This window comes from Streptomyces sp. NPDC044061 (assembly GCF_056434305.1).
In genome coordinates, this window is the sequence record NZ_JBWKFL010000038.1 from 31833 (window position 1) to 77677 (window position 45845).

At 68.3% G+C, this 45845-nt stretch carries 39 protein-coding genes and 7 pseudogenes; 25 read left to right on the forward strand and 21 right to left on the reverse strand.

The genetic code is table 11. From position 1 onward, the window contains the following. Window positions 1-1230, reverse strand: a 1230-nt coding sequence (locus tag AC07CM_RS39840) for a hypothetical protein (RefSeq protein ID WP_478881422.1), incomplete at its 3' end; no start/stop codon positions are given. Then, window positions 1227-2363, reverse strand: a complete 1137-nt coding sequence (locus AC07CM_RS39845; protein WP_478881456.1) for a hypothetical protein — start codon at window positions 2361-2363, stop codon at window positions 1227-1229. The genes AC07CM_RS39845 and AC07CM_RS39840, both read right to left, overlap by 4 nt. A 513-nt stretch (window positions 2364-2876) precedes the next feature. Here AC07CM_RS39845 and AC07CM_RS39850 point away from each other — a divergent pair. The 4 genes from AC07CM_RS39850 (at window position 2877) to AC07CM_RS39865 (ending at window position 5903) form a co-directional block, all read left to right on the forward strand. Beyond that, window positions 2877-3617 (forward strand): class I SAM-dependent methyltransferase, encoded by a 741-nt coding sequence (locus AC07CM_RS39850; protein WP_478881423.1) that lies wholly within the window; start codon window positions 2877-2879, stop codon window positions 3615-3617. Between the two features lie 93 nt (window positions 3618-3710). After that, window positions 3711-4136: an IS5 family transposase gene (locus AC07CM_RS39855; protein ID WP_478881424.1), complete on the forward strand. Its 426-nt coding sequence runs from the start codon at window positions 3711-3713 to the stop codon at window positions 4134-4136. 8 nt (window positions 4137-4144) lie between these two features. After that, on the forward strand, window positions 4145-4552 hold the full coding sequence (locus AC07CM_RS39860; RefSeq protein ID WP_478881457.1) for a transposase: 408 nt from the start codon (window positions 4145-4147) through the stop codon (window positions 4550-4552). Between the two features lie 193 nt (window positions 4553-4745). Continuing rightward, window positions 4746-5903, forward strand: a complete 1158-nt coding sequence (locus AC07CM_RS39865) for a glycoside hydrolase family 5 protein (protein WP_478881425.1) — start codon at window positions 4746-4748, stop codon at window positions 5901-5903. Here AC07CM_RS39865 and AC07CM_RS39870 read toward each other — a convergent pair. Together AC07CM_RS39870 and AC07CM_RS39875 are read right to left on the reverse strand one after the other, a co-directional pair. Next, window positions 5893-7347, reverse strand: a complete 1455-nt coding sequence (locus tag AC07CM_RS39870; protein ID WP_478881426.1) for a glycosyltransferase family 2 protein — start codon at window positions 7345-7347, stop codon at window positions 5893-5895. The two genes, AC07CM_RS39865 and AC07CM_RS39870, sit on opposite strands and share 11 nt — an antisense overlap. 1153 nt (window positions 7348-8500) lie before the next feature. Then, window positions 8501-9418 (reverse strand): NADP-dependent oxidoreductase, encoded by a 918-nt coding sequence (locus AC07CM_RS39875; protein WP_478881458.1) that lies wholly within the window; start codon window positions 9416-9418, stop codon window positions 8501-8503. Window positions 9419-10370: 952 nt separating this feature from the next. Here AC07CM_RS39875 and AC07CM_RS39880 point away from each other — a divergent pair. After that, entirely contained in the window at window positions 10371-11516 is a 1146-nt protein-coding gene (locus tag AC07CM_RS39880) for a right-handed parallel beta-helix repeat-containing protein (protein WP_478881427.1), read from the forward strand. Window positions 11517-11696: 180 nt separating this feature from the next. Here the strand turns inward: AC07CM_RS39880 and AC07CM_RS39885 are convergent, their stop codons facing one another. Then, window positions 11697-11939, reverse strand: coding sequence for a hypothetical protein (locus tag AC07CM_RS39885; protein ID WP_478881428.1), 243 nt, complete (start codon window positions 11937-11939; stop codon window positions 11697-11699). A gap of 301 nt (window positions 11940-12240) precedes the next feature. On the opposite strand from AC07CM_RS39885, the gene AC07CM_RS39890 reads away from it, so the two are divergent. Further along, window positions 12241-13224, forward strand: coding sequence for an IS481 family transposase (locus tag AC07CM_RS39890; protein ID WP_478881429.1), 984 nt, complete (start codon window positions 12241-12243; stop codon window positions 13222-13224). Here the strand turns inward: AC07CM_RS39890 and AC07CM_RS39895 are convergent. From AC07CM_RS39895 to AC07CM_RS39905, 3 genes and pseudogenes are all read right to left on the reverse strand, one after another. Further along, window positions 13221-13490, reverse strand: a complete 270-nt coding sequence (locus AC07CM_RS39895) for a hypothetical protein (RefSeq protein ID WP_478881430.1) — start codon at window positions 13488-13490, stop codon at window positions 13221-13223. The genes AC07CM_RS39890 and AC07CM_RS39895 overlap by 4 nt on opposite strands. 123 nt (window positions 13491-13613) lie before the next feature. Then, window positions 13614-13850 (reverse strand): annotated as a pseudogene (locus AC07CM_RS39900) (effector-associated constant component EACC1); the annotation flags it as partial. 253 nt (window positions 13851-14103) lie between these two features. Then, a pseudogene (locus AC07CM_RS39905) lies at window positions 14104-14412 on the reverse strand (transposase); the annotation flags it as partial. A gap of 318 nt (window positions 14413-14730) precedes the next feature. Here AC07CM_RS39905 and AC07CM_RS39910 point away from each other — a divergent pair. The 5 genes and pseudogenes from AC07CM_RS39910 (at window position 14731) to AC07CM_RS39930 (ending at window position 19835) form a co-directional block, all read left to right on the forward strand. Further along, on the forward strand, window positions 14731-15855 hold the full coding sequence (locus AC07CM_RS39910; protein WP_478881431.1) for a YncE family protein: 1125 nt from the start codon (window positions 14731-14733) through the stop codon (window positions 15853-15855). Between the two features lie 200 nt (window positions 15856-16055). Next, a pseudogene (locus AC07CM_RS39915) lies at window positions 16056-17253 on the forward strand (IS701 family transposase). Between the two features lie 581 nt (window positions 17254-17834). Beyond that, on the forward strand, window positions 17835-18341 hold the full coding sequence (locus tag AC07CM_RS39920; protein WP_478881432.1) for a peptidoglycan-binding protein: 507 nt from the start codon (window positions 17835-17837) through the stop codon (window positions 18339-18341). A gap of 547 nt (window positions 18342-18888) precedes the next feature. Continuing rightward, window positions 18889-19050 (forward strand): hypothetical protein, encoded by a 162-nt coding sequence (locus AC07CM_RS39925; RefSeq protein ID WP_478881433.1) that lies wholly within the window; start codon window positions 18889-18891, stop codon window positions 19048-19050. After that, a complete protein-coding gene (locus AC07CM_RS39930; RefSeq protein ID WP_478881434.1) occupies window positions 19047-19835 on the forward strand; it encodes a peptidoglycan-binding protein in 789 nt (262 codons plus the stop codon). The genes AC07CM_RS39925 and AC07CM_RS39930 overlap by 4 nt, the downstream gene beginning before the upstream one ends. Window positions 19836-20541: 706 nt before the next feature. On the opposite strand, the gene AC07CM_RS39935 is transcribed toward AC07CM_RS39930, so the two are convergent. The 3 genes from AC07CM_RS39935 to AC07CM_RS39945 all read right to left on the reverse strand — a co-directional run bounded on the left by AC07CM_RS39935 (window position 20542) and on the right by AC07CM_RS39945 (window position 24420). Beyond that, window positions 20542-20952, reverse strand: a complete 411-nt coding sequence (locus AC07CM_RS39935) for a hypothetical protein (protein WP_478881435.1) — start codon at window positions 20950-20952, stop codon at window positions 20542-20544. A 382-nt stretch (window positions 20953-21334) separates the two neighbouring features. Further along, entirely contained in the window at window positions 21335-23680 is a 2346-nt protein-coding gene (locus tag AC07CM_RS39940; RefSeq protein WP_478881436.1) for an ABC transporter permease, read from the reverse strand. After that, window positions 23677-24420 (reverse strand): ABC transporter ATP-binding protein, encoded by a 744-nt coding sequence (locus tag AC07CM_RS39945; RefSeq protein ID WP_478881437.1) that lies wholly within the window; start codon window positions 24418-24420, stop codon window positions 23677-23679. The genes AC07CM_RS39940 and AC07CM_RS39945 overlap by 4 nt, the downstream gene beginning before the upstream one ends. A 129-nt stretch (window positions 24421-24549) precedes the next feature. On the opposite strand from AC07CM_RS39945, the gene AC07CM_RS39950 reads away from it, so the two are divergent. From AC07CM_RS39950 to AC07CM_RS39960, 3 genes and pseudogenes are all read left to right on the forward strand, one after another. Further along, entirely contained in the window at window positions 24550-25425 is an 876-nt protein-coding gene (locus AC07CM_RS39950; protein ID WP_478881438.1) for a sensor histidine kinase, read from the forward strand. 44 nt (window positions 25426-25469) lie between these two features. Beyond that, complete coding sequence (locus AC07CM_RS39955) at window positions 25470-26234, forward strand: response regulator (protein WP_478881459.1); 765 nt, start codon at window positions 25470-25472, stop codon at window positions 26232-26234. A gap of 10 nt (window positions 26235-26244) precedes the next feature. After that, window positions 26245-26738 (forward strand): annotated as a pseudogene (locus tag AC07CM_RS39960) (transposase); the annotation flags it as partial. A gap of 10 nt (window positions 26739-26748) precedes the next feature. On the opposite strand, the gene AC07CM_RS39965 reads toward AC07CM_RS39960, so the two are convergent. Beyond that, on the reverse strand, window positions 26749-27351 hold the full coding sequence (locus AC07CM_RS39965) for a glycoside hydrolase family 25 protein (RefSeq protein WP_478881439.1): 603 nt from the start codon (window positions 27349-27351) through the stop codon (window positions 26749-26751). Between the two features lie 1973 nt (window positions 27352-29324). Between AC07CM_RS39965 and AC07CM_RS39970 the strand changes: the two genes are divergently transcribed. Beyond that, complete coding sequence (locus AC07CM_RS39970) at window positions 29325-30251, forward strand: hypothetical protein (protein WP_478881440.1); 927 nt, start codon at window positions 29325-29327, stop codon at window positions 30249-30251. A gap of 681 nt (window positions 30252-30932) precedes the next feature. Here AC07CM_RS39970 and AC07CM_RS39975 read toward each other — a convergent pair. Beyond that, window positions 30933-31934: an acyl-CoA desaturase gene (locus AC07CM_RS39975; RefSeq protein WP_478881441.1), complete on the reverse strand. Its 1002-nt coding sequence runs from the start codon at window positions 31932-31934 to the stop codon at window positions 30933-30935. 799 nt (window positions 31935-32733) lie between these two features. Here AC07CM_RS39975 and AC07CM_RS39980 point away from each other — a divergent pair. Next, entirely contained in the window at window positions 32734-32838 is a 105-nt protein-coding gene (locus AC07CM_RS39980) for a helix-turn-helix domain-containing protein (RefSeq protein WP_478881442.1), read from the forward strand. A 46-nt stretch (window positions 32839-32884) separates the two neighbouring features. Continuing rightward, window positions 32885-33283 carry a helix-turn-helix domain-containing protein gene (locus AC07CM_RS39985; RefSeq protein WP_478881443.1) on the forward strand — a complete coding sequence of 133 codons (399 nt, stop codon included), beginning with the start codon at window positions 32885-32887 and terminating at the stop codon, window positions 33281-33283. Here the strand turns inward: AC07CM_RS39985 and AC07CM_RS39990 are convergent. Together AC07CM_RS39990 and AC07CM_RS39995 are read right to left on the reverse strand one after the other, a co-directional pair. Continuing rightward, a complete protein-coding gene (locus tag AC07CM_RS39990; protein WP_478881444.1) occupies window positions 33247-34230 on the reverse strand; it encodes an aldo/keto reductase in 984 nt (327 codons plus the stop codon). The two genes, AC07CM_RS39985 and AC07CM_RS39990, sit on opposite strands and share 37 nt — an antisense overlap. A 209-nt stretch (window positions 34231-34439) precedes the next feature. Continuing rightward, entirely contained in the window at window positions 34440-35324 is an 885-nt protein-coding gene (locus AC07CM_RS39995; RefSeq protein WP_478881445.1) for an SDR family NAD(P)-dependent oxidoreductase, read from the reverse strand. A gap of 93 nt (window positions 35325-35417) precedes the next feature. On the opposite strand from AC07CM_RS39995, the gene AC07CM_RS40000 reads away from it, so the two are divergent. From AC07CM_RS40000 to AC07CM_RS40010, 3 genes and pseudogenes are all read left to right on the forward strand, one after another. Continuing rightward, window positions 35418-36008, forward strand: a complete 591-nt coding sequence (locus tag AC07CM_RS40000) for a TetR/AcrR family transcriptional regulator (protein WP_478881446.1) — start codon at window positions 35418-35420, stop codon at window positions 36006-36008. A gap of 25 nt (window positions 36009-36033) precedes the next feature. Next, window positions 36034-36479: pseudogene (locus tag AC07CM_RS40005) on the forward strand (lysophospholipid acyltransferase family protein); the annotation flags it as partial. 215 nt (window positions 36480-36694) lie between these two features. Then, the gene (locus AC07CM_RS40010; RefSeq protein ID WP_478881447.1) at window positions 36695-37849 is read left to right on the forward strand and encodes an NAD(P)-binding domain-containing protein; all 1155 of its coding nucleotides are present in this window, start codon (window positions 36695-36697) and stop codon (window positions 37847-37849) included. 397 nt (window positions 37850-38246) lie between these two features. On the opposite strand, the gene AC07CM_RS40015 is transcribed toward AC07CM_RS40010, so the two are convergent. The 5 genes from AC07CM_RS40015 to AC07CM_RS40035 all read right to left on the reverse strand — a co-directional run bounded on the left by AC07CM_RS40015 (window position 38247) and on the right by AC07CM_RS40035 (window position 41451). Beyond that, the gene (locus AC07CM_RS40015) at window positions 38247-39020 is read right to left on the reverse strand and encodes an enoyl-CoA hydratase-related protein (protein WP_478881448.1); all 774 of its coding nucleotides are present in this window, start codon (window positions 39018-39020) and stop codon (window positions 38247-38249) included. 508 nt (window positions 39021-39528) lie between these two features. Further along, window positions 39529-39930 (reverse strand): TraR/DksA family transcriptional regulator, encoded by a 402-nt coding sequence (locus tag AC07CM_RS40020; protein WP_478881449.1) that lies wholly within the window; start codon window positions 39928-39930, stop codon window positions 39529-39531. A 17-nt stretch (window positions 39931-39947) separates the two neighbouring features. Then, the gene (locus AC07CM_RS40025) at window positions 39948-40229 is read right to left on the reverse strand and encodes a hypothetical protein (RefSeq protein WP_478881450.1); all 282 of its coding nucleotides are present in this window, start codon (window positions 40227-40229) and stop codon (window positions 39948-39950) included. Window positions 40230-40241: 12 nt separating this feature from the next. Further along, a complete protein-coding gene (locus AC07CM_RS40030) occupies window positions 40242-40586 on the reverse strand; it encodes a polyprenyl synthetase family protein (RefSeq protein WP_478881451.1) in 345 nt (114 codons plus the stop codon). Between the two features lie 154 nt (window positions 40587-40740). Then, a complete protein-coding gene (locus tag AC07CM_RS40035; RefSeq protein ID WP_478881452.1) occupies window positions 40741-41451 on the reverse strand; it encodes a DUF4232 domain-containing protein in 711 nt (236 codons plus the stop codon). 630 nt (window positions 41452-42081) lie between these two features. On the opposite strand from AC07CM_RS40035, the gene AC07CM_RS40040 reads away from it, so the two are divergent. The 4 genes from AC07CM_RS40040 (at window position 42082) to AC07CM_RS40055 (ending at window position 45000) form a co-directional block, all read left to right on the forward strand. After that, window positions 42082-42264, forward strand: coding sequence for a hypothetical protein (locus AC07CM_RS40040; RefSeq protein ID WP_478881453.1), 183 nt, complete (start codon window positions 42082-42084; stop codon window positions 42262-42264). 177 nt (window positions 42265-42441) lie between these two features. Then, window positions 42442-42909, forward strand: a complete 468-nt coding sequence (locus AC07CM_RS40045; protein ID WP_478881454.1) for a hypothetical protein — start codon at window positions 42442-42444, stop codon at window positions 42907-42909. Between the two features lie 300 nt (window positions 42910-43209). Continuing rightward, window positions 43210-43845 carry a molybdopterin-dependent oxidoreductase gene (locus tag AC07CM_RS40050; protein ID WP_478881460.1) on the forward strand — a complete coding sequence of 212 codons (636 nt, stop codon included), beginning with the start codon at window positions 43210-43212 and terminating at the stop codon, window positions 43843-43845. A 70-nt stretch (window positions 43846-43915) separates the two neighbouring features. Beyond that, window positions 43916-45000 (forward strand): IS630 family transposase gene (locus AC07CM_RS40055; protein WP_478881455.1). Its coding sequence is split into 2 segments (ribosomal slippage): window positions 43916-44359 and window positions 44362-45000, totalling 1083 coding nucleotides; the frame shifts between segments, so codons are not numbered across the junction. A 9-nt stretch (window positions 45001-45009) separates the two neighbouring features. Here the strand turns inward: AC07CM_RS40055 and AC07CM_RS40060 are convergent. Continuing rightward, window positions 45010-45273 (reverse strand): annotated as a pseudogene (locus AC07CM_RS40060) (IS630 family transposase); the annotation flags it as partial. 439 nt (window positions 45274-45712) lie between these two features. On the opposite strand from AC07CM_RS40060, the pseudogene AC07CM_RS40065 reads away from it, so the two are divergent. After that, window positions 45713-45845: pseudogene (locus AC07CM_RS40065) on the forward strand (pyridoxal 5'-phosphate synthase lyase subunit PdxS); the annotation flags it as partial.

The following is a 45845-nucleotide window of genomic DNA, read 5'->3' on the forward strand; positions in this document are numbered from 1 at the left end:
CCCTCCCCCCCCCCCCCCCCTCCCCCGCCCCCCCCCCCCCCCCCCCCTCCCCCGCCCCCCCCCCCCCCCCCCCCCCCCCCGCGGCAGTTTCAGCTTCAGCGGGCCGCAACCGAGGCGGGCGGCCTCGGCCTCGACGTAGCGGGGGAAGAGGGTGCGCAGGTCCTCGCTCGCCCCGTCCCCCTTGGCCTGTACGACGAATACCGTCTCGCCCGCCTGGCAACGGACCCGGAAGACGCCGAGGTTGGGGCCGAGTCCGCCGGAGCCGGCGGTGGAGCGCACCCGGTCGCCCTCGTATAGCGCCATTCTTGTGAAGATCCCGGCCAACCTCGGGTCCTCGACGGTCATCAGGCGCTGCTTCGGCTGTGAGCCGGTGATGTCCCGGTCGCAGGTGCGCACCGGGCCGAGTCCGTCGGTAATCATGGGGTACTGGTGCGGCTGGCGCTTCTTGCCCAGGGCCAGCCCCTTGATGCCGCAGAGCGCGTCGGGCTTCTCTGTGCGGGTGTAGCGGGCGGCCTTCGGCAGGCGTTCGACCGGATCGGCGATCGTGCCGGTGCAGCCCAGGTCCGCGCTGACCATGTTGACAAGCTTCACGACCATGCGGGCCATCCCGTCCCGCTCCTTGGTACGCGGCTCCATGTCGGTGATCCAGCTGCCCTGGGCGATGTCCACGACGGTCGGCCCGTCGAAGTCGCCGGGGCGCCCCAGGCAGCCGTCCGGGACGGCGAGCCAGGCGCGGTTGTCCGAGGCCATGCCCAGCAGGCCGCCGCCGAGCGGGGTGAGACGGGCGGAGAGGAACTCGTCGGCCCACTTGCCGTCGTCGCCAGTGCGGTCGTCCAGCCGGTGCACCCGGGCGGTGAGCGCCCATGCGTCGCCGTCGCTGTTCGTCAACTGGCAACTGCCGGTGGGGCCGTCCATGGACCGCCCACCGTGCAGCACGGGAGCCTCGACCGCCTTGACGTCCTCCGGCTTGCGGAACGTTGCGGAGAGGTCGGCGCGGGACAGGGCGCCCCAGCACACCTCGTCCGGCGCGAACGGCCCAGCCTGCGTCTGCCAGGCCATGCCGCCGGCGCCGAGCAGCATCCCGGCGAGACCCGCGGCCAGCAGCGGCCGGACCCGGCCGCGCAGCAGCCGGCGCCAGTGCCACCGGCGCAGGCGCCGTTCGCTGAGCAGTTCCCGCTCGGCGAGCAAGGGCTGCTCGTATCGGTTCGGCTCGTCCGCAGTGCTGCTCACCGGCCGGCTCCCTTGGGGGCGATGGGGGCGCAGCCCAGGCGGGCCGCGGCCGCGTTGGCGAAGACGGCGAGGTGGCCGGGGTCGGCGGAGACGCCCATCAAGAAGATGACGGGCCGGCCCGCGCAGTCGGCCCGTACCATCGCGTGCTCCCCGCCGAGGGTGCCCGTGCCGCGCCAGCCACGGGCCGCCGGCCGCTCGCCCGCGATGCCGTCGAACACCGCGGCCAGCCGGGGCTGCGCGACCATCGCCAGGTCCAGGTATGGCACGCCGTCGCGATCGCCACGAACACTGCACGTCTGCAGGTCGCGGGTGACCGCGCCGATCTGGTCCTCGATGTCCTCCATGTCGAGGCGCAGGCCGCGGATGCCGCAGACGTCGTCAGAGGTGCTGAAGACGCGCTCCGTCGTGCCCGGTAGGTCGTAGAGCGGCGAGCTGACCCGCAGCGGCTCGTGTGGCGCGCAACCGGCCGCCGCCATCCCGCGGTTGGCCGCCGCGACGAGCAGCACCGCCGCCTGTCGGGCGCCGCCCAGGTCGGCCGGATCGTTCTGGGTGTACGAGGGGCCGTTGGCGTACGTGCCGGACGCGTGCATGGTGACGACGGTCGGCCGGCCATCCCGCGTATCGCAGGACTTCGGGAGCACCAGCAGGCCACCGCGCCCGTTCACCGTGCCCGGCAGGCCGTCCGGGAGCGGGACCATGTCACCTCCCAGGAAACCGTCCTGGACCATCGCGAGCCGGGCCTCCGCGGCCTTGGGCACCGGGCCGTACTCGACGGACACCTTCTGGTCGGTGGTGACCTTGTCGCCGTCGTAACTGCTCTTGTAGTCGCTGGCGATGGCGACCTCACAGCTGCCGATCGGACGCTCGCGGGTAGGCGCCGTCTCCCTGCCGGTGCGTGACCCGTCGTCATCATCGCCGAAGGCCTCGTCGCCGAGGAAGTCCGGACCGCTGTCCTCTTCCCAGGCGCCCCAGCAGTAGCGATCCTTCGGCCACGGCCACGTGTCCGCCGCCCACGTACCGAGCCCGGTACCCGCAAGCACGAGCACCAGCGCGGATATCAGCAGCAACCGGCCGCGCGTGCTGTGCGGCAGCGCCTGGCGCAGCCAACCAGGCTCCGCGGGCGCCTCGTCCATCTCACTCACCCCGTGATCCCCTCCGGCGTAGGAGTGTATTCCCCGTCATCACTCAGGAGCAGCCCGCCCCGTCCATGGGGATCTTGCCGTTCAGCAGGTAGTCGTCCGCGGCGGGCGCAACGCGGCTGGGGTGGTCGTACGCGCCGTGATCCTGGCCCCTGTAGTCAGCTGCACCGTGGTCTTGCCGCCCAGTTGTTCCGTGGGCGCGGCCCCTCGTACGGGGTCTCTCCGGGACGCCGGGGGTAACACGCCGTGAAGCGTTGAAGGTCGCAGGCAGGCGTCATCTGTCTGGTAGTTCGTGTGCTGAGCCGGAGTGGGTTGACGGATGCGGCGTGGGCACAGGTAGCTCCGTTGCTGCCTGGTATTGATCGGCGTAGCGGCCGTGACGGGATCAGCGGCAGGTGATCGACGGGGTGCTGTTGCTGCGGCCGAACCCGGGCCGGACCGAGGCGAGGGCCGGCCAGTGCCCTAATCGTGTTGACCGCCCCCGGCAGGCAGTGCTGGAGTCGGCACGTGGACAGCATCCCCGCGAACCGGCGGCTCTGGAACCAGATCAGCAGCGCCTACCAGCACGAGCACGACCCGCAAATCGGCGCCACACCCCGGCTGTGGGGCATGTACTCCATCCCCGACGCCCACCTGCACGCCCTGGGCGACGTCACCGGCAAGCGCGTCCTCGAACTCGGCTGCGGCGCCGGCCAGTGGTCCAGGGCGCTCGCCGCCGAGGGCGCCACCGTGGTCGGGCTCGACCTCTCCGAAGCCCAACTCGCCGCAGCGGCCCGCGCGATGGGAGCGGCCCGCTACCCGCTGGTGCAAGGCGCCGCCGAACAACTCCCCTTCGCCGCCGACAGCTTCGACCTGGTGTTCTGCGACTTCGGTGGGCTCAGCTGGGCGCCCCCGCACCTGGCCGTCCCGCAGGCCGCACGCGTCTTGGGCCGAGGCGGGCGCCTGGTGTTCAACGTCGCCAGCCCATGGTTCGAAGCTTGCTACGACGAAGCCGCCAGCCGCGTGACCACGACGCTGCAGCAGGACTACTTCGGGCTGAACACCATCGCCGAAGGCGACGGCGCGACCAGCTATCAGCTCACCTACGGCGACTGGGTCAAGGTCCTGCGCGGCGCGGGTCTCATCATCGACGACCTCATCGAGCCGCGGCCCGAACTCGGAACACCCAACGGCTACAACGAAACCGATCCACCCGACTGGGCACACCGCTGGCCGGCGGAACTGCTCTGGGTAACCCACAAACCGTAAGTTCCGCCGCGCCGAGACGTGCAGGCATCCCCTCGCCGGGCAGGCCTAAGGTCTGTTGCGAAAGTGGATCTTGTTCGTTGATGATCACCTCTCGTGGGACGTGGTGATCTGACGAACGGCCAGTGGGCCCGGCTGGAGGCGTTGTTGCCGCAGGGCATCAAGCCGGGCCGTCCGCAGGTGTGGACGCGGCGGCAGCTGATAGACGGCATACGGTGGCGGACCCGGACCGGTGCCCCGTGGCGGGACGTGCCCGATCGGTATGGCCCGTGGGACAGGGTCTATGACCTGTTCCGACGCTGGCAGCGGGACGGAACCTGGGCCCGGATCCTCACCCGGCTCCAGGCAGAAGCGGACGCGAAGGGCCTGATCACCTGGGAGGTGAACGTCGACTCGACCGTCTGCCGGGCCCACCAGCACGCCGCCGGGGCGGCGAAAAGGGGGACCTCCAGAAGGAGCCGCCCGGCGGAGTCGCCCTCGAGCCGGCCGACCACGGACTCGGACGCTCCCGGGGCGGTCTGACCAGCAAGATCCACCTCGCCGTCGAGCAGGGGCAGAAGCCACTGTCGGTGGTGATCACGGCTGGTCACAGGGGTGACTCCCCGCAGTTCGAGCCGGTTCTGGAAGCGATCCGAGTCCCCAGGCTTGGACAGGGCAGGCCGCGAGGGCGCCCGGACCGGGTGCGGGCCGACAAGGCGTACGACTCCCGCCGCAACCGCTCATACCCGCGCAGACGCGGGATCAAGGCCACCATTCCGGTCCCGGCGGACCGTGTCCGCAACCGGCTCAAGCGCGGCTCGCGCGGCGGGCGTCCACCGAAGTTCGACAAGGACGACTACAAGCAGCGGCACGCAGCACGCATGCGGACGGTCGCAGCGGCTGGTGACCCACCAACGCACTGGGGAGTGCACATCAGGGCGAAGAGGTGGCGCCGTTAAGGTGCGTCGTATGAGCGGCGCCCCCTTGGCCTGTCGGCCCGCTGAGCCGGCGGGGCCGCTGTACCGAGCGGCCGCAGCAGCAAGAGCCGTACCGGCCCGGCCGTCACAGAACCGGCACCCCAGACGGCATCGAGCATGCCCGTGCACTGGACCGACCACCGTGAAGCGCCCGGGGTGCCGATGGTGCGTAAGTGTGAATATCCTCCGTCTCTCGGACCAACCCGTTGGCGCCGCATCGCTCACGGCGCTACTGCGCGCCACATTTGCTCTCCTATGCAGTCTCAGAGAAAAGGGGGCAGTGGTGCCCGCATCATTCATCCGCCGCCGGGGGGTCATCAAGGCCACCCTGGCCCTGACGGCCACGCTCGGTCTTCTGTCTGCGACCGAGGCACGCGGGGTGGAAACCCGGCCGGAGCTCAGGGCCAAGACTGTGACTCCCGTCCAGGCGTACGGCAAGGTACGGGTCTGCGGAACGTTTCTGTGTTCCGAATCCGGCCAGCCGGTCCAGCTTCGGGGAATGAGTTCGCACGGAATCCAGTGGTACGCCCATTGTCTGACCGGCCGCGCCCTGGACACCCTCGCCTACGACTGGAAGGCCGGCGTTCTGCGTATCGCGACGTACGTACGAGAGGGCGGATACGAGAGCAACCCGAGGAAGTTCACCGACCTGGTCCACCGTCTGATCGAGCAGGCGAGCGCCCGGGGCATGTATGTCATCGTCGACTGGCACACGATCCATCCGGGCGATCCCCACGCGGACCTGGACAAAGCCAAGACGTTCTTCCGGGAGATCGCACAACGGCACAGGAACCGGTCAAATGTGATCTACGAGATCGCGAACGAGCCCAACCAGGTGCGCTGGTCGGTCATCAAGAGGTACGCCGAACAGATCATCCCGGTGATCCGCTCTCAGGCTCCCGACAGCGTGATCCTCGTCCCGACACCTGACTTCTCCACCTTCAGCGCTCCCTCGCAGTCCATGGAGCGAACGGTGGTCGAAAGTCCGGTGCACGCCAGCAACATCATGTACACCTTCCACTTCTACGCCGGGGCAGCGGATCAGAGGGAGAGGTCCATGGGAATCCTGGACCGTGCCTCAGCGAAACTACCGGTTTTCGTCACTGAGTGGGGTCTCCCGTCGTGGACGGGCTACGGAAGTGACCTTCCCAGGTCGCAGAGGTGGGTAGACCTGATGGCGCGGAGGAGGATCGGCTGGACGAACTGGAGCTTCTCCGACAACAACAAGGAACTCGCGGTCTTCAAGGAGGGCACCTGCAAGGCCGGCACGTTCTCCTCCAGCGGGGCTCTCACACGGAGCGGCGCCTGGATCCGGCAACGCATCAGATCTTGAGATTCTCCGCCGGCTGCATCGACTTCTGCTGCGCCGTGACCGAACAGGGCGCTCCGCTGCTCCTCGGTGGCACGAGGACACGGCCCACGATCACGGCGTAGAACAGGCCGGAGGCCAGCACCAGGACGAAGTGCGGCGGGTACAGGGTGACCATGCGCCAGATCGCGGCGCCCACCCACACGACGGCCGTAGCGCTGTTCCAGACCCAGACACCGAGCCAGAAACGCCGGATCCCTTTCCGGCCCGCGACTGGCGAGCCGGTGGGCCGCCAGGGCTGGCACGTGCCGAAGACAGCGTCCCAGATGGCGAACGCGTGGGCCCATCCGTACATCAGGCGCACGGCCCAGGCTTCGAGCCGATACGGGGACCTGTGCCACCAGGGGAAGATCAGCACCGAGTAGATGATGCTGGGAAGAATCAGCGGAGTGTACTGGAGCTTGAGCTTCTCCGGCGTGCACAACAACAGGACGATCGGCAGCAGCGGTGCCGCAAAGGTGAACAGCGCCGTGTGGATGTAGTAGAGGAAGCCGGATACATAGCAGAGCCGGGTGCTGGGCCTGAGCTTGGTGCTCCAGAACTTCCTGCTGCTCAGCAGATTCATGGAACCCGAGCACCACCGGTATTGCTGGTGGAAAAACGCACTCACGCTGTCAGGGCAGTTGCCGGTGGCGAGCGGGATGGGTACGTAGCGCAGGTCCCAGCCCAGTCGCCGCAGATCGAACCCCGTGTGCACGTCCTCCGAGTGTTCGATCAGAGTGGTGCCGCCGTTGGCCTCGAGCGCCGCCCGCCGGTACACGGCGCAGCTGCCCACGCAGATGGCACCGCCGTAGCGCTGCCGGGAAACCTGGACGGCCCGGTAGAACAGCTCCTGGACGGCACCCGCACCCCGCTCGACCCATGTCTGTCGCCGGACCACGCGGAAGTACTGCGGTGACTGGACGATCCCGATCTTGGGATCGTGATCCATGTACGGCAGCAGCTCCTCCAGCAGATCGGCCCGGGGTGCAAAATCGGCGTCAAGAATGAGGATGTACTCCTCGTCGGTGACGTTCAGGCCGTAGTGCAGGTTGCCGGACTTCTTGAACCAGCCGCGGTTGGGCCGACTCAGGTAGACGATGCCGAATTCCTCCGCCATGCCGACGAGTTCCGGGTCGGCCGAATCGTCGAGGACGTAGGCGGTGGCCGCACCTGGATATCGGTTGATGAGCCGACGAACATGCGTCCAGGTGTTCCGCAGAACATCGACGGGTTCTCCGCAGACTGGCAGGAATACGGCGACCGTCGGGTACACCCTCGGATTCCAGTCCTGGACGAGCCGGTGGTGGGCCTTCAGATCAAAGTCGGCCGTGAACACGGACACACGCAGTGAGGTGAGGTAGTAGACGACGGTGAACCCCAGGAACGGCAGCAGAAGGGTCAACCACGCCGACGACAGGATCAGCATGGACTGACTGAGAACGAGGCAGCTCAAGCTGATGAGCGAGGCGGTCACGATCACCCAGTGGTGCCGTCTGACATAGGAGTACTTCTCGTGGTCGTTCGGCGGCTCGGGGAGAACGCATGGGGAAGACCCGGCGACCACCTGAGAAATCTCTGTCGACCGGGTCGCCCCCACCCTGGGATCAGGAGAATCGACGCTCATACTGTGTCCCTTCTACGAGGTGGTGTGATCAACCGCAGGTAAGGTCAACAGAAGATCCCTGGTAGCGCCTCAAGAAACTCCGGGGGCAGCCCCACATCCACTCGGACGGCCCGACTCTGTCTGGGCCGCGGCAACAATCCGTCGGAAACCGTCAGGAATGCCCCTGGGCCTACTCAGGTTGGACTCGTAGTCACCCGGTTACTCGATCTTCGGCACGTCCGTGATCAGCCCGGTCTCGGCGAGGCAGCCGTCGATCAGCTCGGGGCGGTATTGGATCTTCTTGAGCTTGCGCTTGAGATGCGGGTGAGGCTGTTGAGGCCGGCTGCGACGAAGTTGGCGATCGACCTCGTCGTAATCCGCCAGACATGCAGCTTGTAGAGCATGCGGGATTGACCGTCCCTCTCGTCCTGGCGGGTGCGTGCGGCCACGGCCGCCGGCACCTGGACAACATCCGCCGCCTGCGAGCCAAGTCGTCCCCCTGGCCGGCGTCCGGCAGCGGCGAGGCGATCGCCCGCAGCACCATGGCCTTGGCCAGGTCGGGCTTGGTGGCGAAGGTCCGCTGGCCCACGGCTCGCCACCCCGGCCATGCCCGGAAAGACCTACCGGCCGTCCTCGGCGAGCGCCACCAGCGTCACCGGTACGTCCAGCACGTTCGCCACCAGCTGCGCGAACCGGTCCGTCCCCGCATCCGCCGACGCCGACAAACCGGCTCCTGCCCAGCGCGGCCAACCTGCCGGCAAAAGCCGCCCGCTACCGCCAGACCCTTCCCCCGTCCCGCCGCCCAAGAGAGCACCTGACTGACCACACAGGCAGCCCGACAGCAACACAAACCCCCGCTACACCCCGGCAGTCGCATTCCCGCCGGGCTCGACAGCACCACCAGAGCGACCCGCACCGACGTGGTCGAGAGTGCCTCCCCTACACCGACGGCCGGCCCAGGCTGTCCCTCACGGGCTCAGGGCCGGAGCACGATCTTGCCGTGGGTGTGCTGCTGTTCCAGCTCGCGGAAAGCGTCCCGCACCTGTTCCAGCGGGTAGGTGCGGGCGATCGGCACCTCCAACTGCCCGCACGCGGCAACCCGGGCCAGCTCGCCGAGCACGACCGCGGACGCCGCCGCCCCTTCTCCATAGGTCCGCGCGCCGACCTCGGCCGCCGCCTGCCAGTCGCGGATCGTGTTGATCCGCTCAGGCCGCACACCCAACTCCACTGCCAGTGCCACGTAACCGTCACCGAAGGTGTCGATGAACGCATCGACCCTGCCGCCGGACGCCTGACGGATCCGCTCGGCCACACCTGGCCCGTACTCGACCGGGTGAACACCGCGATCCTTCAACCACGCGTGGTTCCGCTCGCTCGCCAGCCCGATCACCGTGGCACCGCGCCGCCGCGCGAGCTGCACGGCAAGCGACCCGACGCCGCCCGCCGCACCGGAGACGACGACCCTGTCGCCCGGGCCGGCATCCACACCGAACACGGTGGCATAGGCGGTCGTGCCGGCCACGTACAACGCCCCGGCCACGTCCCAGGCCAACCCCGCCGGACGAAAGACCAGATGCACGTCGTCGACCACGACGAACTGCGCATGGCTGGCCCGCCTGTGAGTGAAGCCCAACACCTCATCACCCACCGCGAATCCCCGCACGCGCGGGCCGGCCTCCACCACGACACCGGCCAGATCGCTGCCCTGCCCGGAGGGAAACACCGCCGGCCAGCGATCGTGCAGCGCACCCGTGCGGATGTGCGCCTCGCCGGGCTGGATCCCGGCCGCGCGGACCTCGACCAGCACCTGCCCAGCACCCGGCACCGGCCGCTGAACCTCCTCCACCCGCAGCACATCGATCCCGCCGTACTCGTGAAACCGCACCGCCCGCATCGCGTGATCACCGCACTCTCTCGTCCGGACAAGGCTCGGCACGCCGCGAGCCACAGGGCCGACACCGACCGTGCCACCCTGTTCAAAGATCAAACGCGCATCCGTATTCCCCACAACACCACCGACAGCGACACCATCCACACCCTGGACTCACCCGCGGCCCGACCCAAACCGCGCAACGCGGACCACAGGGCATCGACACAGAGAGCACCGGCCACCTCGACATCACGGTCGCCGACCACCGCGAACGGCCCCTGCTGCGCAGCGGGGAGCAAGACGGCTGCCCATCTGAAGGTCGTGGACCACGCCTGCTGCCACCAGGAGGACGCCAGCGAGTCGGCCTGAGCTAGGCCGGGCGGCGGCCTGGACGGTCGTCATGCATGCTCGCCAGCTAGAGCGTGTCTCTTTGGCAGGTCTGGCAGTTGATCAGATGTGTGCGTAAGGCAGTGCTGCACAGATCACCCCACCGGCGGTAAGTACGAGTCCGATCCACGCTTCCATGACGTGCCTTCGTAGATCATGCCAAGAGTCGAATAGCCAGCTTCCTGCGGATTCGACAGCGCTATAACACTGGCGTCTTCCTGCTTGAAGTTCCTCGAACTCTGCGCAGCTCCCGTACTCGGTAGCGATCCTCGAAGGCCGCGAGCCCGAGCCTGCGGTCGACGGCCCCGACTCTCACGCGCACTGGTGGGGTTGAGTACATCCCCACTATCCGGCAGCAGGAGGCAGTTACCGGCCGGGCCGCTCCCCCGCCCACCACCGAGGCGAGCCGCAATGGCGGGCCTCGCGTGACCACCGGCGCTGTCGCTTATGGTCCGCGCCGGTCACTGATCACACCCGTCCGAGGGGTGTGATAGCCCCGTCCGGTAAGCCTGCCGCTGCGCCGGGATGCTTTCAGGCAACCTCCCATGACAAAAGAGCAAGACGGCCACGGGTACCAATCCCGTCCGCAATGACGCAGGAGGACGCGATGTTTACGCGAACAACTAGAGGCGTGCGCCTTCGGTGGAGGACGGGCGCGGCAGCCGCGATGACTGCGGGGACGGTCTGCCTGGTTCAGGCAGGACCGGCCGCGGCCGCCCACGATCACACCGTGGTGAATTGCAACGGCGACCCCAACGCCCTGCAGCCCGCGATCGCCAACGCCCCCTCAGGCGCGACACTGCGGGTGAAAGGCGTCTGCTTCGGCAACTTCACCATCGACAAGAACCTGACCTTGGTCGGGCTCGAAGGCGCCGTCCTCGACGGCCATGACACAGGCACCACCGTGACAATCACCGGAGCCTTCCGAGTCAGTCTCAACAGCCTGACGATCATCCACGGCAGAGCCACAACCCGTGGTGGCGGCATCTTCAACGACGGCGGCACAGTGACGCTGATCCACTCCACAGTGCGCAACAACACCGTCACCGGCGCTTTCGGCGGCGGGGGCGGCATCGGAAATGATCACGCCACCATGACGTTGAACGATTCGACGGTGCGCAACAACACGGCTCCTGGCACCTTCGGCTTCGGAGGCGGCTTCGACAACGAAAACAGCAGCACTGTGACCTTGAACCGTTCCACGGTTAGCAACAACAGCGCGACCGAAATCGGCGGCGGCTTCGAAAACGGCCCCCATACGACGCTGACGCTGCACTACTCCACGGTAAGCGACAACAGTTCTGGTGAAGTTGGTGGCATCGACACCTCTGTCCCCACCAACTTGACGCTGGACAATTCGACGGTAAGTAAGAACTCCTCAGAGACAGACTCCGGAGCCATCCTTATTACGCCCGGTACAACAGCTACGCTGTACCGCTCCCGAGTCCTCGACAACACAGCAGGGACCGATGGCGCCGGCATCTTCAACCGCGGCACTACGACGCTGAATGAGTCCACGGTGAGCCGTAACATCGCAGGGCGAAACGGCGGAGGAATCTACAATGACAGCCCCGGCAACCTGACATTGCGTAGTTCCACGGTTGAGCAGAACACCGCCTATAACGATGGAGGCGGTATCTACAGTCTGGGCGCCGCAACACTGCGCGATTCCAAAGTGCGCCGCAACCACCCGAACAACTGTGCCCCGGCTCCGATCCCGGGCTGTAAGGGGTAGTCGTTCGACAACCAGATCCCCCCGCAGGCGCGCCGGTTGAGGCATCGCTGACATCCACGTCTGACATCAACTGGTCTAGATGTCGGCACATTGGGGCGGCCCGGCCCGGAATCCACACTGCCGGTACAACATCGCTATAAGGCGTGAGGAGTGAGGACGGATCGATTGTTCCTGAACGAGCTACGATTCGATCCAGATGCGTCTACGAGCTGGATCGACCCGCAAGTCCGATGGTGGCGCCAGTGCGATCATGAAGGGTCCGATCAGCGCTCCGGCACCGGGCAGGCCCTGTTCGAGCGCCCGGATCCGCTCACCGGTGAAGGCGGTGTGAACCTCGCCGGGAGGCGACAGGGCCTGCCGGTTGGCGGCACAGGCGGTGAGCAGGTACGTACCCGAGATGCGTGCCTGCTCCGCCATCGCCACCGCGCCGCCCGCACCGCCCCTGCCGCTGGTAAGGGCCTGCCCGCTGTAGCAGCAGTCCAGGAACCACCATCCGGTTGACGTTCCTGCCCGCGCCCAGTACCTCACGGCGGACGCTCGCGAAATCGACCGACGAATAGGGGCGTTCGGGGTCGGACAAGGGCAGGGCCAGCAGCAGCCCGTCGACCTCCGGGCCCACTAGGTGTATTGATCACGAGCGTTGTTAACAGGGCCGGGTCTTGATCATGGCGAAGACCTCCGGTGTGGTGGAGGTGTCTAAGCTGCACCGCACACGGAGGTCTTCGTGTCCCACCGTAATGCCCGCCTGACCGTTCACGGCAGACGGATCCTGGTCGAACGCGTCCTGTCCGGCCGTCCCGTCGCGCATGTGGCGGCCGAGATGGGCATATCGCGGCCCACCGCCCACAAGTGGATCCGCCGCTGGCGGGCCGAGGGCGAGGCCGGTCTGCACGACCGCTCCAGCAGACCCCGAACCACACCCCACCGCACACCGCCCGCGGTCGAGACCCGGGTCTGCCGTCTGCGGACCGACCGCAAGCTCGGCCCAGCCCGCATCGGACCGGTTCTGGGCCTGCCTGCTTCGACCGTGCACCGCATCCTGGCCCGCCATGGTCTCAACCGCCTGGCCTGGCTGGATCGGCCCACCGGAGCGGTCATCCGCCACTACGAACGGGCCCGGCCGGGCGAACTCGTCCACGTCGACATCAAAAAGCTCGGCACCATCCCCGACGGCGGCGGCCACAAGGTCATGGACCGCCGCCAGGCGATGGACAACAAACTCGCCGCCACCGACCGCCGCCGCAGCTGCAAGCCGGTGATCGGCTACTCGTTCGTCCACTCCGCCGTCCACGACCACTCCCGCCTGGCCTACAGCGAGGTCCTCACCGACGAGCGCAAGGAAACCGCCGCCGGCTTCTGGCAGCGGGCGAACGTCTTCTTCGCCGCCCACGGCATCACCGTCGAACGGGTCCTGACCGACAACGGGTCCTGCTACAAGTCCAGGCTGTTCACCCAGACGCTGGCCACGGCCGGCATCACCCACAAGAGGACCCGGCCCTACCGTCCGCAAACCAACGGCAAAGTCGAACGCTTCAACCGCACCCTGCTGGACGAGTGGGCCTACCAGCGGCCCTACCAAACGAACGACGAGCGGACCCAGGCCCTGGCAGACTTCCTCCACACCTACAACCACCACCGCTGCCACACCGCACTGGGCGGACACCCGCCCATCAGCCGCGTCAACAACGCTGCGGGTCAATACAACTAGGCCGTGGCCAGCGTAGTAGACGAGGAATGTGTGGTGGCCCGCTGCACCGCGGTGCGCACGGCATCGAGAAGCACTGCGGGAGAGGACGGATCGGAGACGCGGATGCAATGCTCCGGTGGAAGGCCCCAGACGGTCGGGTCCTGCAGCAGTTGTCCGGGGTCTGCGAGATTCCCGACCACCGCCGACGGGTCTTCCAGGGTCGGGTCCACGCATGTCAACGAGCCTATGAGGACGGCGTACGAACCCTGGGGGTCGGCCAGTTCCATCGGACCTCTCCGGCTGCTCCGCTCCCTGCGGCGGAGTCGGATGAAGGATCGACGGCAAGGACGTCCAGCAGCTGCCGCACCGCATCCTGCGAGCCGCCCTCCACCGTTACGGACAGTCCGTCGGACGCCCTGGGTGAAGGTGAAGGCCGCGCGGCTGCGGCGCGCCGTGCGCCACCCTGCGTACGCCAGAACGAGGTTGGCCGCCGCGACGGAATGGGTGAGCACGACATTGATGACGTCCAGCCCGCCGCTCATGGCACCCGACACAGGCTGCGACACAAGCCGGACCTCGCCCGAAAGCGCCTCCTCGTTCTGCAGCCACCGGAAGAGGTCCCCGCAGGTCCGCGCTCTCCTCGGTATCGATCACCCCGATGGTCAACTGCATGCCCTGCGTCCTCCGTCCCCCAGCACAGCCCGTGCCGTCCGGCACCATTGCGGACGGCATGCTGCTCCTCGCCAAACCTCGCACACACCTCTCCGGCGCGGAGCGGGTTCACCCAGGGTCTGTCGGTCGAACGGCGCTTGAGTCGGTCTTCCCGCGCAGGGTCTGGCAGCAAGAACGCCAGTCCGCCACCATGGCCACGCAGGTGCGCGTCCGGGCTAACCCCGTCTCCTATGTGGTGAGGCGGATGAGCCGCTTGTAGCAGCAGATGGCAGCGGCCAAGCCGAGGAAGGCAAGGTAGTTGCGGGGATTGCGCTCGCATCGGGGGCTGAGTCGACGGTAGCCAGACACCAGGAGACGGTCCGTTCGATGACCTAGCGGCGTTGCCTCAATCGTTCGCTGGAATCGATTGCCTTTGTGGGCGATGCCTCCTCCGATGCGCTTCCAGCGAAGTCATCTGCGCAGGTCGGGACGGTCATAGGCTTTGTCCGCGTGTAAGCGCTGGGGCTTGAAGTACCGGCCATGGTGAGGGTCGTGTCTTCGGCCGGTGGGCGACGGCGAAGACCGCACGGGTTGCTCAACTCGTCCGTACGGCCCCATGTAAGGGAGTCCTACGGACACGAGCCGATCACGGCGCTTAGCGTCTGCCGCGGCGATCATCAGCGCCGCGGCGGTCCCGTATGTCCGTGCCAGGGCATGGATCGCTGCCTTCATCCGGAGCACGCCAACGCACCTCGGTGTGGTGCACTGCAGGAGGTCTGCATGTCGGGAATCACGGGTCGGGGGGCATCGGAGCAGGGAAGCACGAAGCGAAGTCGCCGGGGCACGGCTGCGTGGTGGGTGTTGGTGCGGACCTGGGTGGCGGGACTTGCGGTCCTGGCCGGCATCGCCGTTCCGCTCGCCGTGCCCACGCCCGCCGTCGCGCAGACGGGCACCCTCAGCTACGTCACCAACTTCGGCTCGGACAGCGTGTCGGTGATCGACACCGCCACCAACACCATCATCGCCACCGTCCCCGTCGGCGACGGCCCCTTCGACGTGGCGGTCACCCCGGCCGGCACCCGCGCCTACGTCGCCAACAACAACTCGGACAACGTGTCCGTGATCGACACCACCACCAACACCGTCACCACCACCGTCCCCGTCGGCGACAGCCCGCGCGGCGTGGCGATCACCCCCGACGGCACCCGCGCCTACGTCGCCAACCTCGGCTCCGACAACGTGTCCGTGATCGACACCGCCACCAACACCGTCATCGCCACCGTCCCCCTCGGCACCTCCCCCACCGGCGTGGCGATCACCCCGGACGGCACCCGCGCCTACGTCACCGACAACGCCCAGTCCAATGTGCGAGTGATCGACACCGCCACCAACACCGTCATCGGGAACCCCATCCCCGTCGGCCTCAGCCCGAACGAGGTGGAGATCACCCCCAACGGCGCCCGCGCCTACGTCGCCAACGCCGGCTCCGACAACGTGTCCGTGATCGACACCACCACCAACACCGTCACCACCACCGTCCCCGTCGGGGACGTCCCCGTGGGCGTGGCGATCGGGACCCTCGCCGCGGAGCGCACCCCGACCACCCTGACCCTCAAGGTGCAGAAGAAGTGGACGCGGAAGGACTCCCCGGGTGCTGGCGGCAAGGACGGCGTCATCCTGAAAGCCACGCTGACCGCAGAGGGCCGGCCACTGGCAGGCAAGGAGATCGAGTTCACCACCGACTCCACCGCGCTGTGCACCGACACGACCAACAGCAGGGGCAAGGCCACCTGCAAGGTGCCCGGCAAGCAGCCCAAAGAGATCTGCTACACCGCCGCCTTCGCCGGTGACGACGCCTACGAGCCCTCCACCGCCACCGTCTGCAAGAGCAAGGACCGCAAGGACGACCCCTGGTCAGAACTACCCGACCCGAGCGACGTCCATGACGACGTCCACGACCTCATGCAAGACACCATGACCTCGGCAGGCCTGCCCGGCTGAGACAACCGGACCAGTCCAGGACGCGCTTGACGCCGAAGGAGCCCCCTTCCGCCCCCCGTAGGCCGGTGCGGGGGCGCGGTCTCTACGGTGCTGCGAAGGTCGAGAGGGACAATGCAAGGCTGATCACTCCGACCAGAGCGGCCGCGGATGGGAGCGGCCATTGGGCCCGCTCGAGGGCGCCGAGCCTCGGGCGCGCACGAATCGCTGCTGAGTTGGAGTCGGTCTTCGCGCGGGTGGCGGGCCGGTTCGGGCCGGCGGACCCTGGGTGGCGGATGCGGGACTATGTCCGCGGGCTGCTGGCGCCGGTGGGCCGCGAGAACGGCTGGCGACTGGCCGAGTACGCAGGCCGGGCTGCAGCACCTGCTGAACGGTGCCCGCTGGGACGCCGATGCCGTTCGAGACGACCTGCGGGAGTACGTCGGCCAACGGCTGGGTCCGGACGGAGTGCTGATCTTCGATGACACCGGGTTCATCAAGAAGGGTGCCACGTCGGCCGGGGTGTCGAGGCAGTACACTGGCACGTTCGGAAAGACCGGCAACTGCCGGATCGGTGTCTTCACAACGTACGCCACCGTCCGCGGACGAGCCTTGGTCGACCGCGAGCTCCACCTGCCCATGTGCTGGACCAGGGATCGGGAGCCGTGTCGGGCAGCGAAGATTCCCGACGGGCGCACCTTCGCGACCAAAGGCGAGCTAGTCAAGGGCTTGGTCCGCCGCTGCATCGCCGCAGACCCGCCCGCCGCATGGGTGACCGCCGATGAGGCTTATGGACAGGACTGGTCCTTCTGCCGCCTGCTCGCGCAGCTCGACGTCGGTTACGTCGTGGTGGTGCCGAAGTCCCAGCAGATCAAGTCCCTGGCCGGCATCTGGCGCATCGACCAGCTCATCGACGAAGCACCCGGCGACGCCCGACAGACCCTGTCCTGCGGCGACGGGGCCCCCGCGCGTCTACGACTGGGCCGCGGCCAAACTGCCCGCCAACATCGTCTTCGACCCAGACCCACCCGCCCAACACCGCTGGGTGATGGCTCGGCGTAGCCTCTCCGACCCCGGCGAGCTCGCCTACTACCTCGTCTACGCACCGGTCGGCGTCGAGATCGCCGAACTGGCCCGCGTCGCCGGCTCACGCTGGGCCATCGAGGAGTCCTGCCAGGCCGCGAAGAACCAGCGCGGCCTGGACGAATACGAAGTCCGACGCAACGTGGGCTGGTATCGCCACATCACCCTGGCCATGCTCGCCCACGCCGTCCTCGCCGCCCAGGCCCAGGACACCGCAAAGGGGGCGGCTGAAACGACACCACCAGCCTCACCCCCCCACCGTGGCAGAGATCCGGCATCTGCTGGACACTCTCCTGCCCCACCCCAGACCCCACCAGAACCGACGACTGCACGCACTGAACTGGTCCCACTGGCGCACACACCACCAAGCCATCGCCCGCCGCTGCCACTACCGAAGAAGAACCAGCTCGGGACACAAATTCTGACTGGAGTACGAACTGGCGGGCCCTCGCCGTCACCTCGGTCGCCGCGAGCACATGAGCGACACCGTCCAAGCCGTCGCCTGCTGTCTCATCAGTAGATCACCGACCTGGCATCGGCACGGCAATGTGAACACCGAGTCCCACCGAAGTCCCCGACGTCTCACCGCCTATTGTGCACGAGCTCATTAGCACTCTGTTTGCCCGATCCCTGACATTGTCATATAGTGGCAATAAGTGATCTTTCGCGCCTCGCAAAGCCGCCTCGCATCACGGAGGTACGGCTAAGAGGATCCGTGATCTCCTATGCGTATACGTGTCAATTAGAGGAAGCGCGCAGCGGGATTTCATCCCTTACCCGCAGGCATAGTTATCACGTTTCGGCAATACCTTCTCCTGGGTCGAGGATTCCGGAAATTCCCGGTCCTCGATCCGACACCTCGATGCGCCATGTGGGCATGGCTTCTGATCAACGAGTTAGAGGGGTGTCCGAAAATGAGAATGAGCCTGACCGAGCTGCGCGCGCTCGCCACACAGGCAGGGTTCGCCGGCAATGACATCAAAATCGCGGCGGCCGTCGCCATGGCAGAATCCAAAGGCGACCCAGGCATCGTCGGAGACCAGGGTCTGGTCGACCACAAATGGGGGCCATCCATTGGTCTCTTCCAGATACGGTCCCTCAAGCACCCGGGGCAGTTCTCCCCACCGGACAGGCTCAGGGTTGAGGGAAAGCTCAAGGACCCGCTCTACAACGCCAAGACGGCAAAGGCGATCAAGGACGCACACAACTGGAACCAATGGTCCACGTTCGTGAGCGGGGCCTACAAGCAGTACATGGATGGCGGGTCCGCCGGCCCCACCAGCTTCGAGCCGTTCCCTGGTGCGTCGTTCTTCCACACCGGACGCAAATCGCCGATCATCGCCGCAATGCACCATCGGCTCGTCACCGAAGGCTGCAACCGGTACCAGTCGAACGCCAACGCCGACGTATGGGCCCCGGCGATGTGAAGTCCTACGCCGTCTGGCAGCGAAAGCTCGGCTTCGAAGGTGACAATGCCAACGGCATCCCCGGCAAGACCAGTTGGGACGAGCTGCAGGTCCCCAACGTCTAAAAGCTGAGGCCATAGCGTCGCAGAAGCGACTGGAGGAGCTATACACCACCGTGCCCAGCGCCATGCGGGCAGATTCGGGGCAGGCAACGATGCATCCTGCGGGCGGATACGATGGTCAGGTCGTACTCAGAGCTTCACCGAATCAATATCTTCGAGAAACGGTTCCAGTACCTTTCTCTCCACGGGGAAGTCGGAAGATTGACCTTCGGATTCGATCGCTACATCCAGCAGTTCTACGCCTCGCCACAGTGGCGACAGATTCGAAAGCAGAGCATCGTTCTTGACAATGGATGTGATCTTGGTGTGGACGGCTGCGAGCGACCGTATCTACATCCACCACATGAATCGGATGACGGTTGATGACATCCCCACTGGTGACGCGAGGCTTCTTGGTCCTGAGTACCACTGGCGACACAAATTTGTGGACCTGAAAGGACGGCGTCATGCCTGCGAAGAACTTCGACGACGAGGACGTGAAGGCGGCTCTCGAGAGGACAGACGCCGGCGACGGACCTGGCACCGACAACCTGGATGACCTTCCGGAGAGCGACTTCGTCGCCTTCGCCGAGGACGGCGTCGAGAACGAAGCGGAGGCCCCCAAGTGACCGCCACCATCGCTTACGACCGTACGGTCTCGAACCTCATCGACGAGCTGAGTGCGACGGGCCACGTCACCCACAAGTCCTACAAGAAGACGTCGGTCACGCTGCACCACAACGGCGGCCGGCTTTCGCACCAGGGCGTGCTCAACCTCTGGAAGACGCGTCCGGCTTCGGCCCACTTCGACGTGGACGCCGCCGGTGCCGTCGCTCAGTACGTCAGGGTGAACGAGTACGCCTGGGCCGTCGGCGACATGGCCGGCAACCAGAGCTCGATCAGCATCGAAATGGCGAACGCAACGCTCGCGCCGGGCTGGACGGTAGCCGAAGCCACCTGGAAGAACGCCGCACGTCTCGCTGGCTGGCACTTCGCCAAGGTGATCGGCGAACGCCCCAGCAAGAGCAACCTCTTCTACCACCACCACTGGTCCTCGACCGCCTGCGCCGGCCCGTACATGGAAAAGATCTACGACAAGGTCCTCGCGGCGGCTCAGGAGGCGTACGACCACTTCAAGGATTCACACCCCGTCCCCGGGCCGGATACCGAGCCGTTCCCTGGTGCGTCGTTCTTCCACACCGGGCGGAAATCGCCGATCATCGCCGCAATGCACCATCGGCTCGTCACCGAAGGCTGCAACCGGTACCAGTCGAACGCCAACGCCGACGTATGGGGCCCGGGCGATGTGAAGTCCTACGCCGCCTGGCAGCGAAAGCTCGGCTTCGAAGGTGACAATGCCAACGGCATCCCGGGCAAGACCAGTTGGGACGAGCTGCAGGTGCCCAACGTCTGACCGTCCTCGCTGATGGCTTTACCGACCAGGAGTTTGGGAGGCACCGGGTCTCTTGCCGGATGGACGAGCGTGGCCAGGAGCCGGTCGACGAACACCAGCGGGTGCTTCGCACCGGCGCCCACGGCTCGCTTCCGCGGCCGGGAGGCCAGCCTGGCCTGATGCCGTTCCTGCCACAATGGGCCTACTGCGCACACGAGTTCAGCGATCACATCGGCCGACAGGCCCGTGATCGGCTGATCGCTGGTGATTGCCGCACGGTTCGCGTTCCCCACCACGCCACCATGATCGACGATCAAGAGCTCATCGCGCTTCGCCGCCAACCATGCACGAGCTCGTTAGACCCAAGAGAAGTGTGCCGCTTGTTGTGATTGAGCCACTCCAAATGGGCACATCCCCCCAATCAACCATCACGATGGCATGGTAAGTGCATGCTCCGCACCCGCCGCAGACGGCGTGATGCCATTGCTAGAGGTGAGAGCCGGGGGGCGACGATCCGACGCGGAGTCGGGGCCATACCCGGGATGAGTGCCATAACCAGAGTGCCTTCCACCTCCCGTCTGTCGAATGCACGTCGAAGTCGCCGGACGTGCGAACTTAGCTGCCAGAAGCCACCAGTTCAGAGGTAGTCCGGCGCGCTGCGCCGACGCGCGCCCACTGGTGGACAGGGCCAGGGCCGTGAGTCGATCACCGCACAGCCCGGCCACGGTCAAGGCAATGTCCTCCGAGGGTCATGTCGGCCAAGGAGCCGCACCGCTCGATCCAGGCCGCGAGTCTCAATTCCCTTCCGCCGCCAGTACCGAAGTCGGGTCGCATACCCCCGGGCAGGTTTATCCGCGGGAACGGTCCAATCCGACACAACGTAGGTACCGCCGCCGCGGAGGACCGCAAGGGCCGCGTCCGAGTGCCGGACCGTCTTCTTCACGTCCTGCTCCAGCCCGTACCGGTTGTTCACGGCCATCGCGGCGTGCGCAGTGATGGCCGTCTGCACGGCCTCGGAAGCCTCGTGCCAGCGGCTCCACTGGGCGTCGTACTCGTCACCGGTGAGGCCCGCGAGCTTCGCAGGTTCCTGCTCTGCGGATCGTTCCAGCTTGATCAACTCATCGGGGGCCTCTGCCACGACGACGAACCCTAAGCGGCACGTACGGCGCCTCGGCGACCGGGCCTGCGACCAATCGGGGAGAGCCGCGCGCCGGCTTCCCTGGAAGGTATGGCTCATCACCTGGACGCTGCCGGAGCCCATCCTCGCCGCCCCTGTGTCCGACCCGGTCCTGCCACAGAGCTGGGCGGCAGAGCCGAAGTTATGGACGGGGTTTGAGATTGTCCCTTGTCCACGACGAAAACAGGGTCGGATCCCCCAACATGAGGGACCCGGTCCCATACATGCGTTCAGTTCTGGCAAACGCACGCCGATGCGGTCCTGGCCTCCGACAAAGTGAGGCTGGGGCCGACGGAGGTCTCGTCTGACGCGTCTACGCCGCAGCAGGGACGACCGCTGGCCGTCACTCGGTGTGCAAGACACGGGCAATGGGCTGCCGGGCCGCTGCACGCGCCGGCAGCACCGCGCCCAGTGCCGCGATCGCCACCCCGGCCAGCACCAGCAACGACATCACCCATGGGTGCCACACGTCCAACATCCGAGCAGGGAAGGTGAGTTGGGCCGCGTGCTCGGTGATCGGGATCACCACGTGGTACGCCGCGACTCCGAGTGGCAGGCCCAGGATCCCGCCGACCAGCCCAAGGCCGGCCATGGACACCACCATCATCACCGTGACCTGGCGTGGCGTCATGCCGATGGACTTGAGCATCCCGAGGTCGCGCTGGCGGTCCCGTGAGTTGAGTACGACCGTGTTGAACACGCCCATCGCTGCGACCAACGTGAGCATCAGGGTCAGCGCGGAGGCGGAGCTGATGACGGTCACGGCGTCCGCGTTCAGCATGGTGTTTTTTGTCGGGTAGAGCCCCGGGTCTGCGGCTTGTACGGCCTTCGTGTAGGCGTTGAAGTCGGCGCCGCGAGTGAGGCGCACCCAGTACTGGTTGGCCTGCGCGTCCGGTGCCAAAGCGGTCACCGTCAACCAGTCCGCGCGCATCCAGTCCTCCGGGCCGGCCAAAATCTCCCCGACAAGGGTCACGCGCTCCTGGCGGCCGTCCGCCACGGCCAGGGTGAAGGAGTCTCCGATCCGCAGCCCCTGCTTGGCGAGGAATCTGCCGGAGGCCACCACTTCGCCGGGTCTGCTCATCCAGCGGCCCCGCGCCAGGCCGTCCGGAAAAGTAGATCGTCCCCCGCGCACGCCCTCGATCGCCACTCCTTCGCTCCGGCCGAGGATCCGTACGTTGATGAAGCCCACTGCGGCCACGTCTGCGACATGCGGCAGACCAAGCAGGAGATTCTGTGTCGCGGCGTCGTTGTGATGCGCGGCGGTCTGATCGAACTTGGTCTGTCCTCGCCAGACGGTCGACTGTGCCTTGCCGTAGTCCTGTTCCGCGTGGCCGTAGGAGACCATGGTGGCCGACAGGCCGGTGGCGAAGGTCACCGTGGCCACGCCGAGCAGGACCGAGGCGACGGTGAGCAGCGCCCGTCCGGGCCGGGCGAAGGGTAGGCCCAGGCCGAGGGTCACCGAGCGCGGCAGCCGGACCGCGCTCAGCCACCGCTGTACGGCCGGTCGCCGTCCACCGTGCGGTGCGCTGCCCGCGCTGATGGCGCGTGCCGCAGAGAGCCGGTGTGCGGGCAGGGCCGGGATCAGCGCGGCCAGCAGTACCGTCAGGGGCATGCCGAGTGCGGCGGTCGCGTACGCCCAGGAGCCAATCGTCGGGTGCACGGTCGCGGTGCCGAGCTTTGCGCCCTGGAAGACCTGGTGCAGCAGCAACGGCGCGACCACCCCGCCCAGGGCCATGCCGACCAGCGCGCCAGCCGTGGCGGGGACGCAGACCATCACCAGGTAGACCGCGACGACCTGATTGGGCGTGAAGCCCAGGGACTTGAGGACACCGATGTGACGGATGCCGGAGACGACGGCGCCGCTGACCACGTTGCCCACGATCAGGACGGCCACCAGCAGGCCGAGGATCCCGAAGGCCACGAGGAACGGCACGAAGGCGTTGGGATTGGCCGCGACCTGCGCCTTCAAGGTCAGGTACGACTGGTGGGCGACCAGCGATCCGGACGGCAGACCGGCGCTCACCGCCAAGAGGTTCTCACTGATCTCGCGGGCTGTCGCGGCCCGGTCGAACTGGTAGAGCATCTGGTATGTCGTGGGGTGCAGGACCGTGATCTGCTGTGGAGAGACCCATGCCTGCGCGGTGCCGCTCACACTGGAGGCGAGGCCCACCACGGTCAGGGGCCGCTGCCCGGGCAGTTTGATCCGCTTGCCGAGCGGCGAGTGCGGCCCGTTGCCCATCCCGGGCGCGTCCGGCAACGCCAGCACGATCTGGCCCGGGCCGGTGGCCCAGTGCCCGGCGAACAGGTCCAGTCGGTCGACGTCGCCACCGGGGTCCGCCCGCCCGACGAGTGTCAGGGGGCCGGGCGCCATCCCGGGCAGCTGGGACGCCGCGCTTTCCGGCATGTCGATCACGGCTTGCGAAAACGGCCCGGCCGTGGCCCGTACGCCCGGACGTGCCGCAGACCGCTCCAGTTGCGCGCCGGAGACCTTCGTCGCGTCGAACGTGGCGACGACGTGCGCGCCGTGCGCCTGGCCGAAGATCCGGTCGAAGGAACCGGACGCGACGTCGAGCAGTCCGAGGGCGACCACGAGGGCCGTGCTGGAGACGAGGACCACCACCGCGATCACGGAGGTCTGGAGCCGGCGGCGGCGCACGGCCGCGCGGGAGGCCCGCCACACCGCGCTCATGCCGACCGCTCCAGGGTCCGCTCGCCGGTGATCCGGCCGTCCGCCATCATCACCAGGCGGCCGGCACAGCGGGTGGCCAGCGTCTGGTCGTGCGTCACCAGCAGCAGGGTCTGGCCGAGTTCGTTGAGGTCGATGAGCAGGTCCATCACCTGCTCGCCCGCGTGGCTGTCCAGCGCGCCGGTGGGTTCGTCCGCGAGCAGCAGCGCGGGCCGGTTCATCAGCGCACGGGCCACCGCCGCGCGCTGGCGTTCGCCGCCGCTGAGCGCGGCGGGGTAGACGTTCCTGCGGTCGGCGATGCCGAGTTCGTCCAGGAGTTCCAGTGCCCGGCGCCGGGCCTGCCGGGTGGGCGTTCCGGTGAGCTGTGCGGCCAGGGCGACGTTGTCGATCGTGGGCAGGTCATCGATGAGGTTAAAGAACTGGAAGATCATGCCGATCCGGCGGCGCCGGAAGAGCGCCAGCCCGGTCTCGTTCATCGCGCCGAGGTCCTCGCCGTGCACGCGCACCTGGCCGGCGCTCGGCCGGTCGAGGCCGGCGATCATGTTGAGCAGGGTGGACTTGCCGCAGCCGGACGGCCCCATCACCGCCACCGCCTCCCCGGCGCCGATCTCCAGCGACACCCCGTTCAGGGCGACGGTGTCGCCGTACTCCTTGCGAAGGTCGCTCACCCGGACGATGTCCTGCTCGTCCACGGCGGCCGGACCGGCCTCCGCAGTCGTGTCGCTGATGTCTTCGGTGGTCATGGCTCGGACGGTAGGCGGGAAGGGCAGTCCCAAGCGTCAGCCCCCGGAGGTATCCCGCGGCGGCGGTCATCCTGGCGATGTACGGAGTGGCCCCGGAGAGGGACGCGCGCGTTTTGGCCGACTGGCACGATGGACGACGTGTGGAGATCGGAGACGGGCTGGCTACTCATCGTCCTGGCGACCGTGAGCATGGCGGTGACCGGCGCCGCCGCCCTGCTGCTGGCGCGCGCTCGCCGCCGCTACCGCAAGGTCCTGGAGGACCGGCGCTGGCTGCTGGAGCGCGAGCGGGAGGGTGCCGCCCGCACGGCGGTTGCGGCCGAACGTGCCCGCATCGCACGGGAGTTGCACGACATCGTCAGCCACAAGGTCAGCCTGATGGTCGTACAGGCGACCGCAGCCCGCGAGGTGCTCGCCGCCCTGCCGGACGCGGCCGAGACTGCGTTGCAGGCCGTGGAGGGTGCCGGACGCGATGCGATGAGCGAACTGCGGCACCTGCTGGGCCTGTTGGCACCGTCGCCGGACGGCGACGACGACCGGACCGAGCGCGACGGCGCCCCCTCCGCACTCGCACCCCAGCCGAGCCTGAGTCAACTGGGCATCCTGGTCGACCGGATCGCCTTCGCCGGTCTCCCGGTCGAGGTGCGCATCTCCGGGGAACCGCGCCCGTTGCCGCCCGGCATCGACGTCACCGCCTACCGGATCGTGCAGGAGGCGCTGACCAACGCGCTCAAGTACGGCGACGGCGGCACGGCGACCGTGATGGTGCGCTATGCGGACCACGGTCTACGGGTCGAGGTGCTCAACAGCGGGCCGAGGGTGCTGTCCGCCGGCCCCGCGAGCACGGGAGCCCGATCCGGTGGCCACCAGCGCCGGAACGACGGAGCGGGACACGGCCTGATCGGTCTGCGCGAGCGCGTCGCCGTCTACGGAGGCCACTTCGCCGCCCGACGCCGCGTCGGTGGCGGGTACCGTGTCCGCGCACGCATCCCTCTGGAGCGCCCGTGACCCAGCCCGCCGCAGACCGCGGCACCCCCCACACCTCGAACCGGATCCCGGACAGCCAGGAGCCGGGACCGAACCCGAGCAAGGAAACATTCGCCCCGCGAGTCCTCATCGCCGACGACGAGGAACTCATCCGAACCGGCTTCCGCCTCATCCTTACCTCCCGCGGCATCGAGGTCATCGGCGAGGCCGCAGACGGCGTACAGGCCATCGCAGAAGCCGAACGGCTACGCCCGGACGTCCTCCTGATGGACATCCGAATGCCCAAACTCGACGGCCTGGAAGCCGCCAAGCGCGTCCTGCGACTACTCCCGCGCTGCCGGGTCCTCATGCTCACCACGTTCGACCTCGACCGCTACGTCTACGCGGCGCTCGCCGCCGGGGCGAGCGGATTCCTACTCAAGGACGTCACCGCCGCCCATCTCGCCGCGGCGGTGCGGCTGGTGAACACGGGCGACGCGCTGCTCGCTCCCTCGATCACCCGCCGCCTAGTCGAACGCTACGCGACCACCCACGGGGCCGACCAAGCCGAGGCCGCTCACCGCCCAGTCACTGCGGCGACCGTGGACCGCACACCCCCGCTTCAACGCGACCTCGCTCCGCTAACACCCCGCGAACGCGAGGTGCTGGTCCTCATGGGCCGGGGCCTGTCGAACACCGAACTCGCCGACACCCTCACCCTCAGCGAGGCCACCGTGAAGACCCACGTCGCCCGGATCTTCGCCAAGCTCGCCCTCCGCGACCGCGCCCAAGCCGTCGTCCTCGCCTACGAGACGGGCCTGGTCGCCCCCGGCAGCTCCACCGCCGAATGACACCCCTTCCTCGATGACCTCACGGTCTGCGGTGCTGGAGGTGCGACCGTCGGGCAAGGAAGAGGCCACCCGCGCCGCCCATGAGCACGGTGGCGGACGCAGCCGGGGGGGGACGGAGTGCTGCCGCTACGGACCCTGGTGGTCGAACGGCCCGACACGGCGACGGAGCCCACCGGCTACTGGATGACCAGCCCGCCCGTCACCACTCCTGTCGCCGAACTGGTGCGCTGGGCCAAGCTGCGCTGGCGCATCGAGCACGACTTCCGCGAGCTCAAACACGGCCTGGGCCTGAACCACTTGGAGGGCCGCACCTGCCGCGGCTGGCACCACCAGGTCACCCGCGGCACCGCCGCCCAGGCCTTCCTCACCCTGCGGCGTTACGGCCCAAAGCCCTCACAGCAGCCTGACCCCCTACGAAGTCCTCGACGCGCTGCAAGACCTGCTGCAGTGCTGGACGGCACCTGCACCATCTGCGGCCGCCCCCTCATCAGAACCAGAGCCTGACGCAGCACTACTAGTGTCTGACGCCGTTGATGCCGCCCGCGAAGGCGACCAGCTCGGCCTTGGAGGCGAAGTTGCCCACGCTGGTGTCCAGCGGCTCGTCGGTGTACTGGTGGAACTTCCACTTGGCCTGGATGTTGGGCTTGCCTGCGCTCACGCCGTACTCGGCGATCCAGAGAAAATCACCCGCATTGCCGGTGGTGTCCCGGTGACGCCAGTAGTCCCGGTTGCAGTACAAACCGATCTTGTGGTTGGAACCGCGCAACCGCTTGACCTCGGCGATGAAGGAATCCTTCTCCGCACATGTCGCCGCGGTGCCGTCCGGATTAGTCTCCCAGTCGACGACCAGCAGGTCGTGCTCGATGCTCGCGGTACCCTCCACGAAGTGGGCCGCCTGCTCCTTGATGTGGCCCGGGTGCAGGAAGTGGTAGAAGCCGACGACCAGTCCCGCGGAGCGGGCATGCGCGGCCTGCTCCTTCTGCTTGGGGTTGACGTAGGAACGACCCTCGGTGCCCTTGATGAACGCGAAGCTGGTGCCGGCTGTGGGGAAGCTCGCGTCCTGGAAGACGGAAACGTCGTAGCCCTTGATCGTCACGGTGGTCCTCCGATGCGTCATTACGGAGGGAGCACCATGGGGCAGTCACGCGGACAACGTCACGTCCTGTCTCGAGGGGGGCAGCGGGGCGGCTCGAGGCGTCCACGACGCCGCCGTTCTCGAGCTCAGGCGGGCGCTCGACCGCGAACAAGCTGTGCTCCAGGCGTTCTGCGAGCACGACCGACTCCACAGACTGCTCGTCCACGGCGCTGGGCCCGCCCAGGCCAGTGATCTCCGCAGCCACCACCACATCCTTGCGGTAGCGCTCACGGTGCTGCCGTCCAAATGCCAGGCGTCCGCACGCCAGTCCGGCATGGTGCGGTCCTCCACGATCCCTTCCATGATCTGTCCGGTGCCAGGATCGCGCAACTTGCGGGGGAACTTGGTGACGATGCCGCCGTCCGCGACGCGGCGGATGTTCGCCATCGCTCGCGCTCTCTGCCGAACGAGGTGACCGTCTCCTGGCAGGTCACCGGCCCTTGACAGGTGAGGGCCCCGGTCCGATGGCGCCGCGGGGATGCGCTGGTGGCCGGTACCATCGACCAAGGACCGTCGGCCCTCCTCCACCGCACGCATCTGCTCCCAGTCGACGTCGAGGTGCACGGTCGGCAGCGTCGACCTCAGCAGTCACCGGCAGTGGAACAGCCGCGCCGTTTCTTCCAGGTCGGCCCGCCAAGTCATGCCGAGAACCGCCACCCGGGATCCGCCTCAGCGCGGGCCACCTCTGCGTCGTACTCGTTTGCATCGAAGTCGCCCCCCAGCAGTCGGCCCTCCCTGTGAGGAACCCGCCAGTCCGACCACTGGACGACATTCCCCATTCGCTGCACAACCACGGAGAGGAAGCCGCAGCACCCCCCGGTGCACTCCGGCTCGCCCAACTGCACACGGCGCGGCTCAGACGTCGCCCGCAGCGGGCTGGGGAGCCCGATGGGCAATGCTTCCGCTGCCAGAGGCCCACGGCCCCCAGGGCCCACCGTCTGCTCGACCACGTCCTCGCCGTTGACCCAGAAGCGCAGACTGGCAGGGAAACGTGGCCCCGGCAGCAGCACCGCAATCTCCAACCGATCGAACATCAGGCCACCCTATGGCCGCCTACCGAACACCCGGACATTGATCCAAGAGAAACGGTCAAGCCGACGCCGGGGATCACGCCTGAGCAGTGCCCCAGTCGAGAACCGGGGCGCTGCTGACTTCACCAGGTCGAGGTGCCGGGCAGGTGCGCGGCTGGGCGTCCGCGACCGCTGGCCTGGCTCAGTCCCATTGGATGTCGGCGAGGCTGTCGAGGGGGGCTCGGTCGGCCGCTGCTTCGGGGACGCTTAGGGTGTCGCCCTTGTGGAGGGCCGCTGGATATCGCAGGTGGGTGCGGGATTTCGAATTCGCTGAGGGTGACCTGAACCGCCCGACACCCGTGATCAGAATTCCCGCGATGGATCGAGGCTGGAGGCGGACGGGTTCGGGGCCGGGACGCCCCCGAACCCTACGAGCCAACTTCCCGAGAGAAAGCCTCTGTTCCTCACCTGTCCGATACCGTGCTCTTCGCCACTTGCCCGGATCTTCCGGGCTGAAGAACGCGACACGGTGCACTGCCCGACCGCGACGCCCCGCAGGGACGCCGCCCCCGCGTAAGGCGACACACCTCGGTGGGACACGGTCTTTGCCGCGACTCCGGAGGTCGCTCAGGCACGTTGGGCACGCGAGGGCGACGGAAGAGATACGCGAGAAAGGGGCCACGCCCCTGACACATCGTTAGGACTGCCGGCGATGTGTGGCGACACGTTGGGTGATTGCTCGGGGTGTGGACGTTGGGTGTGGCGGGTTAGGTGCGAGCACGAGCGAGTGTGAACGGCCCGGCCCCCGATCAGTACGGACCGGGGGCCGCCTCATGCCCGGCGCCGGGGCCACGGTGCGGTGCGCCCCGGCAGCTCGGGGCGTCTGTGCGGGAACCGTGGCCGGGCGGGGTCGCGTCCCTTACCGGGACCGTGGAAGGGACGCGCATGAGCATCAACGCACCCCACCCGTCGGTACGACGACCGCCGCGGCCGTACACGCCGCTGTGGAGACGGCTGCGTGAGGACGAATGGCCGCCGCTGGGTGAGGTGTTGCGGGGGCGGCGGGAGCAGGTGCCCGCCGGGATGGTGTGGGTGCTGTTCCTCCCGTGCCTGTGGTGGCTGACCGTGCCGCTGTTGGTCGGCTACCAACTGGCCCGTACAGCACGCCGTGTGGCGCGTTGGGTCTTCCCAGTGCGCCCGGAAGGACACGTCGAGGATCCCGAGGTGCTCCGGGTGCAGCGGGTGCGGACCTGGGTGGCCCTCGCCATGTCGGCGGCGCTGGTGGCCGTGTTCGGTGGATGGCAGGACGTGGCGGAGGTACCGGAGCAGGTCCTGCAACGGCTGTTGTTCGCGCCCTGGTTGGCGCTGTTGAGTGCGGCGGTGGTGGTGACGCTGCTCTTCTGGGCGGCCAGGCCCGGGACGCGGCGGGCCATGCGGACGCAGCTGTGGCCGGCCGGCCGGTCGGCCCTGTGGTACTTCGGTGCCTGGACGCTGGTGCCGCTGCTGTTCACGGCGGCGGGCGCGGGTATGAGTCTGCTGCCCAGCAGCGCCAACCTGCTCCTCTGGGTGTCCGTGATGTTCGTGTGCTGGGCGCCGTTCTGGTGGGTGATCTTCTTCCTGTGCTTCGCCTCCGGTCCGGCGCTGCGCCACGCCTTCAACCTGTGCGCCCTGCATGCGGCGCTGCCCGCGCTGGTCACCTCCGTCCTGGTCTGGGTGTTCGCCTTCCTCGGCCTGTCGGCGGGCGGTCTCCCGCCGGGCCCGGTGCCGCTCGCGGTCTGTGCGTTCCTCGGTGGCCCGGTGTCGGTGACGGCGGTGGCCTGGTGGGAGATTCACCGGTTGCGGCGGCGGCACGGGCTGCGGTGGCGGGCTTAGCGCCGCGGAGCTGCACGTTCCGTCCGGCCGGAGACAGGGAGAAGGGCCGCCCCGGGGCCCGATCGCACCAGGGCGGCCCTTCTGCCGTGTCCGGCGGATTAATGCCTGCGGAAGGCGAGCCGGTGATGGGGGACGTCCTGGTCACCGGTGGCGTGCGGCAGCGGCCTCGGCCAGGTCCGCGGCGAGCACTAGGTCCTCCCGGGCCCACTCCTTGACCGACCGTTGTACTCGGCGCGAGTGCACTGCACAGCCTGGTGCAGTCGTTCAGCCGGTACTTCGAAGACGTTCTGGTGCTCGGCTTTGCCGTACTCCCGCAGCCCGTACACCGGAGGGTGCCATGCCCCGTCCACCCTCGTTCCGCGCTTCAGCGTCGGCTGGACGAAGAACGGACTTGGCTTGGCGCGCCCCTGGTAGCAACTCGCCCACCACTACGCCCCGCTCACCGCAGTCACCGAAGAGGACCGCTGATCGTGAACCGTGTCGACGACCTGCTCGGTCCCGGCTTCGGTCGCGTAGCCAAAGCCCGCCAGGACTTCGAGGAAGCGGTGGCGACCGTCGTGGGGGCCGCCCAGGGCGCACAGGACTCCGGGCCCATGGGCACCACCGAGCTGCCCGCGGCCGTCTCGAATCGTGCCGGGGGCACACAAGCGGGAACCGAGGTGACACGTTGTCCGAGCGGCGTCAGCCCGTGGACTGGTTCGGGGAACCGGGTTTGGGCAGCAGTCGAGCGCTGAAACGGTCCGAGCTCGGCCAACGCACATCGTGGACCCAGCGAAGCTTCTCGAACACCCAGATGAGGCGTGCTGCCGGATCGAGCTGGCCCGGCAGCACGCCGTGGCGCGCGGCTGTGGGGTCGGCGTGATGAGAGTTGTGCCAGCTCTCACCGAAGGACAGCACTGCGAGCGGCCAGAAGTTGGTGGCCTTGTCCCGGCCGGCGAAGGGGCGCCTGCCTGCGACGTGGCAGATCGAGTTCACCGACCAGGTGACATGGTGCAGCAGCGCCATCCGTATCAGGCCGGCCCAGAAGAACCCGGTCAGCGCACCGGTCCAGGTACCGGTGACGAACCCGCCGACAAGCGCCGGGGACAGGAGCGAGACCGCGGTCAGGGGTCCGAAGAGTTGACCGATGAGCCGCAGATCGGGATCGGCGGCGATGTCGGGCGCGAACCTGGCCCGGTTGCTCAGTTCGCGCTTCAGCATCCACCCGATGTGCGCGTGGAGGAGTCCCTTGAGCAGTGCGCGTGTGTCGGTCCCGTAACGCCAGGGCGAGTGCGGGTCACCCTCGCGGTCGGCGAAGGCATGGTGGCGCCGGTGGTTCGCCACCCACTGGACCGGCGATCCCTCGACCCCCAGCGAGCCCGCGACGGCCAAAGCGATGCGCAGGCCCCGCCGTGCCTTGAACGAGCGGTGTGTGAAGAGACGGTGGTAGCCAACCGTGAGGCCGAAGCCTGACACGAGGTAGGCGACCACGGCCATGCCGATGTCCAGCGCGGACAATCCCCATCCCCATGCCAAGGGCACCGCGACGATCAGGCAGATCATCGGGCCCACGACAAAGGTCCACATCGCGGCCGCCGCCGCGGCCGTCTGGGGGGCGTCGAGCAGCGGCTTGACTCCGGCCTCGGTATCGGCTGCATGTTCGCTGACGGTCTGTTCGGTACGGTCGACGTCGCTCGGCTTCATCGGTTCCTCGCCCTCGCTCAAGCCTTTCCGGAGCCGGTGCCGGACCGACCTGGCTCACACTCCCGTACGTTTTCAGGCACGCTCCGCGGTCCGGGCCTCACGATCGCACCGGGCGGCATCCGCGCAGGTCGTCACGAATGTCCAGGGCATGAACGTCGCGGGACTGACTCGCCGTCCCTAGCCGCCATGGTGCCCCGTCGCACGCTCGAGGTTCTCCCCCGCCAGGACGCGCGCCTCCGCACCGCGAGGCGCAAGGCGCATCAGGGGTGGCAGCGCAGCGAAACTGGCCGGGGACACCAGGTCATGCTCCAGGTGCCCAGGGGCGAGCACGCCTTGCAGCTCAGTCGTGATGGCAGCTCCGAGCGACCTGTTGGACAGGGCCTAGTCGAGGCCGTTCATCTGCGTTCATGCGCAGCCGGTCGTCTGAGCGGCTACCGCTTTCCGCTTGTCTGAACGGCCGTGAACGGCGTCCTGAGGAGCTGCAACAGTGTATGAGGAGGTCAGCCGGCGCCGCTGGAACCGAGCTTGTCAGTGGAGCCTCGTACGGTCCTCACATGGGTATCACCTCGGCCTGGTCCATCAGCGCCCACGACGACGACTTCATCAACGCCTTGGCTCCGCGACTGCTCCCGCTGATCGCCGCGGAGCGGGACGAGCCGTGCGTACGAGAACGCTGGGACCGCTGGCGCCGGGAGCCTCGTGACCGACGAGCGGCGGGCCTTCCGGGAGAGGTTGCGGATCGAGGCGGGCGGCCGAGCGGTTCCGGCAGGGGGCTGAGAATACGGTCATCGGTCATGACGTGCGGGTCAGCGTCCGGTCGGTGCAACGCTGGCGCAAGGCGTGGTCCCAGGGCGGGCCGAGAGCTCTGGTCTCGAAGGGGGGCCGGCGTCGCTGCCGTTGCTGAGCGACGAACTCTTCACCGTGCTGGAGCATGAGTTGTTCAAGGCCCGGTGGCGCACGGCTGGCCGGACCAGACCTGGTCCCTGCCGCAGAGCAAGACCCTGATCGGGTGCCGCTTCCACAAGAGCTACACCGTCCAAGGCGTCGCGACTCTGTTGAAGCGGCATGGCTGGAGCTGTCAGCTCCCCGCCCGCCGGTCATGGAGCGGGACGAGGCGGCGGTGGCCGGCTGGGGGAAGGAGATCTGGCTCCAGGTGGAAGGACCCTGGCGGCACTCGTCCACGGCCGGAGCGCGGCCTCGGCGACCAGGCGGTTGGTTTCCGCAGTTCCACCGGCGGCTGCTCAGCACTCCATAGGGCCACCTCCACGGCAACCTGCGGGGGTGGCCGCAGACAGCCGACACGCCCCGAGGGTCAGCCGTTGAGGTTCTGCATCAGCTCGGGGGCGTAGCGGTCGCCGGAGACGATGCCGCGCGGTGCGACGGCTTCGATGGCGGCCAAGTCCTCATCGGTGATCGTCACCGTGGTGGCGGCGACGTTCTCCTCCAGGTAGCGGCGGCGCTTGGTGCCAGGGATGGCGACCGCGCCCTGGTGCAGCACCCATGCGAGAGCCAGCTGGGATGGCGAGACCTGCTTGGCCGCTGCGATGCGTCGAACCTCGTCGACCACTGCCAGGTTGCTGGCGAAGTTCTCGCCTTGGAAGCGCGGGTCGGTGCGGCGAAAGTCGTCGGCGGCGAAGTCGTCCGGGGTGGTGATCGCAGCGGACAGGAACCCGCGTCCGAGCGGCGAGTAGGCGACCAGGCCGATTCCGAGCTCGTTCAGGGTGGCCATGACCCCGTCGTCCTCGATGCCGCGTTCGAAGAGCGAGTACTCGGTCTGGACGGCCGTGATCGGGTGGACGGAGTGGGCACGGCGAATGGTCTGCGGGGCGACCTCGGACAGGCCGATGTAGCGGACCTTGCCGGCGGCCACCATGTCGCCCATAACGCCGACGGTCTCCTCGATCGGGACCTGCGGGTCGACCCGGTGCAGGTAGTAGAGGTCGACGTGGCTGGTATCGAGGTGGCGCAGCGAGCGGTCCAGGGAACGACGGATGTACTCGGGGCGCCCGTTGTGGCCGACGAGCGTGCCGTCGTCGGTGAACTCGATGCCGGTCTTGGTGGCGACGACGGCCTGCTCGCGACGGCCGGCGAGGGCCTTGCCGAGGAGCTGCTCGTTGATGAACGGGCCGTAGCTCTCGGCGGTGTCCAGCAGGGTCACGCCCAGCTCCAGGGCGCGGTCGATGGTGGCGAGGGACTCGGCCTCGTCGGTGGTGCCGTAGAAGGCGCTCATGCCCATGCAGCCGAGCCCTTCGGCGGAGACGGTCAGGCCCTGGCTGCCGAGGGTGCGGAGTTCCATGGTGATCTTCCTTGCTGTTGCGGGTCATCCCGCGGTGTGTGACTGGTTGGTTGTGCGTCGGATGGGCTTCGGCCCTCGGTCTGGACCGGGTGCGGTCGGGCGACGGTCGCGGTCGGGCGGGGCGCGGCGGCGGTGTGGCGCGGGCGGACGGGATGCTGTGCGGCTGCCGCGCCCGGCGTCGGCGGTGCACCCACCGGGACGCGGCGCGGTCAGCGCACCCAGGTACCGGTGAGGGTCTGGACGGCGGAGCCGTCGAGGTCGGCGAGGGTGGCTGCGACGAAGTCTCGGGCCCACTGCGAGGTCTGGATACGGAAGGGCGGGCGGGCGACGGTCAGGGCGTCGACGATCGGAGCGGCTGCCTCGGCCGGGGACTGGGCGTTGCCGAACGACTGCCGGGTGCGGGTGAGGTAGGCCTCAAGCGCCGGCGCGTAGGGCCCGGCGGCGGCGAGCAGCGTCGGGACGTCCAGGCCGAGGTTGGCGACGAACTCGCTCGCTACCGCGCCCGGCTCGACCACGGTGACATCGACGCCGACGGTGGCGGCGACCGGCGCGAGGGACTGCATGAAGCCCTCGACGGCGAACTTGGCCGCGCAGTACGCCTCGTTGAAGGGCTGGCCGACGACGCCGCCGACGCTACTGACGGTGATTACCCGGCCCTTCGACGCACGCAGGTGCGGCAGGGCGGCCCGGGTCACGGCCACCACGCCGAAGAAGTTCACCTCCATGGCCGCGCGGACGTCGTCGACGCTGCTCTGCTCGATGGTGCCGACCTGGGCGGCGCCGGCGTTGTTGACCAGCGCGTCCAGGCGGCCGTGCTCGGCGACGACCTCGTCCAGGCAGGCGGTGATGCCGGCGGAGTCGGTCACATCCAGGCGCTTGACCTGGATCCGGTCCTCGACGCCGGCCTCGGCGGCGGCCTTGAGCAGGGCCTCGGCCTTGCCGACGTCGCGCATGGTGGCGATCGTCGCCCAACCCGCCCGGGCGGCGCCGATGGCGGCGGCCAGGCCAATGCCGGAGGACGTACCGGTGATCAGAACTGTCTTCGGGGAGGTCATGAGGGTCTTCCTTGCCTGGGCAGCACAACGGGCCGACACCCGTAACCGGGGAGTTCCCCAGTTATCTGCAACGGTAATCGGGGAACTCCCCGGTTGTCCAGCTAGACTGGTCCCCTGACGAAGGGAGCAGCCTTGACCACCAAGCCGAGCGTGTTGCGCGCCGATGCCCGCCGCAACCGGGAGCGCATCCTCGAAGCGGCCGTGCGCGCCTTCTCCGAGAAGGGCCCGGACGTCGCGATCGACACGATCGCCAAAGCCGCCGGCGTCGGCTCGGCCACGCTCTACCGCCACTTCCCCACGCGCGAGGCGCTGGTCGAGGCGGCCTACCGCAACGAGCTGGCCCGTGTCTGCGACAGCGCCGCGAAGCTGCTCGCCGACAATGCGCCGGACCGGGCGATCCGGCTGTGGATGGACGACTTCATCGACTACCTGGCTGCCAAGCAGGGCATGGCGGACGCGCTGCGGGCCGCGGTCGCATCCGGTGCGGACCCCTTCGCCGAGACCCTCGAGAAGCTCGGCACCGCGCTCGGGACCCTGCTGCACGCCGGCGCCGACGCCGGTCTCCTGCGCCCGGACGTCGACCCCTTCGATGTCGGCTTCAGCCTGGCCGGCGTCGCGCTGATCACCAGCGCTCCCGACCAACGCGAACGGGCCGGCCGCCTCCTCGACCTGCTCCTCGACGGCCTCCGGTACGGAGCGGACAGACCGGCGTCCAGCTCGTGACCCGGCTCCGGCCTCGCCCCCCTCAAAACGGCGCATCACGTTCCTGGCCAAGGCGGAGTACTTCACCGCGCCGGGCCTCAAGTACTGGCTGACCGCGCTCGTTCTCCGCGGCGCCGGGCAGATTTCGATCGACAGGTCGGGCAGGACCGCGGGGCGGGCAGCGATCCGATAGGGGCTGGGGGTACTGGCAGAGAGCGAGTTGCTCGCGATCTATCCGGAGGGCACGCGTTCCCCGGACGGCCGACTGTACAAGGGCAAGGTCGGGGTGGCGGTCATGGCACTGGCTACGCAGGTTCCGGTGATCCCGTGCACAGTGGTGGGGACCTTCGAGATCCCGCCCCCGGCACGTGTCCTGCCCAGGATCCGGCCGGCCACGATCCGTTTCGGGGAACCGCTGGACCTCTCGCGCTTTGCGGGGTGGCGGATCACAAGACGGTGCTGCGGGCCGTCACCGATCAGATCCCGTACGCGCGACCGTCACGGTCTCGTCGGTCGCCGGTCCGCGACGGCCGTGATGCTCGCGTGCGCCGTGTGCGGTGGAATGGCGTGAGGGACGAGAGTGTCTCGGCCGGAGCCGACCCCGCCGGGTATGCAGAGGCCAGGCCCGGGGGTGAGGTGTCCTGGCTCGGTCGCGTCACACGCATCTGCTGGTGCCCGCGGATCCGCAGGCCGGAAGGAAGCCCGACATGGACGAAACCCTCTCCGCCGATGTGCTCGTCGTCGGTGCGGGACCGTTCGGGCTCTCAGCGGCCGCCCTCGCCCGCGATTACGGCATTGACGCGCAGGTGGTCGGGCAGTCGATGGGTTTTTGGCATGAGCACATGCCCGACGGGATGCTGCTGCGCTCAGGGGTCGACTGGCATCTGGACGCCGCGGGAGTGCACACGCTTCAGGCCTATCTGGAAGAGCAGGGGCTGACCGGTGACGAGGTCCTCCCGGTCCCCGTGGGTCTGTTTCGTGAGTACGGGGAGTGGTTCCGCCGCGTCAAGCAGGTGCCGGTCCGGTCCGGACTGGTGCGAGACATCGCACGGCGGAAGACGGGGTTTGAAGCGGAACTCGCCGATGGCGGGCGGCTGCGTGCCGAGGTCGTGGTCGCCGCTCCTGGTGTCTGCTATTTCCGGCAGTTGCCTCCGTGGGCGGCCGGTGTGCCGGCACGTCGGGCAGCCCATAGCTGTGACCTGGTTCGTTTCGACGACCTGGCGGGCCGACGTGTGCTGATCGTGGGGGGTCGGCAGAGCGCGTACGAGTGGGCGGCCTTGCTGGCCGAGCACGATGCCGAACACGTCGACATCGTCCACCGCCATCCCGTTCCGCGCTTCGAGCCGGTGAGCTGGGCGTTCTTCGACGACTACATCGACAGCACCCTGCAGGTCACCGGGTGGTGGCGTCGGCTGACGGCCATGGAACGGGAGGCGGTCGTCATGCGGTGCTGGCGGGCCGGACGGGCGACTCTGGAACCATGGCTGCCTGCCCGGCTGGACCCCGCGGTGGTGCACCTGTGGCCGGACACCGATGTCGTCCAGGCCGACGGCGGCGCGACCGGTGACTCCGTACAGGTCACGCTGTCCAATTCCGAAACCCTGACAGCTGATCAGGTGGTGTTCGCCACCGGGTACGCACCCGATCTGGCACGTGTCCCTTACCTGACCGGTCTCCTGGAGCAGATCGCCACCCGCAACGGGTTTCCGGTATTGGACGAGAACTTCCAGACCTCCGTTCCCGGCCTCTATCTCACCGGATTCGCAGCCACCCAGGACTTTGGCCCGTTTCTGGGCTTCGTCAAAGCCGCGCCGGCCGCGGCGACCATCCTCCTGCGGCACTTGCAGGCCCGCTGGGCTTGACGAGAAGACCCGACCCGCTCAAGAGCGCTCCCCCGGTGCCCCCTGCCGACGGTACCCACGCACCGCCCACGGTTCGGCGGCGTGGCCGGGCGACGCAGAGTGCCGCAGGGCAGAAATGGCCGTTGGAGGTGGTGTCCAACCTGCCACTGACAGGCGCGGCCGCGCCCCCTCCTTTTTCCGATCCGCGCAGGTGCGCGCCGGGCGATTGCCCCGTCGGCCTCGCCCTACGCACCCCCGGGGGGCAGGCCGCACCTTCTCCCTGGACTGGCAGCCGGCACGTGTCGGCGTATCCGCTGGGCATGCCAAGCCCGCATCTGCGGTGTCCGCGTACTTTCCCTGCCAGCGCCCCGATCACCTCTCCAGCAGCCGAACTCCATGACGTCGGCCGCCCTCGGTGCTATTCGGGCCAGTGGGGTGGGCGTTTGCCGAGGAAGGAGGCGATGCCTTCACGGGCTGCCGGGGTCTGGGAGGAGTCGGCCATGACCTGGCAAGCAATGTCGTAGGCGTCCGCTTCAGGGCGGTCCAGTTGCTCATACAGGGTGCGCTTGCCCAGCGCCTTGCTGGCCGGGCTGCCGCGGGTGGCGCGGGTGAGGAGTTCCTCGACCGCTGTGTCCAGCTCGTTGTCGGGTACGACTTGGTTGATCAGGCCCCAGTCCAGGGCGGTGCGGGCGTCGATCACGTCACCGGTCAGGGCCATCTCCATCAGCCGTTTGCGTCCGATGGAGCGGGCCACTGGCACGGCAGGGGTGTGGCAGAACCAGCCCCCCTTGCCACCGGGAAGGGCGAACCCGGCACGGTCACCCGCCACGGCCAGATCGCAGGACGCCACCAGCTGACACCCGGCGGCCGTGGCCAGCCCCTGCACCCGGGCCACCACCACCTGGGGGACGGACTCGACCAGCCGCATCACGTCGGTGCACAGCTCCAGCAGCTCGCGGGCGCCCTGAACGTCGAGGGCCAGCACGTCGGCGAAGTCGTGCCCGGAACTGAAAACCGGTCCCCTGGCCGCCAGCACGATCCCCGTGGCCCGGGAGCCGGCCACCTCTGTCAGGGATTTCTGCAGCTCTCGCAGCATCTCCCTGCTCAGGGCGTTCCTGCGCTGGGGATGATTCATGGTGACCCAGGTGAAATCGCCCCGAGTGGACACGATCACCCACTCACATGTGGCCATGATCTCAGCCTACGCCTGGCCCACGTTCCGAGTCCGTGTGCCGAACTTCGAACACGGCTCCCCCTGGGTTGTGGAACGCCACGTTGTTCCCTGGAACATCAGGGTCCTCCGCATGGGAAAGCCGATGCTGCTCCAGCGCGACCAGGGGACGCCACTCGTCTGGGGGCCGCCCGGCAGCAAGCCACCAGTGACCTGATCCTCAGGCTGGGTACAGGGGCGTGTCGCGTGCGCGGTTGAGCTGGGCCATCAGCTCGCGGTTGGCGGCGCGGGCGGCGGCAAGGTCGTGGTCACGGTCTGGAGCTACCCTGCGTCCGGGGAAGAACGCCGCACACGTCGCACTCCTACAGCTCTGCCGCGCCGGTGGCCCCGGCTCCTCGACGGCCACACCCGCAGCCGGGCCGCGGCCGTTCACGCCGCGGGTGTCGGCTCGTCACCGACCCTGTGCTGGGCCTATGGCCGGCGAGACCGCCCGAACGATCGTTTGGTGACTGCCGGGCAATGGCCGATGTCAGGCGCGGCGTGGGGCGGGTCGGGCGCAGCGGACACAGGTGGTCGCCGCCGGACGGATCTCCAGGCGTTCGGGCGGAATCGTCCCGCCGCAGCCTTCGCACTGCCCGTACTGTCCCTGTTCAAGTCGTTCCAGTGCCCGGTCCAGTTCTTCCAGGTGCTCGCGTGTCTGCGTCATCAGGGCGGCGACGTGGGCCCGCTCGAAGGCGGTGGTGCCCCCTTCGGGGTCGTGCTCGTCATCTACCGCGACCAGGGCGTTCGACGCGACGATCCCGTCGAAGTCGCGGCTCAGCGCGGCCGCCCGAGCGAGGGTGTCGGCGCGGTCCGCGGCGAGGCGTGCGCGGGCGGTCGAGAAGGTGGCCGGGCCGGGCTCGTCATGGCTGTACCGGGGTGCATCGCCCATGCTGGGAGAACACTGATTCACGGTTCCCGATTCCCGCTGACCAGCCGTACCGCGCCGCCGCGCAGGTGCGGTACCTGCGACGGCAGGAAGCTGGAGGGCGGGCCGCGTACATGGCCGGCGGCTGGACACGACGGCGCCGGCTGGCGGCCCTTCCGTACACGCCCGACAGGGGCGACTGCGTCGGCGCAGGCGGGTTCGGCGCCCGGCAGGAGGGGGTGGGCGAAGGTGCAGTCGGCGGTCTTGCAGCCGATGACCTTGCAGCGGATGTTGGTGTCCGGGCCGGGGAAGCCGGAGGACACCAGGTCCAGGTACTACCCGTGCATCACCTCTGTTCGCATCACGTCCGTACGCTGCAAAGCGACCGCCAGCCTGCCTGGGGGCAGGCGCGTGGTGTGCAACAACTCCGCCGACCAGGCCAGCGCCACGTCACCGGCCAGCAGCGCGCCCGAGGCGCCGAGCCGTTCGGCCGAAGCGCCCGGACGGTCACTCCGGTGACGGACCGCCAGGAAGTGTGGAGGCCCGCCCCGGCCTCGGCGCGTGGCCGAATGGACCATCAGATCGTCGTGGATCAGCGCGAAGGTGTGGAACAGCTCCAGCGAGGCCGCCAGTCGCGCCACCAGCCGGCGGGCCGCTCTTGAACGCCCCGACGTATTCAAGGTTTCGAGGCGGTCGTATCCGCTCCAAACGCATTGGGTGGAGGGTCCGCCGGTGCCGCCCTCAGGCGGCGCCGCAGGTCAAGAGAGCCTTGCGAGTTGCTGACCTAGACGTGCTGGAAGGTGGTGACGTGACGCGCCACTGGCCGACGAGCTGTCAGAAATCGTACGGCTTCTTGGTGTTCCAGTTCAGCACATCGGCCTCGTTCCAGCTGAACTGCGGCTTGTGGCCCTTGGTGTCGACCGAGTAGAAGGGGCCGTGGTGACCGTCCGCGCCGCGCAGCGCGATGGCGAACGACTGCGCCGTGTGGTTCTTCGAGCCGTAGTCGAAGAGGTTCACCGCGCTGTATGCCTTGTCTCCGGGCCGGAGCGTGATGTGCTTGTCGCCGCCCGGGGTGTCCTTCTTCGAGTGCGGCAGTGCGGCGCCATCGACGTCCTCGCCGAGCTTCACGGCCGGGTACGAGGTGACCCAGCATGGCGTGGTGCTCTCGTTCGACGCGGTGACCAGCAGGTGGTCGCCCGGCTGACCGGCGAACCGGTGCACCGCGGTGACCAGCAGCTCGTCTCCGCGGCACTGCTGGGCGCCGGCCGTTGTGCTCTTGCTCGCGATCTCGTCCGTCCCGCCCGAGGCGGTCGCCGAGCGTGCCCCCTCCTTGGTGTCACCGCCACTGGTGGCCTGCTCCGCGCTGCCCTTACCGTCCCCGTTGGACGCGGACCGGCTCTGCGCGGTACCGGCGGCGTGGCCTGCGCCCGCCGCCTTCGAGCCGTCGTCGGCTCCGCCGCAGGCGGTCAGGCCCAGCGCCAGCGCGGCGGTGACGGCGGCCAGGGCGGCACAACGGGCGGTACGGCGGACACGATGCATGGTCATGATAAAAGCTCCCCCATGGTCTGTCAGAACGCGGCACCTCCCCCTGCTCCCGCAGGACGGCCGACCGCATCCACTGTTTCGCTGCACCCCATGAGATGACGCCCGGGCGGGCGTTGTTCCCCCCGATCTGTCCGCATTCGGTAACAAGGCAACTGGGCGCAGGCACACCGGTGTTCACGCCGTGCCCGTCAGCGGTGCAGCGCCTCCGGCTGCTGCGGCACAGGGAAGGCCACCAGGCGCGCCCACCCGCCCGCGGAACGGTTCGCCGGCCTCCACCGCGAAGGTTCTGTTCGATCCGAAGTGCGGCTTCCCCGAGGCGGTCGCGGATCCACTGCGCGGCAAGAGGTCGGTTCCAGGCATCGATGTCCACGGCCGCGCTATGCCCGTCGGCGTCCGGCACCTGATTGCGGTCCTGATCGATGCGCAGCCCGATGGCGAGCTCAGCCTTCGGCTGAAGCTCCTGTAAGCGTTCGCCGCGGCACCGTGCCCGGCTCCAAGGACGACAACCCCTACGGGTAAACCTCAACCACCGGGGCCGCGCCCGTACCGGCCCTGGCACCCCGACCGCACAGAGGAGAGTCCCGGGCCCCCGGTATAACGCAACGCGACGACCGCGACCAGCCGATCAACGTGGACATCGACGGCCAGGATCTCGGCGCCGTCGTGAACAGCGGCGCTGCGTACTTCGCACCGATTCTCGCCCCGGCCGCGCCCGTCACCCAGTTCACCGGAGTCGCCGATGGATGGACGGGGGCGACGGGCGCCGAGGAGACGGCCGTGCACGTGGCGCCGGACGAGACCGAACTGCTCTGAAGGTGCTGTACGGCGGTACGCCGTGGGCCGCGTGGAACTCGCTGCGCGGCCCCCGTTCGTCTCCCCACCCATCAGCCGGTTGCTCCGCCGACCGGTGGACACACAGCAGCAGCCTGCGGGACTGGAATGAGTCACGCAAGTCCGTCCATCCAGAAGCGAGAACAGCGAGGTTTCCTCATGCTCAACGTCCGACGTCACATAGCCCGTATCGCCGGCGTTTCCTGCGTCGCCGCACTGGCCGCCGGAACAATCGGCGTGGCCAGCGCCGAGGCGGCGCCGATGGCGAAGGCCCCAACGGCTGCGCCCGTGACCATCGAGCACTACCAGTCCTATCCGCACTACCAGAACGACTGGTGGTACTGGCAGTGGTGGCAGTGGTGGCACCACCACTGCCCGCCCTACTGGCACCAGGGCCAGGACAACTGGCCGTACGGTCCCTGGCAGTACGGCAACGGCTACAACCACAACCACAACAACTGGTCGAGCGGCGGCTCGTGGGGCTCTGGCAACGGGAACACCCAGGGCGGAACGCAGGGTGGCGGGAACGGGAACACCCAAGGCGGAACGCAAGGTGGCGGGAACGGGAACACCCAAGGCGGAACGCAAGGTGGCGACGGCAATACCCAGGGCGGTACACAGGGTTGATGGTCGAGGGAGGAGCCGGCACCGCGCACGGGTAGCCTGTGCGCGGTGCCGTCCTGTCCGAGCTCGCCCGACGGCGCGGCTCGGGGCGCTCGCTCGCAGAGGACACAGGGGGACAATGGGGCCATGGCTCGCACACCGCCGATGTGAGCGCCGCCGCCCGGCCGTCCGGTGCCGAGGAAGGCATGGCGGCCGCGGAAGCCGCGCTCGCCACTCGCAACCACGGCCTCCCGCTGAAGAGGCACTGCGGTACGACGTCACGCCGACCGGACTTCACTACCTCCCGACGCGCTACGACATCCCCTGGGTGCCCAAGCCGGCGCCTGGCACCTCACCGTCGACGGCCGGGTATACCACCCGCTCGACCTCAGCCTCTGCGACCTGCTCTCGTTCCGACAAGTCGCCACACGTGTGACGCTGGAGTGCGCGGGCAACGACCGGGCCCCGGCCACGCCTGCCCGGTCACCGGACCCTCGCCGGCGGCAACGGTCGGCCGCCGCCGAGTGCACCGGCGTGCCGCTGCGGCTGCTGCTCGCCGAGGCGGGCGCCGGCCCGGGAGCCGGAGCCTTGGTCATGCACACGTCGGCCTCTCCGATCACCTCCGCCGGCAAAGCGTACGCGTTCCGGGATGCCCGTCGATGGACACGGAGTTGTACGAGAGCGCCACGCCGGGAGCGTCACCGCCGACCGTCGACGGCACCGAGATCGGATACGAGTAGGCGAAGGCGCCGGTGCTTGTCGGGGTCGCGGGGCCTGGCACACACATCTGCCGCCTCGTCGTCGGTTGCCAACTCCCCCACGCTCGGCTCCGCTCGCGCGGGGCACCCCCATCGCGTCGGCGCCCTCCTCCGACCTGCAGTTGCACGCACCAGACCCCGCTCGGGTCGGACAGAAGGCGCCGCCGCTCAGAGCCGGCCAGATCCGAAAGAAGGGCCCTAAGAAGTCCTACTGACCTTTCCGTTGGGTTGTCGGGGGTGACATCGCTTGATCCCTGCGGTAGTTCGTGGCCATGAGGTACGCCCAGGGCGGTGGTCTCACTCCGCAAGGCCAGGCCGTGCGTGAGCGGGTGCGCATGCTCGACGCCGACGGCTTCGCGCGGGGCGAGAAGAACGTGGTGATAGCCCAAAGGCTCCGGGTCAGTGCGCGGTCAGTGGAACGGTGGCGACGGTCCTGGCGGGAGGGCGGAAGAAGGGCACTTTGCACGTCGGGCCCGGCGAAGCGGCCGAAGATCGACGACGATGCCTTCGCCGTGCTCGAGCCACTCCTGCTGGAGGGTGCGATGACTCAGGGCTGGGCGGATGAACGGTGGACGCTGACGCGGGTGCAACTGCTGATCGCCGACGAACTGAGAGTGTCGCTCTCGATCCGCGGTGTGTGGGAACTGCTGCGGCGGCACGGCTGGACGTGTCAGCAGCCCGCGCGGCGAGCGGTCGAACGTGACGATACGGCGGTGGCCGGCTGGGTGAAGGAGACCTGGCCCCACGCAAAGCCACCGCTGCGGCGCTCGGGGCATGGCTGGTCTTCGAGGACGAAGCCGCGGTCTCGATGACGTCGCACCGCTCGCGCACCTGGGCACCGAAAGGCACCACACCAGTGGTGCGGTTCAACGGCGCCTCACGCGGCCGTATCACGATGGCCGCGCTGGCCTGTTTCAAGTCCGGCGAACGCAGCCGGCTGATCTACCGACCTCGTATTCAGGGCCACCTCCGAGGTGATCACCGGGGCTTCACCTGGCAGGACTACCGCGACCTTCTCGTCCGGGCTCACCTCCAACTCGGCGGCCCTGTCGTGGTCGTCTGGGACAATCTGAATGTCCATCGCTGCAGCCGATTACGTCAGTACGCGGCCGAGCACGACTGGCTCACCATCATCCAACTGCCCACCTATGCACCTGACCTCAATCCGGTCGAGGGCATCTGGTCGTTACTGCGGCGCACCGCTACAGCCAACATGGTTTTCACCGACCGCGAGCACCTCGTCAGAGCCGTCCGCAGCGGCCTGCGCCGCATCCAGCGAAGGCCCGACCTCATCGACGGATGCCTCACCGAGACTGGCCTTTCGATCACCCCGACAACCCAACGGAAAGGTCAGTAGGACCTCTAAGTGATCTGAGTCAGAGATTCTCCGGCAGTAAGCGGCGACCTTGTCGAGGATCTCGTTGGCGGTCGGTGTCCAGACGAAGGGCCAGGGGTTGTCGTTCCAGTCGGCGCCCCATGCCCGGATGTCGCGTTCAAGGGCATGGACGGAGCGGTGGACGGCACGGCGGAGTTTCCTCTGCGTGAGTTCGCCGAACCACCGTTCCACCAGGTTCAGCCACGATGAGCCGGTCGCTGTGAAGTGCAGGTGAAAGCGGGGATGTGCCGGCAGCCGCTTCTTGATGACGGATGGTAAGTGGCGCAACCGCCGACACCTCGGCGAGACAGGCGCGTTCCCCGGTGCGCTTGGCCTGGGTGATGCGAAGCCAGGACAACTGAGCAGACTTCACATGCGGCAGCCCGGCCGCGTGCGCTTCCTTCCGGTCGGATTCCGCCGCGGCGGCTGGTCACCTCGGAGGTGGAGGTCGATACACGACCTGGTCGAAGGGCGGATCTGCGTGGCGAGGTGTGCCGTGGGAACGGCTGTGTCTTGGCCGGGGGTGCCGCCGGCTCGGTGCGTTCGGCGGGAGTGGGGTCCCTCGGTCGGACGGGGCCGTTCCCCCAGCAGACCCACCGACCGGACGACAGCCCACCAAAGGATATGGCGGGAGATTGGGAGCCAAGAAGAGGTCTACCAACGAAAGCATCCAAAAGCGCCAGAGGAGGCAATCATGTCAGCTCACCTTGGTGTCATGGCCCTAGAGGAGCTGACCGGCACCGCCCGCGTGAAGCGCGGTATGGCCGAGCAGCTCAAGGGCGGCGTGATCATGGACGTCGTCACGCCGGAGCAGGCGAAGATCGCCG

Coding starts and splice junctions, on each gene's coding strand:
- AC07CM_RS39965 (WP_478881439.1), bottom strand. CDS start 27,351: ATGACGCATCGGAGGACCACCGTGACGATCAAGGGCTACGACGTTTCC.
- AC07CM_RS39845 (WP_478881456.1), bottom strand. CDS start 2,363: ATGGACGAGGCGCCCGCGGAGCCTGGTTGGCTGCGCCAGGCGCTGCCG.
- AC07CM_RS40045 (WP_478881454.1), top strand. CDS start 42,442: ATGCTCAACGTCCGACGTCACATAGCCCGTATCGCCGGCGTTTCCTGC.
- AC07CM_RS39895 (WP_478881430.1), bottom strand. CDS start 13,490: ATGGAACTGGCCGACCCCCAGGGTTCGTACGCCGTCCTCATAGGCTCG.
- AC07CM_RS40010 (WP_478881447.1), top strand. CDS start 36,695: ATGGACGAAACCCTCTCCGCCGATGTGCTCGTCGTCGGTGCGGGACCG.
- AC07CM_RS39975 (WP_478881441.1), bottom strand. CDS start 31,934: ATGAAGCCGAGCGACGTCGACCGTACCGAACAGACCGTCAGCGAACAT.
- AC07CM_RS39945 (WP_478881437.1), bottom strand. CDS start 24,420: ATGACCACCGAAGACATCAGCGACACGACTGCGGAGGCCGGTCCGGCC.
- AC07CM_RS39990 (WP_478881444.1), bottom strand. CDS start 34,230: ATGGAACTCCGCACCCTCGGCAGCCAGGGCCTGACCGTCTCCGCCGAA.
- AC07CM_RS40035 (WP_478881452.1), bottom strand. CDS start 41,451: ATGACCATGCATCGTGTCCGCCGTACCGCCCGTTGTGCCGCCCTGGCC.
- AC07CM_RS39925 (WP_478881433.1), top strand. CDS start 18,889: ATGCCTGCGAAGAACTTCGACGACGAGGACGTGAAGGCGGCTCTCGAG.
- AC07CM_RS39950 (WP_478881438.1), top strand. CDS start 24,550: ATGGACGACGTGTGGAGATCGGAGACGGGCTGGCTACTCATCGTCCTG.
- AC07CM_RS39870 (WP_478881426.1), bottom strand. CDS start 7,347: ATGCTGATCCTGTCGTCGGCGTGGTTGACCCTTCTGCTGCCGTTCCTG.
- AC07CM_RS40015 (WP_478881448.1), bottom strand. CDS start 39,020: ATGGCCACATGTGAGTGGGTGATCGTGTCCACTCGGGGCGATTTCACC.
- AC07CM_RS40020 (WP_478881449.1), bottom strand. CDS start 39,930: ATGGGCGATGCACCCCGGTACAGCCATGACGAGCCCGGCCCGGCCACC.
- AC07CM_RS39970 (WP_478881440.1), top strand. CDS start 29,325: ATGAGCATCAACGCACCCCACCCGTCGGTACGACGACCGCCGCGGCCG.
- AC07CM_RS39920 (WP_478881432.1), top strand. CDS start 17,835: ATGAGCCTGACCGAGCTGCGCGCGCTCGCCACACAGGCAGGGTTCGCC.
- AC07CM_RS39875 (WP_478881458.1), bottom strand. CDS start 9,418: ATGCGGGCGGTGCGGTTTCACGAGTACGGCGGGATCGATGTGCTGCGG.
- AC07CM_RS39940 (WP_478881436.1), bottom strand. CDS start 23,680: ATGAGCGCGGTGTGGCGGGCCTCCCGCGCGGCCGTGCGCCGCCGCCGG.
- AC07CM_RS39880 (WP_478881427.1), top strand. CDS start 10,371: ATGACGCAGGAGGACGCGATGTTTACGCGAACAACTAGAGGCGTGCGC.